The organism is Sphingosinicella terrae (assembly GCF_003347635.1).
Lineage (GTDB): Bacteria > Pseudomonadota > Alphaproteobacteria > Sphingomonadales > Sphingomonadaceae > Allosphingosinicella > Allosphingosinicella terrae.
In genome coordinates, this window is the sequence record NZ_QDFY01000002.1 from 446,822 (window position 1) to 504,492 (window position 57,671).

Consider the following 57,671-nt stretch of genomic DNA (forward strand, 5'->3'; position numbering starts at 1 on the left):
ATTCGGTGACATCGGGGGAGGGGGCGCTGGCCGGCGCGATCAACTTCGTGCCGCGGCGGCCGAGCCTGCACGCCGCCGCCGGCGAGCTGCTCGCCAGCTATGGCAGCTTCGATACCGTCCGGATCGCCGGCGACGTCAACCTTCCGGTGGAGGCGCGCGCCGCTATGCGCGCCAGCGCCTCCTATGCGCGCTCGTCCGGCTGGATCGACGACGGGGACTCCGACAGTCTCGCCGCCACCTTCTCCTTTCTCGTCGAGCCCACCGCCGGCCTGTCGATCACCTTGTCGGCCGACTATTTCGAGGACGATTTCTCGACCGCTTATTACGGCACGCCATTGGTGCCGCGCGACGTCGCCCGCGACCCTTCCCGAGCCGTCTCGGGAAGCGCCGGGCTGGTGCTCGACCGCGCGATGCGGCGCGTCAATTTCGACGTGACCGACGGCCGGGTGGGATCGGACAGCCTGTGGCTGCGCGCGCGAGCGGCATATCGGCTGTCGGAAGGCTGGCGGCTGACCGGCGACACCAGCTGGTACCATTCGAGCCGGCTGTGGCGCGATGCCGACGAATATGTGTTCAACGCCGTCACCGGGCTGGTCGACCGCGGCCTCTCGCTCATCACGCACGAGCACCGTTTCTGGAACCAGCGGGTGAGCCTGTCCTCGGACGGCCGGATCGGTGGCCGGCGCAACCGGTTCGCGATCGGAATAGAGGCCGGCGGCACCGACTTCTTCACCCGGAGGCGGTTCGGCCGGACCGCCGGCGTCGATCCGTTCGAGCCGGTGCGCGGCGTCTTCCCGGCCGACACGCCCGCCGACTTCGCTACCCGGCAGGATGTGGAGGCCGAGGTCGGCGCGGTCTCGGTCTTCGCCGAGAATGCCTTCGATCTGACGGCGGACTGGCTGCTGGTCGGCGGACTCCGCTACGACGACATCCGGCTCGACCGCCGGGTGACGAATGCGACGAGCGGCGCCGCCTCGAGCTACGGCCAGGACTATCATCCGGTCACCTGGCGAGTCGGCACCGTCTACACCTTGCGGCCGCGGACCCAGCTCTATGCGCACTATAGCCGGGCGGTGACGCCGATCGGCGGCTTGCTGTTCCTGAGCGCCGCCAATGCCGCCTTCGACCTCACCACCGGCGAATCCTGGGAGGCCGGGATCAAGGCACCGATCGGTCACGGTCGCGTGCAGATGACCGCCTCGGTCTTCCACATCCGCCAGGACGACATCCTCACCCGCGACCCCGCCGATCCCGCGATCGTCTTCCAGGGCGGGAGCCAGATTTCGACCGGCGCCGAAGCCACTTTGAGCTGGACGATCACCGAAGAGCTTGCCGCGAGGTTCAGCGCCACCTTGCTCGAGGCGGAGCTCGTCGATCTCGTCGAGGCTGGAGGGATCGACCGGTCGGGAAACCGGCCGCCCAACGTGCCCGAGCGGCTGGCGGACCTCGTGGTCACCTATCGGCCGCAGGCGCTGCCGGTCGCCTTCACCGGCATCGTCCGGCACAATGGCGCCTTCTACACCGCCAACGCCAACACGATCAGGGTGAACGCCTCGACGACCTTCGACGCGGCGGTCGCCTGGGAGGCGCCGTTCGGGACGCTGACGCTGCGCGGCCGCAACCTCGCCGACAGCTTTCACGCGGAATGGTCCGGCTATGCCGCCGGCCTCGTTTTCGTCGCCGCGCCGCGCAGCTTCGAGCTGTCGTTCACGAGGAGATTCTGAGCGGGCATGATCGAGGGAGGCCGGAGCAAGGCCCCGCCAAGTCATCGCCGTCCCGCCCGGCGCGGCTTCCTGTTCGGCGCGTGGCGGAAGAACAGGTGCGGCAGTGCCTGATGTCGTCCGCGCGCGCCGGCAATTCATCTTCGGGCCGTTGCCGTCCCGACCCTCGGCTGTCATCATGACGGCCGAAGGGGGAAGGCCATGGCAAACGAAAAGCTGACCGAGCATTTCTGGCTGAACGAGCTGCTCGTCTCTTCGACTGCCGACCGGCTGGGCATCAAGAACACGCCGACCGACGCTCATCTGGCCAATATGAAGAAGCATCTGGCGCCGGGCCTCGAGAAGGTGCGGGAGATTTGCGGCAACCGCCCGGTCACCGTCACCTCGGCCTATCGCAACCCGAAGATCAACAAGCTGGTCGGCGGCACCCCGACCAGCGCCCATCCGCAGGGCCTCGCCGCCGACATCCGCATTTCCGGCCTGTCCGCGTTCAAGACCGCCCGGCTGATCGCTGACGCGATGGCGGACAGGCGGATCAGGATCGACCAGCTCATCCTGGAGGGCGGCCGCAACGTCGTCCATGTGAGCTTCGACCCCAAGGCCCGGATGATGCGCGGCAGCCAGCCCGGCGGCCCGGGGACGTTCATCGACTGGGATTTCTTCGACTGATCCGGCCGAAGTGGCGGTGAGGATGGGGTTGTGTCGAAGTCATCCGCGGCAATCATAACTAGAGAACCGTCGTTGTTCTCGCTTTGCTGCGCGCTAACCTCCGTGCTTGCAAAGGCAATATCGTTCGGTCACTAAACGGCTAATGCCGGCGTTGGGGGTGGCAGCAGGGGGGGCATTCCAGAATATGAGCAAGTTTATAGTGTTGCCTATAATGGGCGCTTTGATCGTGGCCACGGCTGTCCAGGCCAGCGAAACGGTCACCTATACTTATGACGCGCTGGGGCGTCTGGTGAAGGTGGATCATTCCGGGACGGTCAACGACGACCTGGTCTCCAGTTATCAGTATGACGCTGCCGGCAACCGAACGCTGGTCCAGGTGACTTCGCTCAATTGCCCGGTCGGAATTCTCGACGGACAGACGCTAAATGGCACGGTGGAAGACGACGTACTTCAGGGCGGCGCCGGTAACGATTCCCTCTACGGGTCGAGCGGCAATGACCGGCTCTACGGGCACGACGGCGATGACCTGCTCACCGGCGCCTGGGGCTTCGACGAGCTTTACGGCGGAACGGGTTCCGATGCTCTCTACGGTAATGATGGGAACGACCAGCTCGACGGCGGCGCTGGGGCCGATTGTATGTCGGGTGGGGATGGCCATGATGTGTATGTCGTTGACAGCGTGAATGACGTCACCCTGGAAGGGGGGTCGAGTGGCAACGACACTGTCGAAAGCTCGGTCGACTATGGCCTGCGCACTCATATCGAGCGCCTGGTTCTCACCGGCACGGCAGGCATCGACGGGCGTGGGAACACCGGAGACAACGTCCTCACCGGAAACAGCGGCGCCAATCTCCTGAACGGAGGTAGGGGAGACGATCGAATCGACGGCGGCGCCGGGAACGACCGCATCTACGGAAGCGAGGGAGATGATAGTTTGACGGGTGGCTCGGGAAATGACGACTTTCTCTTCAATACAGCGCCCGAAGCCGACAACGTGGACAGGATCTACGACTTCTCGCCGGGGAGCGACCGAATTCGCATCGCTCGCTATGCCTATACTGCGATCGGAGCGCTGGGAACGCTTGATTCGGCGCGCTTCCGGATCGGAACTGCTGCCGCCGATTCCGATGACCGCATCATCTACGACCCGACGTCGGGGCAAGTCTATTACGACCCAGACGGCAGCGGCGCCGCCGCCGCCATTCACTTCGCAACGGTCAATCCGGGCACCGCGCTCGCATACGCAGATTTCAACGTGTACGATTGAGTGTGCTACGACGCCTTGTCGGCCAAAAACGTCTGAAGCAAATCTGTGAAGGCACGGCGCCGTGTCTGCTCGCTGATTCCGCGGGCGATGGAGCATCTTTGCCTGGCCCGCTCGCGGCCACGTCGTGCGAGCGCGGTGCGCCTGCAGCCTTGCGGAGCGGCCATCGGTCGCCACTCAAAACGTAGTTCGAAGACCGTTACTGAGTACCGTCAAGCGTTCCGATCGCATCACAGACGTGAGCCTAAGTCGAGCAACTTGTCCCAATACGCCAGTCCGACACAATCAAAGGCTGAGCTAGAAGTCCCCCAGTTCGCATTACGACACTCAATGATCGTCCGCCTTGCGCCGAAGCCTGGATGCTGATGGGAGCGCCCGGGGACAGCGACGCAGGCGGTCCAGGGGGCGTGCCAGGGCGCCCGAGCAGCGCGGCCAGATCCGGCGTCACGAAGGCGGGCTCGGGCTCCGCCCGACCAGAATACACGGTAAAGTAGCTCTCAAGGCAATCTGGGCGGTCCCCGCTCCGGCTGCGTGCCGCGAGCAGCCGTGCCTCGTCCATCGATCGCAAGGGTGTCCTCTCCTCTCGCCGCGCGCGGAGTGCCTGCACGAAGGCTGTCCGCGGCGCGGCCTCCCAACCCAGTCCTGCTAGCACCCGACCGACCAACTCGAGCTCGGCCGCATTGAGATCGAGTTTTCCGCTTTCGCTGCCGATCCGCACCCGCACAGGGACGTCGCCGATCCGCACCTCCCGCTCTATCGGCACGGACGCAAAAGGGCTGCGGTTGCCGTTGATCACCAGGTCCGCCGCCACCGTCTCCACCGCCGCCTCCAGCGCCAGGTCGCTCCGCAGATCCTCAGCTTCGCCCGCCGCTGAGGTCGCCGTCACCAGGCTTCGAGCGAGCAGCAGCGCCGCCACCGCGCCGCACAGGATCAGCAGCCACATCGCGGTGACCAGGACGAAGCCCTGCTCTCGCTTATTGGGGCGGCGGCAGTCGGCCACTGGCCTGTCTCTCCGTCGCCTGCTCGACCAGCGGTGCGGTCCGGTCGAGGCCATCGATGACCGCGTCGACCACCGCGCCCACGTCCTGCGGCGATCGGATCACCGTGGGCGTCAGCAGGATGATCAGTTCGGTCCGGCCGCCATTGGTGCCATGTGTGCCGAACAGAGCGCCGATGACCGGGATCTGGCTGAGCCCGGGAATTCCGGAGCGGCGCCGCGTGATCCCTTCCCGGATCAGTCCACCCAAGGCGATCATCTGTCCTGACCGTGTCGCCACCGTCGTCGTGATCCGCCGCTGCTGGATGGTCGGCGAGTTGATCCCGGAAGTCGTCGTCTCGGTGACGTCGCTTACCTCCTGAGCGATGTCGAGGATGATGGTGCCGCTGTCATTGACCCTGGGGGTGACGTTGAGGATGACGCCGGTGTCGCGAAGCTCGATCGTGTTCACCAGCGGCGCGCCCGGCGCGGACACACCTTGCGCCTGCTGGATCACGATCGGCACCTGGTCGCCGACCTGGAGCGTCGCCGGCTGGTTGTTCAGCACCATCAGCTTGGGCGCAGAGAGCACGCGGACCTGCGTCCGCGACTGCAGCGTGTTGAGCACCGCCTGCGCGGTCGAGCCGATCACCGACACGCTGAAGCCCGGGAAGATCGGCGCGGGAGTCCCGCTCGACATGCTGCTGTTGCCGAAGGTGAGGTCGCCGCTCGATCCGGCGAAATTGACTCCGTAGCGGAGGTCGTCGGTCAGTGTCACTTCGGCGAGCGTCGCCTCGATCAGCACCTGCGCTACCGGCTGGTCGATCCGTTCCAGCGCCTCACGGATGAACTCATATTCCTCGCCATTGGCATAGATGAGCAGTGAGTTATTCTCGTCGTTTGGCACGATCCGCGGTCCCTGCGCGCCTGGCTCGGACGCGGCGGCGGGCGGGGGCGGGGCTGGTTCGGGCTCCGGAGCTGTTGCATCAATGCCGGGGATCGGCACCCGTTCTTCGCTTTGCGTTGCACGAGGGACGGGTCGCCGCCGCTCCTGAGGTGCCGGCTCGTCGCTGGTGGCGATCGATCCCAGCACCAGCTGCAGCGACCGGGCGATGTCGCGCGCGCGGCCATTCTGCACGGCATAGCTGTGCAGCCGCCGGCGCCCGGAGACGCCGGCATCGAGGCGGCGTATCCACGGCTCGATTCGCTCGATGTCCGATCGGTTGAGCGCGATCACCAGTAGGGCCCGCAGGCGGGGCAGGGGCACCAGCCGCACTCTGGTTCCGAGGATGTCGAAGGGCGGCTGGAAGATCCGCTCCAGCTCGTCTGCGATGGTGCCGGCATCTACATTCTCGAGTCGGACCAGCTCGAAATTCATGCCGGCGAGGCTGTCTACATCGAAGCGCGCAATGAGCGCGCGCGCCGCCTGGCGCTCCTCCGCGGTACCCGCGATCAGGAGCTGGTTGCGCGCGGCATCGGTGCCGACGACGGCATCCTCGCCGAGGAACTGTTCCACCAGCCGCGCCACCTCTTCGGCTCCGGCATTCTGAAGAGGCACGATCTCGGAGGCGAAACCGGCGACCTGCGACTCCGCTCCGTCTGCCGGAGCGACGGGTGCGCGGCCGCGCGCCTGCGCGCGTGGCACGATCCGATAAGCGGGTCCTTCGCGGATCACCACCGCTCCAACGGAGCGCAAGGCGCTCTCGAGCAACGGCAGCAGCGAGTCGCGCGGGACGGGCTGCCGGGTGCGCAAGGTGACGTTGCCGGTGACGGCGGGATCGACGCTGTAATCAGCCTCCAGCATCGAACCGAGCACCGCGTCCACCACCCGGCGCACGTCGGCATCGACGAAGGCGAGCGAGTAGACATCGCGGGAGGAAGGGCGAGCGGCGCTTTCCTGGGCCGGGATGCCCGATGGCGCGATCAGGGGAAGCAGGACGAGCGCGGCGGTGAGCCGCGCGGAAAGACGGACCATCAAGGATTCCTGTCGGAGGGAGGAGGCGCGACCAGGCCGCCGTCGAGGCTGCCGGAGGCGCGCGCCGGTACGGCCGGCGGAGGCGGTCGCGGGATGGGCGGTGCCGTGCCGGCGGGGCGGTTGGCGAAGTCGAGCCGAGCGCTGTGGCGTTCGCCGTCGCGCTCGAACACCGCCTGGTCGCGGCTGATCGCGACCAAGGTCCAGCCCTCGATCGTCCCGCCGCGCGCCAGGGTCAGCGTCTCGCCGGCGGCGCCTCGTGCCAGCGCGACCGCGCGTCCTCGGCCGCCGATGACAAGCCCAACCAGAGTCGGCGGCGGCGCCGGCGGTGGAGCCGCCTCGGCGTCGGCGCCGGTTGGGTCCGCTGCGGCGGCTTCCGGCTCCGGCGCTCGGCCAAGCGAAAAGGGAGGGGCGGTGAGGGCATAAGCGAGGCTGCCGGGTGCGGTGACCGATACCTGGACCGGCGCCGGCAAGGGCGGCAGGATATCCGGCTCCGCCGCGCCCCCGACGAGGCGAAGGGGCAGCATGATCGCGGCGGCGGCGGCAAGACCGACGCCCACCCAATGCGCCTTGAGCAGGCTCATCGAGGCGCCTCCCATGCGGCGACGGCGACGGCGTCCAGTCGCAGGCCGCTCGCCTCGCCTTCGAGGCGGCCGATCCGCCAGGCGCGGAGCCGGATGGCTGGCGGGTCCCTCTCCAGCCGCTCGACGAAGTCAAGGATCCGGCTTTCCGCTCCCTCGACGACCACCGCCACCCGCACCAGTCCGGGGTTGGATGAATCTTGCGGCGCCGGCTCGATCTGGGACGGGACGATCTCGGCGGAGGACGCCGCGGTAGCGATCCGCGCCTGCGCAAGTTCGGCCGCCGCCGCATGACCAGGCGCGCGCAGGGCCATCCCTTCCGGGAGGGGCGTCGGCTCTGGTGGCGAGGGGCGATCGCGTAGCGCCTCCAGTCGGGCCGATCGACTCCGCGCCTGTTCGAGCCGGGCCAGGGCGTCGCCGACGGCTGCGGTCATCGTCTCGATCGCGGTCAAGGCGAGGAGCAGCGCCAGCACGAGGATGCCGAGCGCGATGATTCTTCGGGAAAGGGGCGAGAGCGTGCCGATCATCGCGGCATTCCCGCAAAGCTCAACCGAACCGCTTCGCCATCGATCGGCGCGACGTTCGCTGAATGAACGCTGGCGAGCAGTTCCGATTCCGCCACGGCGCTCTCCAGCGCCGCGCGGTCGGTGGTCTGCGCCTCGAAGGTGAACCGCCCATCATAGTGCCGCTCCGCGCTGACCGCGAAGGCACTGTCCGGCAGGCCCAAGGCGAGGCCCTCGATCAGGCTGGTCGCCGAGGGCAGCTCGAGCACGATCCGCAGCGCGCTCCGGGTCTGCGCCTCGCGCGCTAGCGCCCGCTCGGCCGCGAGCCGAGGCGCCAAGTCCTCGTGGAGCGCGAGCGCATGGCGTTCCTCGACCCAGGCGAGCAAGGTCGCCGCCGTCCAGCTGGTCGCCGGAATCGAGGCGAGCAACAGCGCCGCCAGCACGGCGGCGTGCCTGCGCTGACGGCGCTCCGGAGTATGACTGCCGTCGGCGCCGCTCGCCAACTCGATCGTCTCGACTCCGATGCGCGCGACCATCGGCGGCGGAGCCATCGCCCGGGCCTCGAACAAGGCGGCCACCGCCTCGATCCGTTCGCGTCGCGCCATGGCGACGGCCACCTCGAGTTCGCGGCCGGATTCACCGACGATCCGGCAGGACCAGGCAAGCTGCTCCGGATTCACCGGCGCGATCTGGCCAAGGCGGAGCGAGACGGCGGTCCGCAGCCTTCCGCGTGCCGCGGCGGGCAAGGTGAGACGGGTGACGAAGACGTCCGGCGGCGCCAGTACGATCCGCGCGCGCGTTCCTGCGACAAGTGTGTGAAGCTGGCTCCACCCCTCCGCGTCCAGTTCCTCGAGCGGCCGTTCCTCGACATGCCGTTCGCCGAGCCCGTCCCGCTCGACATCCACTATCGTCCCAGCGCGCGCCGGCTCTATCTCGGCGCGAGGGACCGGCTTCGTCCAGCGTCGGACCGCTTCCGGCGCGGCAGAACGCAGCTCCTCCGTCCACCAGCCCCAGAACTGGCGCGCCGACGCCATCAGCGAACGGGGAAGGGCGACGTTCACGGTCGGCATGTCATGGATATCGGGTCGAACCGGCAGCTCCCGTCGCTGTCGATCCGCGGCGCCGCCGAGATGCGGCTGATCGTCTCCCCGTCATCGAGGCTGAGCGTGACGAGCAGCGGGAGGCGGCGCGCCGAGCCGGCTGGCGCCGGGACATAGTCGAAACGTATCGCCCTGTAGCCCTGGGCGACCGGGGCCTCGCGCGCCGCTGCGCGCCAGGCGACGCCATCGTCGACGGGCGCGAACCGGGCGACGAGGCTGCGATCGCCGCCATCCTGGACGACCGCGAGCGTCATCCGCAAGGGGCCGGCCGGGCCGGCCGCCAGCGGTGGTGGCACGATCAGGCTGAGATGGTCGGCATTGCCCTCGAAGCCCTCGGGCTGCGCCTGCTCGATCAGCGCTTCGAGGCGCGGCGCCGCCAAAGCCAGCTGCTGCCGCCTTGCCTGGCCGGCAGGCTCCGGCAGCAGCCGAATGACGGCCGCGAGGTTCCATCCGATCGCAACCAGCAGCATCGCCCCGATCACCAGGGCGGCGAGCAGCTCGACGATCGTGAATCCCTCTTGCCGGCTCATGATGCCGTCACACGCTTGAGCTTGCGCGCCTCCGCCTCGATCAGCCGATGCCCACTCCCGCTTGCGACGACGACGCCGACGCCGGAGAGGACCCAGAGACCGCGAGGGTCGCTCGCAAGCGGTCGCTCCGTCATGGTCCAGGAAAGTTCGCCTTCGACGCCCTGCGCGCGCCCGGGCGCGTACGGAGCCGCCACTCGTGTTGCGAGCAGGTGGCGCGCCAGCATCACCGCATCGGCCGTGGCGGCGGCCTTCGCCTCGCGGTCGCGGGCAAGGAGGGCGCCGTTCATGACGATGGCGAGCAGAAACCCGGTCGCGACCAGTGCCACCAGCACCTCGACCAGCGTGAAGCCGCCCAGAAGCGTGGCGGTGGAATGGCGGCGGAGACTAAGGCGCATCGGCCGTCGCTCCGCTGAGCCAGTCGACCGATAGCGCCGGCCGCCCGGCCAGCAGCACGGTCCCGCCGTTGGACGAGCCGTCCGGATGGAAGACCAGAGCCATCTCCCGGCCGAACACCGGGTCGGTGAGCGCGGCCGCGGCGTCAACCTCGGCGGGAACGAGCCGCACGGCCGCTCCGCTCCGCATCGCGTCGCGGCGCGCGGCAGCAATGCGGGCCTGGAGCGCAGTCACCGTCCGCTCGCGGTCGATACGGCCTGGGCGGCCGGCGAGCCGCCCCGCAATCAGCGCCGCCGCCAAGCCGAGGATGACCAGCACGACCAGCATCTCCATCAGCGTGAAGCCCGCCTGCTTACTGGCCCATCGAGATGTCGGCATCCTCGCCATTCCCCCCCTCGCGGCCGTCGGCGCCAAGGCTCGTCAGCGTGAACGATCCATTGCCCTCGGCCAGCCGATAGAGGACGGGCCGGCCCCAGGGATCGTTCAGCTGGGTGTCGGCGCGGACATAGGGCCCGTTCCAGGTCGGCAGCTCCGCGGGGGCCTGCCAGAGCGCCGCCAGCCCCTGCTCCGCGGTCGGAAAGGCGCCATTGTCGAGCTGATAGAAAGCGAGGCTGCGATTCAGCGTCTCGAGCTGTATCCGCGCCGCCTTGCCCTTGGCGCTTCCCATCAGCCGCGAGACCTGCGGGATCGCCACCGCCGCGATCAGGCCAATCAGGACGAGCACGACGAGCATCTCCATGAGCGTGAATCCACCCTCGCGGCGTGCGCCCTTTCTGCCTTTGCCGAGCCTCATCCTGCGAAATCCCCCAGTGAGAAAATGCCGAGCATCACGCCGGCGACGAGCAAGGCGACCAGTCCGCCGAGCCCGACGATCGCGATCGGATTGGCGAGCGCCACCGCCCGCTCGATCCGCGCCCGCGCCGCCGCGCCGAGAACCGCGCTCGCCTGGATCGACGTCTCGGCCAGCCGCCCGGTCCGCTCGCCCACCTCCATGAGCCGCACGGCCGTCGCCGGGACCAGCTCGTCCCTGCCAAGCGCCGACGAGAGCCGCTCGCCCTCGCGCACGCGCTGCTCGACCGCGGCCAGATGCCGCCGCCAGCGGTCGCTGCCGATCGTTTCGCGGGCGAGCTGGAGCGCGCGCACCACGGCGACGCCATTGTCGAGCAGGGTTCCGAGCAGACCGCAAAACTGCCCCGCGAGATATTGGTCGCGCAGGCCCAGCCCAGGCACCAACCGGCGGTGGCGCTGGATCCAGGGCTGCAGGCGCCCCGAACGGAGCAGCAGCACCGGTGTTGCCAACAGGAGCACCAAGGCGAGCAGCAGCTCCAGGCCATGATCGATGGTCAGGCGCGACAGCGCCAGCACGGCCCGGGTCAGCGCCGGCAGCCGCGCCTCCGATCCGGCGAAGAGCGGCTCGAACTGCGGCACGACCAAGGTCAGCACCAGTCCCAGCGCGAACAACGTCGCCGCCAGGACAGCGGCCGGATAGGTGAGCGCGGTCGCCAGCTGCCGCCGGGTCGCGGCGGCGAGGGCCATCCGTTCGGCCACCGACTGCAGCGCGTGGCCCAGCCGCCCGGCCTGCTCGGCAGCGCGGATCACGCCGGTGACGAAAGCGGGAAAGGCTCCGCGCGCTTCCAGTGCAGCGGCGAGCCCGTCGCCGGCGCGGACCCGGCTCAGCGCCTCGGCCAGCAGCTCGCGCTGCGCCGGCCGCGCCATCTGGTCGCGCAGCAGGTCGAGCGAGCGGTCGACCGGAAGCCCCGACTGAACGAGCGTCGCGAGTTGGGTCAGGATCAGCGACTGGTCGGGGAGGCTTAGGGTGCGCCTCAGCCGCACCGGCTGGTTCAGCCGCTCGACCAGTGTCGGATCGCCCCGACGGATGTCGATCACTTCATGACCGTCGGCGGCTAGCCGGACGAGCGCACTCTGCTCGCTCGACGCCTCGATCCGGCGCCAGTCGCTTCGGCCCTCGGGGGTGACGACAAGGCAGCGATAGCCGGTCACGCCGCCTGCACCGCCCGGCGCATCTCTTCCATCGTCGTGCGCCCCGCCGCGACCAGGGCCAGGCCGTGACCGAGCAAGGTCTCTGCCGGAGGCCGCTCCGCCTGCGCCGCCTCGACATCGCCATCGCGGATCCGGCCGCGCAGCGCCTCGTCGACCTCGACCACCTCGATCATCGGCAGGCGGCCGCTATAGCCGGTGCCGCCGCATTTCGCGCAGCCCTGCGCTTGCGCCAGGTTTTTCGGCGCTGGCAACCCCGCTTCCTCGAACATCCGCCGCTCGGATGCCGAAGGCGCTCGCTCGCCGCGGCAGGCGGTGCAGACCGCCCGGATCAGCCGCTGCGCCACCGCGGCGATGACGGTCGAGGCGGTGAGATAGGGCTCGACCCCGATGTCCGCGAGGCGGGTGAAGGCGCCAAGGGCGTTGTTGGTGTGGAGGGTCGACAGCACCAGATGGCCGGTGAGCGCCGCGCGAAGCGCGATCTCCGCCGTCTCCTGATCGCGTATCTCGCCGATCATCAGGATGTCCGGGTCCTGGCGCAGGAAGGCGCGCAAGGTCTTGGCATAAGTGAGGTCGATCTCGGGCCGCACCTGGACCTGGTTGACGCCTTCGATCACCACCTCGACCGGATCCTCGACGGTGAGGATCTTGACGTCGGGCCGGCGCAGACGGTTGACCGCGGCATAGAGCGTCGTCGTCTTGCCGCTGCCGGTCGGGCCGGTGACCAGGATGATGCCGTGCGGCCGCTCGATCGCCCGCAGCAAGGCGGCGAGCGCCGGCTCGGGGAGGCCGAGCTTCTCAAGGTCGAGCGGGACGCTGCTTCGCCCGAGCAGGCGCAGCACGACGCTTTCGCCGTGGGCGACCGGCGCCGTCGCGACGCGCACGTCGATATCCTGTCCCCGCACCGTCAGCCGCAGCCGTCCATCCTGCGGCAGCCGGCTCTCGGCGATGTCGAGCCCCGCCATCACCTTGATCCGCGACGCGATCGGCCCAGCCAGCGCGCTCGGCAGCGTCTCGACCTCGTTGAGGCGGCCGTCGATCCGGTAGCGGACCGCCACCTGCCGGACCATCGGCTCGACATGGACATCCGACGCGCGCCGGTCGACCGCGCCGGCGAGCAGCCGCTGGACGAGGCGGATCACCGGGGCTTCCGACTCGCCGTCGAGCAGGCGCTCGAGATCGTCGGACCAGTCGTCCGCGCGCTCCGCCATCTCTTCACTCACCGCGTTGCCGAAATGCGCGGTAATCACCTCCTGGATATCCGAAAGGGATGCGACGCTGATTTCGATCGACTCGGCGCCGGCGGCGAAGGCGAGTCCGGACAGGCCTTCCTCGTCCCCCGGATCGCCAGCGGCGATGCGCAGCACCCCGCCGTCCAGCGCCATCGGCAGCAAAGCGTGCCGCTGAAGGAAGGCTGGGTTCAGCCCATCTATCTCCACCAAGGCCGCCGGCAGGGACTCTCGATCCAGCAACGCGGCGCCGCTGGCCGCAGCCATCGTCTCGGCGACGTCGGCTTCGGAGGCCAGGCCGAGTTGCACGAGCGTCGACGGCAGGCGGCCGCCCGTGCGGCCCCTCATTTCCTCGGCACGAGCGAGTTCCGCCGGCGTTACTATGTTCCTGTCGAGCAGAAGCTCGCGGAATTCCATGTCAGATCCCCCGATTCGCCTTGCCCGCGGCGAATCCCGGCGGTCATACAAGCAGGTCCCACGCCAAAATAGAATATCCCTTTGCGACGAGCGGAGAATCAATTTTCGCTTTGCTTTCAGAAGCAAGCATCTATCCTGCGCCGCCGGGGGCGCCGTGGCATTCGTTCGTACAGAGACTTGGGACAGCCGTTACGCCAGCGTCGCGAAGCCGGCATCCACGGCCGAGCGGCCGTTTCCCCGGATTTCGACGCTTGTCGAAACGAGGATCAATCGATCTTTCGCCGTCTGTTCGACGTTGCTCATCCATCTTTTCCTGCTCTGGCTTCTGTTGACGAAGCTCACTGACGAGCCAGGCGCGCCCGGACCGCAGGCGCCGCCGGTGAGGATGCTGGCGCTTTTCGATGTCTCCGAGGCTTCCCAGGCGCCCCGGGCAACGGGCCGCGAGGCGCCGGTCGCCCCCATTCCCGCGTCCCCGCCGGACGTTGACCTGAGCGCGCCGTCCGAGTTGCCGCCACCCGAATGGGCGATTGTTCGCATGCCGCCCGAGCCCACGCCGCCATCGGTCACTCAGCCGGTGCCGATCCATGCCGAGCCGGCGCCCTCTGAGACCGGCGCGGGGCAGGGGGCGGCCTCCGCCTATGATCCCTATGCGGGCGCCACGCCGATGCGTCGAGAGGAGATGACGCAGCGCGCCGGCGCCGCTGGATCGTTCGATCTCGACGGGGAAGCTTTCGAGCGTCTGGTTCGCCGGCTGACGGAGCGACGCGGCGCGCGCGGAACGGCGGAATTCGTCGTGGAGGTGGATCCCTCGGGGCGCATCGTCGGGGCGACCCTGCTCGGCGGTACTGCCTCCGAAGAGGTGAAGGCGGTGGTTCGCGATGCCATTGTCGGCGGCATTCTCTTCCGTCCGCACCCGGCGGCGAGGCAGCGACAATGGGTCCGGTTGCCTACGATCAGCCTCGGTTAGAACGGCGCGTCCCGATAGGCCAATAAGATCCGAGTGTTTGGAGATCACTACTCAGTGTAGCCTTGACGACACCTCAACACTATGTTCGTGAGTCCCAGAACGCTAAATTTTTTTACCAAGATCGGGGGTTCTGGTGGCAGGATCCCCGCACGAAACGAAGACCCGAGCCTATCCGTCGCGGAATCCGCTGAAATACGTGTTTAGATCTTATCCTGCGCGCCCGTACGGACCGCGTGCTGCGTAAATATGTTTGGGTTTATCTACGTGGGGGGTTGCACCACGCGTTGCTGCGAGACAAGATGCGCGTGAATCGGTTTTATAGGTTTCAAGGATCAGCTTTTTACTCCGGCTTGTCCTGAGCTGGGCGTGATGCGGCATCGGCGTCGCCGCACTGTCGGGTGCAATTCAAGTATCGGGAAATTCGGAGGGCGCGGGGGGCGCGCATGGCGCCGACTGCGCTGGGGGAATGGGGGAAATGAACAGAAAGTCCGTTTACCTGCTGGGTGTCGCCGTGGGTGCTATGGCCATCAGCGGCACCGGCCGCGCCAGCGATACGACGAGCTACAGCTACGATCCGCTCGGCCGGCTCGTGGCTGTTGCCACCACCGGTGGCCCGAACAACGGGGTCGCCGTTTCGACCAGTTACGATCGGGCGGGTAATCGCTCCGCCTACAATGTCGCAGGGAGTGTCGGAAGCCCGCCGCCACCGCCTCCGCCGCCTCCACCGGGAAACCAGGCTCCGGTTGCGGTTGCGGACAGCGGATCCATGAGTCGGTGCGGGGTTGGCTACTTCAATGTACTCGCCAACGATCACGACCCTGACGGAAATACACCGTTGCGCCTGGTAAGCGCCTCAGGTGGAGCGAGGTTCGGTGAGGCCTCTGTGGTCAACGGTCAGGTCGAATTCGTGGGTGCGGGCACGCAGGCGACTGCAACTGTCAGCTATGTCGTGAGCGACTCGCTTGGAGCGACGGCGACCGGGCAGTTGACGATCAATCTAACATTCTCCGGCTGCTAGACATGGCGAAGTTAAGGCTGGATCTGGATCCGGGCCAATCGTTGATGAAACTTGCCGAGCATCATCCGAGCAGCGCGTACGGGATTGAAGGGGGGAAAATGAAGCTTGCCACTAAAGAGGGTCGGGAAAGAACTTCCCCCCGGGAGCGCGCAACGAACATGGTCAAGGCGGGACGCCGTCGAATCGGACATATGGGCGGCATATTGCTCACGTTGATGTTCGCTGCCTTGGTCGTTCCATCAGCGGCCCTGGCGCAGGACATGCCGCGGACACTTTCCCCGCTGCGTGTCGAGCCCGATCCGAATGGCGTGAATACCGTCACGGGCGAAATAAAGATCGAGATGCCGGTCCTGTCGGTTCCGGGGGCACCCAATCTGCGATTCGATCGAATCCAGAATGCGGCGCCGCGCCTCAATGGAAACATTGAGGGTGCGGTCGGCGAGTATCAGACAGGAAGCTTCACGGTCCACACCGGTGGCGACGCGTCTGAGGCCTTTCAGTGTTTCGACAATGATTGCGGCCCCGTCACCGGGACGGGCTCCTCATTGAGCCCGAACGGGAGTCGGTATCATCAGGGCGGTACCGGCATCGTATACGAGTTCAACGTCATTCACCTGAATCAGCAGCAGGCGACCGGCAAGGTGATCGTCCGCTATGCAAATCGCATAACTCACCCCGACGGAGAAGTGATCACCATCACTTACGGATCGACCTATTCCGCCAGCCTCGGCCTTACCTTTTATCGCCCGATAAAGCTCGCGAGCAACCTCGGCTACCATATCGACATCGACTACCAAGGCGACGTCATCGGCACGATTGAATGGAACAAGCCGAGCGAGGTGACCCTGTACAACAGCGCCTCTCCGACCGTGCCGCTGGGTCGACTCACTTATAGCGGATCGACGATCACGGATCTTGCTGGCCGCACTTACGCATGTGGGTGCTCAAATGACTTGTCGGCGGACGTACAGGGAAGCTCAGGCTCGCTTCGCCTCCCCGATGAGACAACGCCGACAATCCAGGCTGTCGCTAATGGGACGAATTTCGTCGTTGCGTCCGTGACACGTGACGGTGTCCCATTCACCTATGCCTACACAAATCTGACGCGGCACGCGCCGACGCAGAGCAACCGATATACGGCTCTCACCGTCACCGGGCCGAACGGCTACTCGATGCGCTACGATATGACGCTCTCCGCATCGCGTAACGTCCTGACTCGGACGACCGACGGCCTCAGCCGCGTGACCGATTACGCCTTCGACGGCGACTATCGGCCCACGACCATCACTTATCCGGAGCGCAATTCCGTCACGGTTCAATATGACGGGATCGGGAACATCCTTTCCAGAACCGCGACTCCCAAACCAAATTCCGGTCTCGCCGCAGCGACCGAGAGCGCCTTCTATCCCACCGCGGACGTCACCCTTTGCGGCGGCGTCCATCGGGACGTGCGCTGCTATCGTCCTACGTGGACACGCGACGCCCTTCAGCGCCAGACCGACTATACCTACAACGCCAACGGTCAGCTGACCGAGATGTTGGAACCGGCCGATGCTCAGGGCGTGCGGAGGCGGACCATCATCGCATATGTGGCATCCGCAAACGGCGTCAGCCGCCGATCCGTCGTGCGAGTCTGCGGCGGCGCCACTTGCGGTACAAGTGCCGAAATCCGTACGGAATATGAATATTGGGGCAACACGCGCCTGCCCTCTCTCGAGCGGCGGATTGCCAACGGTCAGACGCGGGTGACGAGCTATACCTATGATGCGGCGGGGCGGCTGCTCAGCCAGGATGGGCCCTTGGCGGGAAGCGACGATTCGACCCACTACCGGTACGACACGCTCGGTCGCCGGACCTGGGAGATCGGACCGCTACTTCACAATGGCTATCGGACAGCGACGCGGTACACCTACCGGAATTCCGACGACAAGCCGACGAGGATCGAGGGGGGAGCGGTCAATTCGGTGACTAGCACGGCCCTTGTGCCACTGAGCCAGACTGACATCGCCTATGACAGCCGGCGCAACCCTGTTCGGGAAACCCTGTCTTCCTCGACGGGGACGCACTCCGTAGTCCAGCGCAACTTCACGAATCGCAATCAGCTCGAATGCGAGGCCAGACGGATGAACCCGGCGGTGTTCGCGTCTTTGCCTCCGAGCGCCTGCGCCCTTGGAACCCAGGGAAGCCAGGGACCCGATCGGATCACCCGCTATGTCTATGACGCGGCAGGGCAGCTGACGCACGAGCAGCGTGGCTATCTGACGTCATCGCAGCAGAATTATGCGACCTACACCTACAGCCTCAACGGCCAACGCTTGAGCCTAACGGATGCCAACGGCAACCGGGCCGAAATGACCTATGACGGTTTCGACCGGCAGCGGCGCTGGATCTTTCCGCACCCGCAAACGATCGGCTCCGTCAATTCGGCCGACTATGAGGAATATGGATACGACGTGGTCGGTAATCGCCTGTCGCTGCGCAAGCGCGACGGCCGCACGCTCACCTTCCAGTACGACAATCTCAACCGAATTACCTTGAAGACGGTGCCGGCCTCGGCGAGCGGCGCCGCCGGGTACAGCGTCGCTTATGCCTACAATGTCCTGGACTTGCAGACCGAGGCGCGGTTCGGGTCTCTGACCGGTACGGGCATCAGCAATGCCTATAACGGGTTCGGTGAGCTGCTCTCCTCGACCACGAACATGGGCGGGACGAGCAGGGCCATCTCCTATCTCTATGATGCCGCGAGTCGCCGCACCCGCGTCACCCATCCCGACGGGACCTATTTCACTTACGAATATGACGGCGCCAGCCAGCTGCGCTATGTTCGCGAGAACGGCACCACCGAGCTCGCCCGTTTCGCTTATGATGGCTGGGCTCGGCCGACCACGCGGGTTCAGTCGGCGACGGGAATCACATACACTTTCGACCCCCTTTCGCGACTAACTGGGCTGAACAACGATCTCGCCGGTACGGCCGCCGATCTAAACCTGACCTTCGGCTACAATCCGGCCTCGCAGATCACGACCCGCACCAGCTCGAACGACGCTTTTGCGATGACGTCGGCTTACAATGTGAGCCGCAGCTACAGCGTCAACGGCCTCAATCAATATACCGTCGCCGGCCCGGCGAGCTTCCTCTACGATGCTAACGGAAACCTGCGGTCGGATGGTTCGACCAACTTCGTCTACGACGCCGAAAACAGGCTCGTTTCAGCCACCGGCGGACGTACGGCTTCGCTGGTCTACGATCCGCTCGGGCGGCTGTTCCAGGTGTCGGGCGGCAGCGCCGGCGTGACCCAATTCGTCTATGACGGCGACGCCTTGGTGCTCGAGTATAGCGGCGCGAATGTGCTGCATCGCTACGTTCATGGCGGCAGTGCCGGGGCTGACGATCCTTTGATCTGGTACGATTATGCCGCGGCCCAAAGTCGCCAGACCCTCGTCGGTGACCATCAGGGCTCGATCATCGCCGTCGCCAACGCCGCTGGGAACAGCCGCGCCATCAACGGCTATGACGCTTGGGGCATCCCGAACACCACCAATCTCGGACGCTTCCAATATACGGGACAGGCCTGGATCCCCGAGCTCGGCATGTATCACTACAAGGCCCGAATCTACTCGCCGACCGTGGGACGATTCCTGCAGACGGATCCGGTGGGGTATGACGACGACGCAAATCTTTACGCTTACGTCGCAAACGACCCGGTGAACTTCGCCGATCCTGAGGGAGAGCAGCGTCAGCGGCAAGGATTTAGACCCTATGTTCCGAATGGGCCACGTACGACGTCGCAATTCTTCTATGCACGAGTCATTAGGGCGCGAGCAAACGAGGCAAGATCTGTTTGGAGTGGAGGTACGTCATACTTTCCTCATTACGTTGGCGCTCCATCCAGAGCAGATGCCGCACACGCGACAGCTGCCGTAAGGGCACTCCAGATTATTGGGCCGCAGAACTTTAACCCGCGTTCTGGCCTTCCGGCGGACCCGGCAGGGAGCGCCTTCCAGAACGTCTTGAGGGGATCATCGTTTCAGCCTACTTCAAGCGGCACTGCCCAGTTTCATTCCCCTGTGACTGGTGCTGGGGCGCGAGATGCGGCCTTTCAAGTGCTCACAGGGTCGGCACCGCAGTTCTCTGCTTCGGGGGTAGCGAGAGGGATGGTCGATTTAGGCGGAGGGATGAGGGCTAATGTCACGGCATATCAAGATTCCTCTCGTAGTGGCCCTGCGATAAATATTGGGATCACACAGTCCATCGTTCCATTGGGAAGTAATGTGCCTAGAAATATCCGGTTATTCGAAGCTAAGGTACGATATTGATGGAAATGCTTATTGATAACTGCACAGTGACACGACTTGATTCATGTCAAGGGCACTATAGCCGTGCTGCGGCATTTATGCCTAGACCCAATTTCCCTAGTCGCGCAGAGCTGTATAGATCGTCTCTCATCTATACTCCCTTCTTGGGCCGAATGATCCTTGAGCGGTCTGCTGAAATATTCAGCATAATCTCTAAAGATGGTATTGTGGAACTTGTTGCATTGGAAGACTGCTATACGGGTGAGGGGTCCACTCATGATTGCAGATTCCAGGATTGCTCAAGGGTAATATTCCAAGATGTGGATGATTTCAGAAATGGGGGATTTGACGGCCGAATAATCCTGTTCTCAACTAATGTTAATATGTTTCTCTATTTCGACTTCCTAGAATTATCTGGGATAGGATGCTCTAGAAGTAATGCGGAGGCGATACTGGACTCAAGTCTCGAAGAGCATTTCGAGGACCTTAGGTGGAAATCCTCTCAAGCTCGTGATATCGAAGAGCGAGAATATTTCGCTTCTGTTGTACAGCATGCGAAAGCTATTGTTGGTGATTAGGCATGATAGGGACTCCTTAGACGCAAGGATTTCGAACAATGAGTCCCGCGCGGGTTCCGGTGACGCCGGGTAGTTGAGGTCGGCCTATCCTCCCTATGGACTGGAGTTCCAGGGACATGGCGTAATTGAGGTAGGCCCATCCTCCTGCTGATACGAAGTCGGCGCGAAGCCGCTTCAAGGAGGAGGATGGACCCATGGCTATGTACCTCGGATTGGACGTTTCGGACAAGTCGACGCACCTTTGTGCGGTCGACGAGGCGGGCCGGATCCGTTGGCGCGGCATCTGCGCCACGGATCCCGAGACGATCGCCCGGACTATCGACCGTCATTGCGGCGACGTGTCTCGGGTGGTCCTCGAGACAGGCGCGCTTTCCTCGTTTCTTTATCATGGTCTCGTCGAACGCGGCCTTCCGGTGGTGTGCATCTGCGCTCGCCATGCCAAGGGGGTGCTGTCGGCGCGGGTCAACAAGAGCGACCCGCATGATGCCGAGGGGCTGGCACAGCTGGCTCGGACCGGTTGGTTCCGGGCGGTGCACATGAAGGATGGTGCCACGCATCTCGATCGCGCCTGTCTCAAGGTTCGCGAGCAGCTGGTGCGGGCTCACTCGGCGATGAAGAACCAGCTGCGAGGCCTGCTGAAGCTGTTCGGCCTGAGACTGGGCTCGGCCACGACGCCGGGCAAGCGCGCCGAGCGCCTCGAGGTGCTTCTCGCGCAAAGGCCCGAGCTGGAGGCGCCGCTGGCGCCGCTCGTCGCCTCCCTGGCAGGCCTGGAAGTGCAGATCGCCGCGGCTACCCGTGAGCTCAAGCGGCGCACCGCTGCCGATCCGGTGTGCACGCTTGATGACGGTGCCTGGTGTCGGTCCGGTCAACGCGATGACGTTCAAGGCCAGTGTCGAGGATCCGAGCCGCTTCGCCCGAGGGACGGATGTCGGCGCCTTCGCCGGGCTCGTCCCCAGGCGCTACCAGTCCGGCGAACGCGACACCAAGGGACGCATCTCCAAGGCCGGCGATCCCTGCAGTGCGCATACGACCGATGCGCATGCCCACCGGCAAACGGGAATGCCCAGAAGGACTCTTATATCAGGGGGAAACGATTAGGGTGTATCCGTTGAGCGGGACCACTACATAACGCGGACCTGGGGCGGGCCTGCTTGTTCCGGTTACCGTCACGTTGGTTCTGTTCCCGACTTGGTCATAAGCGTAGGTCATCTCCACACCGCTGGCCGGTCCGCTCGATTTGGCCACTTTCACTAAGCGGCCAAGTGCATCGTAGGTGTATGTCACCGTCTCTTCCGCATGCGCGGCTGACATCGGCAACATGGCGGCAAGGGCGATTGCACACGCCCGGAAGCTCCTGATCGACATAGTTCCCTCTTAGTTATTCTTGGGAGCATGCTGGCGTTTGCCCGCTCAGCATTCGCCAATTGTCTTCATTTGTCTACTTCTGAATATCTGACGGCTGACGCCGGTAGGTTCATTCGGACGGGCCGAAGCCGTTGTTGGGAATTCGGGCGCACTTGTCTTCTAACGCATTCTGCTTCATCAACGATTCGGGGCAAAGAGAGGGGCTTTGTGAGGGGAAGGTGACGTGCTCCCCTGAAATGTGACCGTTTGGCCAAAGTCCGGCTTGGGAGTACAGGAGACATGGCGTAATTGAGGTAGGCCCATCCTCCTGCTGATACGAAGTCGGAGCGAAGCCGCTTCAAGGAGGAGGATGGACCCGTGACGCATATCTACGCCGGCTGGGATGTTCCGACAAGAGCACGCACATCGGCCTGGTCGATGAAGGTGGACCGCCCCTCTGGCGCGGCGTGTGCCCGAGCGATCCGCAGGCGCTGGCCCAGATTCCCAAGACGCGCTGTCCTGCCGTTGTCAGGGGTGGTTTCGAAACGGCGCGCTTCCCTCCTTTCGCTACCGGCTTCCACCGGGAACGGCTCCCGGCTTATTGACAACGCGTCGCAATAGCGATTAGGCCCCCCGCACAAATCAGGGGGGTATCCATGTCCTGTTCCAAGCCGGTGGCGATCCTGCTCGCGGGCGTCGCTTCGATCCTGCCTTCGCCCGCTTCGGCCCAGCCGAGCGAGCCTGCGGCGTCCGAAGCCGATGCCGCGGAGGATTCGGAGGCCATCGTCGTCGTCGGCGCGCTTACCGACGTCGCCATCGGCCGCGAGGAGATCGAGCTCATCCAGGCCAATGACCTGGCCGACCTGTTCCGGCAGGTGCCGTCGGTCACCGTCGGCGGCGGCGTCGGCCTGGCCCAGAAGATCTATGTCCGCGGGATCGAGGATTCGCTGCTCAACGTCACCATCGATGGCGCGCCGCAGCACGGGACCCTGTTCCATCATATCGGCCGCGTCCAGATCGAGCCGGAGCTGCTCGAGAGCGTCGAGGTGCAGGCCGGCGCCGGCGAGGCCACGTCGGGCTTCGGCGCGATCGGCGGCGCCATCCGCTTCCGCACCCGCGATCCCGTCTCGATGCTGCGCGAGGGCCGCGACATCGGCGCGATCGCCCGCGCCGGCTGGTTCAGCAATGACGGCTACAAGCTTTCCGGCACCGTCTACGGCCGGCTGTGGGGCGATGTCGGCCTGCTCGGCTCCTTCGTCCACGTCGACCGCGAGGATTATGAGGATGGCGACGGCAATCTGCAGCGCGGCACCGCCGCGCGCCAGCAGCTCGGCTTCCTCCGCTTCGGCGGGGATCTCGGCGGTGGCCATCGGCTCGCCTTGAGCTACGAGCATCGCGACGAGGAGGGCGCCTTCGGCCAGCGTCCGAACTGGCCGGTCCTGGCCGGCGACGAGCTTTTCCCGGTCGACGGCAAGCGCCAGTCGGTCACGGCCAACTGGCGCTACGCGGCCTCGTCCTCGATCGGCGTGGAGGCGACGGGCTATTGGACGCGGTCCGAGTTCATCCAGGACCGGTTCGACCGCTGGGGCCTCTACGGCGCCGACATCGAGACCTACGGCTTCGACCTGCGCGCGCGCGTCCGCCGTGCCGGCCACGACGTCACCTTCGGCGTCGAGCATCGCCGCGACCGGGTGGCGAGCGAGTATCTGGACGATCCCGCGCGCTGGGCCGACTGGGCCTGGGACCCGGCTGTCGGCCGCTTCGCGGAACGGGGCTCGCTCCTCGGCCTCTACGTCCAGGACCGCTGGCAGGCCCTCGACAATCTCCTGATCAGCTTCGGCGCCCGCTACGATTCCTACGATCTCGACCAGATCACCTATGACGACGGCACCGACAGCGACGGGGTCAGCGTCAATGCCGGCGCGAGCTTCGAGGTCCTGCCGGGCCTGTCGCTCAACGCCGGCTATGCCGAGGCCTTCCGCGGCAAGGAGATTGGCGACGCCTTCACGCTGGAGCATCGCCCCGGCCGGCTGTCGCTGTCGCCGACCTTGCGGCCCGAACGGGTCGGCAACATCGAGGGCGGCGCCGAATATCGGCGCGGCGGCTTTCGTGCCTCGGCGGTCTATTACCGGATGGAGATCGAGGACGTCATCCTCGACCAGCTCTACAGCGGCCCGCCGCCGCAATCCTCCACCTATTACGAGAATGTCGGCGATTTCGTCGCCGAGGGGATCGAGCTGCGGGCCGGCTATCGCAGCCGGGCCTTGTCGATCGAGGGCTATTTCAACCATTACGATTCGCGGCTGAACGGCCGTCGCATCGAAGGCTACGAGCATATCGCCCTCGGCAATTCGATGGGCGACAACTGGGCAATCATCGCCGGCTACGATCCGACGCCCGCGCTCGGCTTCCGCGCGACCCTCACCCGCTACGAGGCGCTGAACGATCTCGAGGTGCTCTATCGGGACGTCGAGCTGGGCTACGTCCCCGAGACCGAGTTCATCGACAAGCCCGGCTACACGGTGGTCGACCTGTTCGCGCGCTGGCAGCCCTTCGCCACCGACCTGTTCGAGCTGCAGGCGGCGGTCTACAATCTGTTCGACGAGCGCTACGTCGCCCATGCCAGCGTCGGCGACTATAGCGCCATTCCCGATTACGAGCTCGTCCGCGGGCTGCCGGAGCCGGGCCGCAACGTCCGGCTGACCGCCAGCTTCCGCTTCTGATGCTGCCGCCGCCGCGGACGGACAGGCGCTGGCGTCCGTTCGCCAAGCTGTGGCACCGCTGGTTCGGCCTGCTCGGCGGCCTGTGGCTGCTGCTGCTCGCCGTCACCGGCTCGGCCATCACCTTCTACGAGGAGCTCGACAGCTGGCTCAATCCCGACTGGCGGACGCTGCCGGCGGCCGCCGCCGGGCCGCCGGCACCGCTGGACCAGGTCCTCGCGCGGGCGACGGAGGCGGTGCCGGGCTTCGCCCCCGGCATGATCCAGATGCCGTCCAGCGCCGACGGCACCATCTGGATGCTCGGCCGGGCGCGGCCGGGCGGCGCGCCCGCGCGGATCCAGCTCTTCTCCGATCCGCGGGACGGCGCGGTGCTCGGCTGGCGCGAGCTCGGCCGACTCTCGCTCGACCGGCGGCATCTGATGGACCTCGTCTACGGCCTCCATGTCGACCTGCTCGCCGGCCCCTGGATGACATGGTTCTTCGGCCTCGTCTCCCTGGCCTGGCTGATCGACCATCTCGTCGGCCTCTGGCTGGCCTTGCCGCGCGGCGCGCAATGGCGCCGCGCCCTCGCGCTCGGCGGGCGCCGCCGCAGCCTCCGGCGCCTGTTCGACTGGCACCGGGCGCCGGGAATGTGGAGCTGGCCGGTGACCTTCGTGCTCGCGCTGACCGGGGTCACGCTCGCCTGGCCGGTGACGAGCCGCGAGGCGGTCTCGGTCGTCGCGCCGGTCGGCGGCCGCCTGCACGAGAGCTGGCCGGACGTGGCGCCGCCGGTCGACGCGATCGGCCTCGACGCCGCGGTGGCCGCGGTCGCGCCCGGACGCGCCGGCCTGCACAGCCTCCGCCTGCTCCCCGATCACGCGGCCTATGCCGTGCGCACCTACGATCCGCGCGACACCGACTATCAGGGGCGGCTGTGGACCTATGTCTCGATGACCGACGGCCGCATCCTTGCCAGCCGCCACGACAATGGCGAGAGCCCGGGCGACCTCTTCTTCGCCTGGCAATATCCGCTCCACTCGGGCCAGGCCCTCGGCGAGCCCGGCCGCTGGATCGTCTTCGCCTCGGGAATCCCGACGGCGGGGCTCGTGATCACCGGCTGGCTGCTGTGGTGGCGCCGGCGGGCGTCCCGCCGATTCCCGCGGACCGGCGCCAGGGGCACGGCGATGCCACCCGGATCGGCGTGACGGTCGGCCGCCCGCCCGGGCCGGAGCCATTCGCCCGCCAAGCGCGGCGTCGTCGCGCCCGTCTCCGATGAGGCGTCGACGCGAAGGCCGTCGAGAGCAGGCTGCGTTCCGCTGGCTTCGGAACGGCCGCTCCAAGGCCATTGGATCGCCGCGACTTTCGAAGCGGGTCGTCAGCCGATTCCTCCGATTGCGCTTGGTCTAGAAGCGCATCTCCACCTCCGCCCCGACGATGCGCGGCGCCTCGAGGGCGCCGTAGACGGTCCCGTCCGTCCCGAAGGCCAGATTGTCGAAGCCGAGGCCGCTGAAGCGGCGAACGTTGGTGAGATTGTCGACGAACAACCGGGCCGTGAACCGCTCATTCTCATAGCCGAGCTGGAGGTCGATCATGGTCGTGGCCGGCTGGACCGCATAGCTGCGTTCGTCGAGCGCCATCGCGCCGACGAAGTTCATCGCGGCGCGCGCGAAGACACCGCTGCGATGCTGGTAGCGGGCGCTGAGATTCGCATCATATTCCGGGACGAGCTTGACGCGATTGCCGGCGAGATCCTCGATGCCGTTGAACAGATAGAGATAGGTGGCGTCGGCATAGCCGAAGCTGGCGGACAGATCGAAGCCCGGCACGGCGCGCCAGCTCGCTTCGACCTCGAAACCCCGGCTTCGGATCGAGGCCGACGATCCGATGAAGTCCGACGAGACCGGCCGGCCGGTCTCGTCGGTAAGGACGCGTATCTCCTGCCAGTTGTTCGAGTCGATCTGGAAGACCGCGCCGCTGGCCCGGAACCGTCCGTCGGCGGAGCGGACGCGAAAGCCGATCTCATAGCTCCACATCGTCTCGGAGCGATAACGCAGCACGTCCGGGTCGGTGATATTCTCCTGGGTGGCCGCGAGGTTGAAGCCGCCGGGGATATATCCCCGTGCGATCGTGCCGAAGAATGTGGCGTCGTCGGTCGGTTCCCAGGTGATCGAGAATCGCGGCAGCCAGGCGTCATCCGTCGAGGCCAGGCGCGCGTCCGTATAATAGAGGATCGATCCTCCGCCGAGATCGAGTTGCCCCTCGCGCTGAACGGCACGCTGCCGCGTGTGGTCGTAACGCAGTCCGGCGCTGAGCGTGACGTCGCGAACGAAAGCCGGCCGCCAGCGGAGCGAGCCGAAGCCGCTGAGGCTCTCGATGCTGCGCGTCTGGACGGGAGCGGCGACATAGGAGTCCAGGTCGCCCGGGCCGACGAAGGTCGACTTCTGATTGTCCTTGTCGTCACGGAAATAGGCGACGCCGGCCAGGAAGCTCAACGGCTGCTGCTGCGCGCTCGCGTAGCGAAGCTCGGCGTTGGTGACGCGCTGGTCGTTGTCGTCGCGGCCTGCCGCCGTCGGCAGGGACGTGAAGTCGAAATCGAGGCCGAGCGAGTCGGACCTGTCGCGGCGGTACGAGACGGCGGCGTCGACCGTTCCGCTGCCGACTTCATGGGCCACGCTGAGCCCAAGGACATATTCGGTCTCGTCGGTCCGCTTCGGCGCGTCGTGGAAATAGCCGTAACGCCCCGAGGGGCGGCCGCCGTTGAGCGCCCCGTAAAGCTGGTCGTAGAGCGTCCGGTCCTGGGGGAAGAAATCGTTGTCGAACAGGCCGGGCGCGTTGATGTCGAGCAGGTAGGCGGTGGCATTCAACGTCGTCCTGTCGCTCGGCGTCCAACGCAGGCGTCCATGGACGAAGCGCTCCTCGATCTCGCCCGGTTCCGTCACCCCGGCCGCGCGATTGCGCATCCAGGTCGCCTCGCGGCCATATTTGACGGCGAGCGAAGCGGCCAACGTGTCGGAGACAAGGGGCGTGCTGTAATAGGCCTCTATTCCGGCGCCGCCGGTGCCGCTGAAGAGGCTGCCGGTGACGCGGACTTCTCCTTCGGCGTCTCGCGACGGCGCGCGGGTGCGGATCACGATCAGGCCCGATTCGCTGTTGGCCCCATAGAGCGTGCCCTGGGGGCCGCGCAGGACCTCGATCGACTCGACCTGGCTCAGGACCGCGTTGGTGAGCTCGCGAAACGGGATGCCGTCGATATAGACGGCGGCGCGGTTGACGATGAACGGGTTGGACTCGACGCCGCGGATCGTGATGAACACGTTGCTGAGCTGGCCGGCCTCGTTGAACTGCACGTTCGGCACGAGATCGTCGAGCTGGCGGAAATCGCGCAGGCGCGCCTGATCGATGGCCTCCGCGTCCAGGACGGTGATCGAGGCATCGGCGTCCTGGAGCGTGCCGTCGCGCTTCTGGCCGGTGACGACGATTTCATCCGGACCCTCCGCCGGTGGCCCGGGCTGGGCGAAAGCCGGACCGGCGAACAGTCCGAACGTGAGCATTGTGAGACGCATGCGCATTGCCCCCTCGTTTGCGGCGTGAATTCCTACGTTGCGAAAGCACGGCACGCGGACCGCGCGGAGCGGCCGTCGCAGCGTCACGGCGGGGACAAGCTCAGAAGTCCACCGACAGCAGGGCGCTGACCCGCCTCTTGTCCATGAGTCCGTAGCTGTTGCTGCCGACGACGCTCCACGCGAAGCTGTTGGTCAGGTTCTGGACCTGGAGCCGCAACGTGGCCGGCGAGCGGCCAAGCCTGAAGCGGTAGCGAGCCCCGATATCGATCAGGGCATAGGGGTCGAGCGTCACGACGTTATCACGAGAGGCGGGCCGCTCGCCGAACCAGGAAAGGGCAAGATCGACCGAGACCCCTGGCAGGAAAGGCAGCCGCCAGTCGGCATTGCCGCGCAGGATCGTGGCGGCCTGTCCGAGCGGTCGCCTGCCGACGCGGCCGAGCTCGACGGCCTGGCCGGTGACCCGCGGCTGCATGAGCACGGCGCCGAAGACGATAGCGAGATCGTCGGTCAGGCTGCCGGACAGGCTGAGCTCGGCTCCACGGTGCCGGACCTCCCCCAGGATGGTGTAGACATTGGCCTCGTCGGTGCTGAAATACGGCTTGCGCACGTCGAACAGGCCGGCGACCAGCCGCAGGCGAGGCGCGATCGACCAGCGCAGCCCCGCATCGGCCTGGCGGGTCCTGATCGCCGGCAGCGCCTCGTTGCGGTTGGCGGCATTGTTGGGCGCAAGGCCGCTTTCCTCGAGGCCTCGCGTATAGCCTGCGTAGAGCGCCACCGCCTCGCTCAGGAAGGCCGCACCGGAGGCATAGAACAGCCACGGGTCATCCTCGGCGCGGGCAGTGAGGCCGTCCGGGAGTTCGACCGATTTTCTGTAGTCGGTTCGCTGAATGCCGAGGCTGAGCTGGCCGACCTGTCGCCAACGCCCTTCATAAGCGAGGCCGACGGTGGCCTGGCGGACGCGATCGCGGGTGAGCTCTCCGAATTCGAAGCGCGTCGGCTCGGGCGCCGCGACGGGCTCGCCGAGCTGGCGTTCCCCAAGATCGAGGGCGGGAGCCGCTCCGCCGTAGCGGCTGTCGAGCCGGCGGGCGCGAACGAGCGCATGGAGAGTGTGAAGCCGGGTCCCGTCCGTGAAGCTCCGGCTGGCGCGAAGCTCCCCGCTGGTGGAGGCATAACGCTGGCCGGGATCGGCGATCACGCGTTCGCGGGTGCGGCCGTCCGCGGTCGTGTCGACGAAGAGCTCGGCGAAATTCTGCTCGTTCTCGAAGATCGAGCGGAACAGGCCTCCGGCGATCGACCAGTGCTCGCCGATGCGGGCCTTGGCGATGACCCCCGCATTGACGCTGGCGCTGTCCTTGGCCGCCCATCGCTGTCCGAAATAGGTGCGTCGGCGCACCTCGGGCGGGGCGAAGGGACCCGCGGTGACGATCGTCGGCGCGACTTCCTCGTCCCGGCCGACGGTCGCGGACCAGAAGGGGACGATCTCGACAGCGTCGCTCGGCCGCCAACGCGGGACGATCGCCGCGCGCAGATACTGGGCGTCGGCGCCGTCATAATAAAGCTCGTGGGCCCAGGACGCACCAAATGCCGCCCCGAGGCGCGACCCGATGATCGGGACCTGCGCGTCGATCTCGACGCTGGGACCGCCATAAGCGAGGCTTCCCGCGACGACGCTGACGATCGTCTCGTCGCCGACGTTGCGCAGGCGATAGTCGACGATCCCGGTCGGGGCGGGGAATGGATAGCCCTGCGCACTGAGGCCGACGCGGATGGTCGAGCCGCTGACGAGACGATTGGCGAGGTAGCCCTGGCGATCGAGATAGATGCCCTCGATGCGGACGTTTCCGGCGCTGACGGGCGAGAAGCCGCGCACCTGGCTGCTGCTGTACAGGCCGATGCTCTCGTTGCCGATCGACGTCCCGAACGCGTCCTCGGCCGCGGTGACGGCATTGTCGCTGGTCCGCTGTGCGGAGGCGGGAGACGGGATGACGGCCAGGGCGCTGCCGGCCAAGAGAAGTCCGAAAGGCCTCATCACGACACCCGCCATTCGCGCATCCGCGACAGACCAAGCGTTCCGGCCAGGCCGGCAAGCAAGCCGAGCCAGGCCGCGAAGGGAAGGACGCGGGCAAGGCGATCGCTCTGTGCCGGCTCTTGGAAGACGAAGGCGGGGAGCGTCAGCGGCTCGGGCAGGTTCAAGCGCCCCCGCATCGTGCGCGGCAAAGCCGGCGCGGGGCGGGTGATCTCCCTCTGGACCAGCGGGTGGACGCGCCGGCGCAGGTCGAGCTGGAAGTCCCTGGCCTGGCTCTCGAACGCCCGCTGCCGAGCGGGGTCGGTCCCGGCGAGGGTAGCAAAGGCCGCCTCCAGGCCCAGTGTGGGCAACAGATAGGCAGCCGCGCCGGCAATCTCCTCCTGGCGTTCGCGATGCGCTTCGATGGGAGCCTTGAAAGGCGTCAGCCGGCGCTCCGTCTCCGGGATGAGGAAGCTGAGCCGGGTCGCATAGTCGAGCGTCCCGACCCGGTCGCTGTGCCGCCTGAGGTCCGGCCGCGCGGCGAAGGCTCTGGCGAGGATCAGGTCGCGCTCGGCCTGGACCTCGTCGCTCACTCGCCGCTGAACGTCGACATAAGCGACCGCCGAGGGCGCGGGATCGAGAAGGCCCGCCACCGCCGAGCCGGCGAGCGGCAGGCCGATCGTCAGCGCCGCCCAGATGGCCGCGAAGGATCCGAGCGCCGCGCCGGCGCCCGGTTGGCGGGCGAGCACGACCAGCGCGATCCCGGTCCAGAAGAGCATGTATAGGAGCGTCGCGGTCAGCGCGGTGAGAAGCGGCGCCGTCGCCTGGGCCAGCGGCACGCCGGCGAGGACCAGGGCCCCGGTCATGGCCGCCAGGACGACGGGGATCGCCCAGGCGAGGATGGCCAGAACCCGCGCGCCGGTCCAGCTGCGCGGCCCGACCGCTTGGGCTGCGACGAGCCGCAGCATGCCGCGATCGCGCTCGAAGGTCACCAGCAGGGCGAAGAGCAGGAGGAGGCCGATGGGAAGCAGGAACACGATCGCGAAGGCGAGGTCGAAACGTCCGAGCGCCAGTCCGCGCGGATTCTCGAAATCGTAGGTGTCGCCGAAGCCGAACAGGGTATTGAGCTTGATCTCGAGGCGGGTCGGCGCGAGGTCGCTCACTCCCGACGCCAGCGGAGACAGTGCCAAATGGGGCTTCAAGGCCCATCGGCGAACGAAATACTCGCTGTAGCCGGCTACATCGGTGGGATCCTGCCAATAGGCCACCTCACCGGCACCGGCGGAGATCGGCGCATGATAGGCGCGGGCGCGCTCGCGGGTGCTCGCCTCCCAGTCGCGCTCCGCTTGCCGCGCCCGCTCGATCGCGGCTTCCTGTGCGGAGTGAAGCGCGGCCGTGTTGACGGCGCCCCAGACGAAGCTCGAGGCGATGATCAGGAACACGGACCAGAGCAAGGGAGACCGTCCGGTGCGGCGCCATTCCCAGGCGAAAAGATCGACAAACCGAGGGGCGGTCATGGCCTCAGCCTCCGCGACACGATGGCGAGCAGAATGGCGGCGGCAACCAGCCAGGCGAGGAGCGCCGCATAGGCCGGCAGCGCGGAGGACGAGCCGTTGCCGAGAGCCGGAGGCGGATAGGCGAAGGTCGGCACTTGCGACCACAGGCTCTGGTCGTTGGTGTGCCGCTCCGCCCCGTGCGCGCGGTGCGCCATGCCGTCCGAATTCATGCGGTTGACGAGGTCGCGTCGATAGCGCTCGGCGACGTCGATGAAGTCCCGGTGATGGCTGAAATCGGTTCCTGCGGCGGAGGCGGAAGCGGCCTGCGCCGCGATCGTCGGCGACAGGAAGCCCAGCGTGGCGAACAGGCGATCCTGGGAAGCGACCTTGGCATAGAAGCCGCCGAGCACCCGGTCGAACACGGCATGGCTGTGACGCTCCATCAGGTCGAGCTCGGCCATTCGGGGATTGGGAATGTCCTCGATCCGGCTGACGCCGTGGCGCCGAAGCAGGAGCGCCCGGTTGCGCGCGGCCTGCTCGTCCGACCAGAAGGTCGGCGCTTCTTCCGCCAGCTGCTGGCGCACCGCCTGGCTGGAAGGGAGCGGGCGCGCCGCCTCGACCGTCCCGCTGGCGACGCGGGGCAGCGCCAGCGCGAACAGGATCCACAGCCCGAACAGGCCGGTAAGCGCGAGCCGTGCGTTGCCGAGCCATAAGGACAAGGCGATGCCGACGGCCGAGAGCAAGGCGAGATAGCTCGCCATGATCCCGGTCCAGACGAGCGCACGCCAGAAGAGGTCGGCGCCGAGCGCCCCGCCGAGGACGGCCCAGGCCAGCGCCGCCAACGTCACCGGGACGACGAGGAGGCCGGCCGCGGCCGACCAGACGGCGACGGCCTTGCTCATGACGATGGCGCGCGGATGGACCGCGGCGCCCAAGGCGAGGCGCATCGTTCCGCGCTCCCGGTCCTGCGCCACCAAAGTGAAGGCGAGCAGGAAGATGATGAGTGGCCCGAAGCCGGTGATGAGCGCGGACGGGCTGGCAAAGCCGATGCGCTGAAGCAGCGACGCATTCTGCTGCGGCCGGTAAAGCATGTCGTTCTGGTGATGCGCTTCCAGCCAGACGGACTGTCCCACGAACGGCTCCACCCCCGGGTCCAGCGGTGCCAAGGCCGGCGACGGCTTGAAGGCGAAGATGCTGTAATGGGCGGCACTGTGCGGGTCCTTCTCGCCCTGGCCGACCCAGCGTGCCCGTTCCGCGGCCGACACGGCCTGCTTCTCCGCGTTGGCGCGGTGGGCCTGGCTGGCAATGGCGCCGAAGGAGAGAAGGACGAGGGCGGCCAGGGCGAGGAGCGACCACCAGGCGCGGCGGTCGCGCCTGAGGATCGCCAGCTCGAGGCGGACCAGCGACAGGATCATGCCGCCAGCCTTTCCAGATAGAGCTGCTCGAGCTCGATCGGCCCGATCGTCGCGGCGTCGCGTTCGTCGACGAGGCACCCCGATCGCAGGATGCCGAGACGATGGGCGACATCCTTCACCCGGAACAGGTCGTGCGTCGCCATCAGGATCGCGAGGCCGCGCTGCGAGGCGGCACGGATGACCTCCGAAAGATCGTTGGCGGCGCTGGCGTCGAGCCCGGACGTCGGCTCGTCGAGCAGGAGCAGGCGCGCCTCCTTCGCCAGCGCGATCGCCACGCCGACCTTCTGGCGCATGCCCTTGGAGAAGCCGGATGCGCGACGCTGGTGCGCGTCCTCCTGCAGGCCCGCATCGCCAAGCAGCCGGCGGGCGGTGGCCGGATCGATCCTGCGCCCGGCCAGCAGCGCGAAATAGGTGAGGTTCTCGACCGCGGTGAGCGCCGGGTGCAGCATCACCGTCTCGGGCAGATAGGCGGTGCGCGCGCGGGCCGCCAGCGGATCGGCCACGGCGTCGATCCCGTCGACATGGATGCGGCCGCTGTCGGGCTTGAGGAAGCCCAGGATCATGTTGAGCGTCGTGGTCTTGCCGGCGCCGTTCGGCCCGAGCAGCGCATAGACCTCGCCCGGTTCGAGGGCGAGGGAGAGTCGGTCGACCGCCCTGCCGCCGTTGAAGCTGATCGAGACCTCTTCCAGTCGGAGCGCAGACATTTCTCGTCCTCCCTCAGAAGCGGGTTTGCAGGCTGATTTCGACGCTGCGGGGGGCACCGACCTGGAACTGGGTGGTCGAGACGTCCGAATAGTCGACATAGAAGGCATCGGTGAGGTTCCGGCCGCGCAAGGTCAGCTCGCCGAAGGCAAAGCGGTAGCCGATCGCCGCGTCGATGGTCGTGTGGCCCTTCGCACGGATGCTGTTGGCATTGTCGGTGTAGAAGCCGCCGGCATGGCGCAGCCCTGCGCTCAGCGTCAGCGGAATGGAGTCGAAGCTGTAGAAGGCGAACAGGTTGGCCACCGTCTGAGGAATCCGGGGCGGCGTGTTGCCCGCGCGGCTGATCCCGCCGGCCTCGACGAGCTCGTCGAACTCGGCATCCAGCCAGGTCCAGTTCGCGTCGACCCGGAGCCGCGAGGTGACGGCCGCCGACAGCGAAAGCTCGACGCCGCGCGAGGACTGACGGCCGCCCTGGACGCTGAGCGTCGGGTCGTTCGGGTCGCGCGTGACGATATTGTCCTGAGCGATATGGTAGGCGGCGAGCGTGAGGTCGATGCGATCGTTCCAGAAGCTGCTCTTGAGTCCCGCCTCCACCGACTCCCCGGTCGTGAGATCGAAGCGCGCGTTGGCGAGCGAGAGCAGCAGGAAATTGCCGACCGGGACGATGGCACGGCTGTACTGGGCGAACAGCTGGACCTTGGGCAGGACGTCGTAGACGGTGCCGACGCGCCAGGAGAGGGCGCCATAGTCGCGGTCGATCTGCGTCGCCGGCGCGATCCGGCGGGAGAAGTCGATCCAGTCGTAGCGGGCGCCGCCGGCGAGGAGCCATTCGGGCGTGAGGTTGAGGGCATTTTCGGCAAAGACCGAGCTCACCTTCACCTGTGCGGTTGAGTTGATCGGCGGCAGGGGGGCGCCGCTGCCGCCGGGGAAGGTGCCCCGCACCGGGGCGAACGGATCGACCGAGGTCGTGGTCGAGAAGTAGCGCCGCGTGGCGAATTCGAGATTGCTGAACTCCGCACCGATCGCGAATCGATTGCGCAGGCCTCCGATCTCGACGTCGCCGCTGATCGACGGGCGCTCGACCAGATAGTCGATGTCGTGGGTGATGATCCCGGTTGTGCGGTCGATCAGGCCGGTCCCGCTGTTGTAGCTGAAGATCTCGGCGTTGATGAATCGGCGGTCCGAATGAAATCTGCTGAGATGATTGCTGAGCGTCAGCTGATCGCTGAGCTCGTAGGTGAGCCGTGACCTCAGCCACAGGGTTTGCGAGTCGAGGACGCCGTCGGCGACGTTGAAATTGGTGTCGCGAAGCGCCCGGTCGATGACCAGGCCGCCCGGCCCGGTCGCCGCGTTGGAGGGATTGCGGGCGACGGCGGCGGGGATCAGGGGCGTGCCATAGTCCGCCGTGTCATAGTCGTCCTCGTTATAGTCGGCCGCGACATGGATGGTCAGCCGATCTGCCGGTGTCAGCAGAAGGCCGACGCTTGCGGCCAGGAGTTCGGAATCGGTGTCGTCCACGAACCCGCTCGTCCGGCCGAAGCTGCCGACGCCGCGCACCGCCGCCCGGTCGCCAAGGGGAAGGTTGACGTCTCCCGCGAGCCGGACGGTGTCGAAGCTGCCATAGCTGGCCAGCGCCGCCAGGCTCGTCCTCCCGAGCCGTGGACTTTTCGGGATGAGATTGATCGCCCCTGCGAGCGCGCCTTCGCCGTAGAGGACGGAGGCCGGGCCCTTGAGGATCTCGATCCGCTCGTAGAGCCAGCTGTCGCTGGCGCGCGAGAAGATGCCGGGCGTGGCGACGCGGACACCGTCATAGAGAAGGCCGACCGAGCCGCCGGTGAAGCCGCGCATGGTCGGGACGCCGGGGCTGGTGGCCGGAAGCGAGGAGGTCACGCCCGGCGCTCGGTTCAGCGCCTCGACATTGGTACGAGCGCCGAACTCTCGGATCTGCCTTTCCGAAAGGATGTCGACGATCGCCGGGGTCTCGCGGGCGGTGAGGCCGAGGCGGCTGCCGGTGTCGGTCGGCGCATCGAGCAGCAGCTGCCGATCGGCCACGCCGGTGACGATGATCGCCGGATCCTCATTCTCCTCCGCGAAGGCGACCGCCGGCAGGAGCACAGAGATGGCCGCACTCCATGCGAGCGCGCGGCTGCCGCGGCTCAATGGACCGGCCGCGCGCGGCCGGCGTCTGATACTCTTCCCCCCGATCAATGTGGGCTCCCATGCCATTCGTTGCGTAACGAGGGCGTCGGGTAACGATATCACATAACACGAGTCAACTCGCCGTTGCGTTTTTTCGCGGGTGCCGGGGCGCCATGGCGCGCGGCCGGTCGCCGGATCGCCGGAAAGTTCCGTATCGAATCAGGGCGATGAGCCTCGAGACAGAGGTCCGGCGGGGGTGCGCCTCGCCAGCCCGCTCGCCAAGCCAAGCGGCGTCACGGAAAGCCTCCGGCACGTCGGCGGCAGGCGAGCGACGAGGCATTCCGGATCGCCTTGCCCGATCCGGCCGTGGATGTTATCTCATCACGGTGCGCCATTTGCTCGCCCTGATCATCATGTTCGCGCTCGCCGTCACCAATGGGCCGGCGGTTGCGGCGGCGATCTGCCAGCATGGCAGTGCGAGCGCTCATGCCGAGGCGATGCACAGCGCCGACCTCGGCGTCGCCGCCGGCGCGCAGGCCGAAGAGGAACACCGCAAGGCCGCCAAGCAGGGTTCCCTTGCAGACGGTGGCGCCGCACTGGTGGCGGGCTACATGCTCCCGCCCGATCAGGCCGTCCTTCCGGTTGCGCTCTCCGCATCCCTTTCCGGTCCGGCCGGCGATCCGATGCCATTGGGCGGACGCATGCTCCGGCCCCTGCTGCGCCCACCGCTGGCCTGATCCCTCGGTAGCGGCGGATAGCCGCTGCCTCGTGCTTGTCGGCGCTGCGCGGCTTCGGCCGACAGACGCGCTTGTGCGACTGACCTCCCCCTTCTTCAGCGCGGGCGCGCCGGTGCGGCGCGACCGGCCAAGGCGCCCGAAGGCGCCCAACCGAACGGAAACCATCAATGCCTCGCTTGCCTCTCCTCACCGGCACTGCCGTCATTGCCCTCTTCTCGCAGAGCGCCGCAGCCCAGGGTTCCGGCGACCGCGCGGCTTCCGCAGCCCCGGATTCAGTAGCCGCGTCTCCTCACGAGGAGTCGCAGTCGATCATCGTCACCGGCAATTATGTTCGCGACCTCAGCCTGCTCTCGGGCTCCTCGGTCCTTGCCGGCGAGGACCTCGTCCGGGACATGCGGCCGCAGCTGGGCGACACGCTCGCGCGGCTGCCGGGCGTCTCGGCGACTTCGTTCGCGCCCGGGGCGTCGAGGCCGGTCCTGCGCGGCTTTCAGGGAGAGCGCGTGCGCGTGCTTACCGACGGGATAGGGTCGATCGACGCTTCGAACACCTCGGCCGACCATGCCGTCACGATCGACCCGCTCATTGCCGAACGGATCGAGGTGCTGCACGGCCCGGCGGCTCTGCTGTTCGGCAGCCAGGCGATCGGCGGCGCCGTCAACGTGCTCGACCGGCGCATTCCCCGCGCCGTGCCCGACGGCGGCATCCACGTCGACGTGATCGGCGCCTATGGATCGGCCGCCGACGAGCGCAGCATCGGCGCCGCCGCCGATGCAAGGCTGGCCGAGGGTCTCGTTCTTCACGTGGACGGCAGCTATCGCAACACCGACGACCTTCGCGTCGGCGGCTTCGTGCTGTCGCCCGAGCTTCGCGCCGAGCAGCTCGAGCTTGCCGAAGAGGAACTCGAGGAAGGCCATGTCGAGGAAGCCGAGGAGGCGCTCGAGAATGCCGCTCGCCGCGGCCGGATTCCGAACAGCGCGACCGAGCAGAAGACCCTCGGCGCCGGGCTCGCGCTGATTCGCGATGGCGGAAGCCTCGGCTTTTCCGTCAGCTGGTTCGACAGCGATTACGGCGTTCCGGGGCGGCCGGGCGCCGGCCACCATCACGGCGAGGAAGGCGAGGAAGGCGAGGAAGGCGAGGAAGAGCCCGAGGAAGGCGAGCACGAGCATGGGCACGAGGCGGTGACGATCGGCCTCGAGCAGCTGCGCCTCGACCTTCGCGGCCATGTCGAGGTTGGCGGGACCTTCCTCGACCAGCTGCGCATCCGGCTCGGGGCGGCCGATTATGAGCATACCGAGTTCGAAGGGGACGAGGTCGGCACCATCTTCCGGACGGAAGGCATGGAGGGACGGCTCGAGCTCGTCCAGGCCGCCCGCGGCGGCTGGCGCGGCGTCACCGGAGCGCAGCTGCTGGTACGCGACTTCGAGGCGATCGGCGAAGAAGCCTTCGTCCCGCCGAACCAGACCAGCCAGATCGGCCTGTTCACCCTGCAGGAGGTCTCCCTCGGCAGCGTCGAGATCGAGTCGGCGGCGCGGTACGAGCATAGCGACATCCGCTCCAACGCGGTCGCTTTCGACCGCAGCTTCAACGCCTTCTCGGCGGCCGTCGGGGCCGCCTACGTTCCGTCGGAGCGGCTTCGCATCGGCATCAACGCGTCGCGTGCCGAGCGCGCGCCGTCTGCCGAGGAGCTGCTGTCGGACGGGCCCCACATCGCGACGCAGGCCTTCGAGCTCGGCGACCCGACGCTCGACAAGGAGAAGAGCTGGGGCCTGGAAGCCTATGTCCGTGCGCAGGCGGGCCCGGTCCGGCTGCGCGCCAGCGCCTATGCCAACTGGTTCGACGACTATATCTACCAGTCGGCCACGGGCGAGGAGGAGGACGAGCTGCCGGTCTTCCAATATTTCCAGCGCGACGCCCGCTATTACGGTTTCGAGGCCGAGGCCTCCGCCGACCTGTTCCGCATCGGCGACTTCACGATCAGCGGCGATCTGGTTGCCGACTATGTCCGCGCGACGATCGACGAAGGCGGCCCGGCTCCGCGCATTCCTCCGCTTCGACTGCTCGCCGGCCTCGAGGCCGGGTCGGACGCGCTGACGGGCCGCGTCGACGTGGAATGGGTCGACGATCAGGACCGGGTGGCTCAGCTCGAGACGCCCACCGACGGCCATACGCTGGTGAACGCCTCGCTGGCGTGGCGGCCTTGGGGCCGGCAGCGCGAGGCTGTCCTGATACTGTCGGCCAACAACATCTTCGACGTCGATGCGCGCCGGCACGCCTCTTTCACCAAGGACTTCGTTCCCCTGGCCGGCCGGGACTTGCGGATCAGCGCCCGTTTCAGCTTCTAGCCGCGGGATCCGCGACCATGGCCGAAGCGGGCAGCCCGGGCGGCCGCCTGCCGCTCGAGGCATATCTTGCGGAAGGGGAGCGCCAGGGGATGATCTGGACCCGGATGCGCCGCGCCGTTCTCGAAGGCGCCTGGCGCGCCGGCGCGCCGGTCGGCGCCTATGATCTGCTCGACCGGCTGCGACGGGAAAGCGGCCGGGCTCATCTCGCCAGTGTCTATCGCTGCCTGCAGGCTCTGCAGGCGGCGGGACTGGTCGTCCCGGTCCTGAGCTGGAAGCGCTTCCTCCTGTCGCCCGATCCGCGCGTTCGGCTCTGGGGGCTGCTCCTGTGCGATCGGTGCCAGACCTGCCTGACGATCGATCTGACATCCATGATCGCGCAGCTGGACCGGCGCGCCCGGGAACAGAATTTCTCTCCCGGCAGCCATGCGATCGAGTGTCGCGGCCGCTGCCGGACCTGTCGCGGCAAGGGAGGGACTTCATGAAGCCGACGCTCGGCCCCTCGGCGGGCTTGCTGATGCTATGCGTGGCCTCGGCGGCCATGGGACAGGTGCCCGACCATGTCTTTCTCCAGCGCGACACGGCGGCCGGGAGGGTGCTTCCCCTCCCGGAAATCCTTCAGCGTCTGCGTGCGCAGACGGCGGGCTTGCGGCACATCGGCTCCGAATATGATCCGCGGACGCGGAGATATCGCCTCAAATATCTGCGCGAGGGACAGGTCGTGTGGATCGACGTCGATGCCGCGTCGGGACGCGTTCTCGGCCGCGCATCGCCATGATGTCGCTGCCTTCCGTCCGACGATCCTTCCTCGCCAACATTCGCCAGAGAGGCAATGATGATCATCCGTACCTCAATCGCCCGAGGCTGGGCGGATCTTCTCGCGGTCGGTGCGTCGGCCGCGTGCCTGATCCACTGCCTGTTCCTGCCGGTCGTCGTCGCCTTCGCGCCGGCCCTGACGACGCTTCTCAGCCTCCCCGAGGCGTTCCATTTGATCGCATTTCTCTTCGCCGTGCCGGTCAGCGGCTGGGCGATGGCCAGAGGGTACAGGCTTCACGGCGCCGCCCAGCCCGCGCTCGTGGGCGCGATCGGGCTTGGGGCACTGGGGCTGGGATCGCTTGCCGGCTCGTCCTGGCTGGTCGAGACGGGCTGTACGATCGCCGGCAGCATCCTCCTCGCCTTTGCCCATCTCCGCAACTGGAGGCTCAACAACGAGCGGCTGAGCCGCGCTCTCTCCCGCGAGGCTGACTTGAACGCCGCGCCCCGGGCCTAGCCTGTCGAGTTCCGGAAACGCCGGAAGGATGAGCGTGCCACCCGCTCGGGTGGAACGCGCAGAGGTCCTGAGGCCGCCTCCGGCGAGTCACTGCCCATCTGGTTCACGGCTGCCCTTGGCTGCCGCACCAATGGTCCCAGCCGAGCATGGCAGCTCGCGCGACCGCCTCGAGCGTGGAGCGATCGGCGCCGTCGCGCGCGAGCACCGACATGCCCGTCTGGACACTGAGGTAGAAGGCCGCCGCTTCCCGCACCGGGAAATTCTCCGCAAGCTCGCCTTCGGCCACGGCGCGGGCGAGGCGATCGGCGAGCTGGCGCAGATTGTCGCGGCGTCGTCCTCGCAGCTCGCGATGCGCGGCATTCGTGCCCTCGGTGCCGTGTTGCGCACCGAGCACGATCAGGCATCCGCGCGGCTCCCCGGGCATCGAATAAGCCTGTGCCGTTGCAAGCAGGAAGCGCTCGATCGCGGTGCGCGGATCGGGCGTTTCTTCGAGCGCGCGCCAAATCTCGATGCCGTGATGTTCGGCATAATGTTCCACCGCCTCTCGAAACAGCTGCTCCTTGCTGCCGAAGGCGGCGTACAGGCTCGGCGCATTGATCCCCATCGCGTCGGTAAGGTCGGTCAACGACGCGCCTTCGTACGTCTTGCTCCAGAAAAGCCGCATGGCCCGTTCGAGCGCTTCGCGGCGATCGAACCCGCGTGGTCGCCCTCGTTCCGCCATTTCCGCTCCTTTCTGTAACGATCGATATATATTCATCTTGACCTGATCCGCCAAGCGACACATATCTGTATCGATCACTACAGATATGGAGATGGGCATGGCACGATTGTTGGGCAAGCGAGCATTGGTGACGGGCGGCAGCCGGGGCATCGGCGCCGCGGTGGCGCGTCGGCTCGGGGCCGAAGGCGCCGATGTGGCGATCACCTACGCTGCATCGGCCGAGGCGGCTGCGCAGGTGGCGGCCGAGGTCGAGCGACAGGGGCGGAGGGCCTTGGCGATCGCTGCCGACAATCGCGAGGCGAGGGCCATCGAGGCCGCCGTCGAGCAGACGGCACGTGCGTTCGGCGGGATCGACATCCTCGTCAACAATGCGGGTATCTTCGTCGCGGCGCCCGTCCAATCGCTCACCCTCGAGGATTTCGACGCAACCATGGCCGTGAACTTGCGCGCGGCATTCGTCGCGGTCCGTGCCGTGCTGCCGCACATGAGCGAGGGTGGCAGGATCATCGGGATCGGCAGCAATCTCGCCAGCCAGGCGCCGCACGAGGGGCTCGCCGCCTATTCGGCCAGCAAGGCCGGGCTCGCCATGATGAACCAAGCTCTGGCGCGCGACCTGGCGCCGCGCGGGATCACCGTGAACACGGTCCACCCCGGATCCACCGATACCGACATGAATCCCGCTGCCGGTGAATCCTCGGGGGCCCAGGTCGCGCGGACCGCGTCCAAGCGTTTCGGCACGCCGGACGATGTTGCCGCCGCGGTCGCCTATCTCGCCTCGCCGGAAGCGGCAGCGGTGACGGGCACATCCATTCTCGTGGACAACGGCGCGAACGCGTGAGGGCTGGCGCCATTGCGCTGCTGGCCTGTGGTGCGGCAGTGGTCGTGGCAGCCGAGTTCGTGGTCGTCGGCCTGGTCCCTGCCATGACGGCCGAGCTTGCACTCTCGCCGGGCCGTATAGGCCTTCTGGTGACATTGTTCGCGCTCGGCTCGGCGTTTCTCGGCCCGGTGCTGGTAGCCGCCACGGCTCGGTTCAGCACGTCGACGATGCTGGCGGCCGCGCTGGTGCCTTTCGCGGCAAGCCTGCTGTTGATCCCGTTCCCGACCTTCGCCGCGGCGGCGGTGCTGCGCGTCATGCAAGGCGCGGCCCTGACATTGTTCATGAGCCTCGCAGGCGCTCAGATGGCGAGGGCGAGGGGCACCGGCACCGGCGTTGCGCTCCTGTATGTCGGGGTGACGGTCGGGGCGACGCTCGCACCGCCGATCGGCACCTTTTCCGCCGATCGGCTTGGTTGGGAGGCGCCGATGGCTGCGATCGGCGCGGTGGCGCTGCTCGTCGCTGCCGCTTGCCTCGCGCTGGGGGACAGCGAGCCCACGGATAGGCGCGGCTCGTCCTGGCGACTCCTTGCCTGTCCATCCATGCGGGCGCACTTGCTGCTTTCCGCCTTGCTGTTCGCGGCGATGTTCACCGGCTTCAGCTATGTCGCGCTGCTCTTGGGCCGCGCGGGCCTCGAAGCGGACGCCGTCACGCTCGCGCTGCTCGGCTTCGGGGCTGCGGGCCTCATCGGCAACTGGCTCGCCGGCGTGCTCGCCCGATGGGCGTTGCCGGCCACGCACGGCGTGGCGCTCGCGGTCGTCGCGTCTACCGCCTGGTTGGCCGTGGCGGCAATGCCGGGCGCATGGACGATCGGCGTCGCAATGCTGATCTGGGGAATCGCGCACGCGGCCGGCTTCGTCTCTTGTCAGGTGCGGGTGATGGCGGCCGCGCCCGCGGCCCCGAGCTTCGCGGGAGCGCTCAACATCTCCGCCGCCAATATCGGCATAGCGGTCGGCAGCTTCGCGGGCGGCCGGGCGATCGAGCTTGGCGGCTATCCTGCGCTGGCGGGCGCGACCCTGGCGCTGGGGTTGCTGTCATTGGCCCTGGCGCATCGGATCGTCCGCACGGATCCTCAGTGGTCTCCTCGTCAGGCTCCCGAGGAAGCGGTAGGGCGACCTTGATCGCGCGCTATCCTGCTCTGCGGACGGTTCGCTGCATCACCGCCTTTCGGCCCAGGCCGATTGCTTATGACGATAGGCCGAGTTATGGCTCTGCAGGGCCAGCAGCAAGCCCAGGCGTCACCGCCCCTTCGGGGGAGCTAGACCTGCTACACGATCATGGTCGATGTGCACTCTTCTCGTGCCGCGTCGCAAGCCGGTGACCACCGACACCCGATGAGGGACACGGCACGCAAGGAGAGCAGATGTGCCCCGTGACCTGATCCCGTTCGCTACGCCCGACATGTCCTCCCTCGCCAAATCGCTGCGGGCGCAGCTGGCCGGCCGCAAGGTCGTGCCAAGCCATGTCGAGATGCTCAACATGCTCGCCCGCGCCAGCGGCCACCGCAATTTTCAGCATTTGCGCGCGCGGCGCACCGATGAACGCGCGGCCGCGAGTGCCGGGTCTGTCGATGGGGGCTCGGTAGCCCGGGCCGGCGGCTTCTTCGACGCCGAAGGCCGTCTGACGAGTTGGCCGGCCAAGACGAGCGTCCAGGCGCTCTGCCTGTGGGCGCTGTGGTCGCGCCTTCCGTCCGAGCGCGTCATGACCGAAGGCGAGGCGAATGCTGAGATCAACGCGCTGCATCTCTTCGGCGACCACGCCATCATTCGCCGCACTCTCTGCCAGATGGGGCTTCTCAGCCGCACGATCGACGGACGCGAATACCGGCGTGTCGAGCGCCCGCCCACGCCCGAGGCAGCGGCCCTGATCCGTCGTCTCCCTCGGCCCGCGCCCGGGAGGAGAGCCGGCGCGAGTCATGCGTCGGGGCGGCTCGGCTGAAGCGACCCTCGCGTCACCATCACCGGCGACGTGTTCCCGACTCGGTCACGGAGCGGGGAGGGGCCGAGGACGGCATCCAGGGAGCCAAGCGCGAGAGCCGCCGTTATCGGACAAGGTCGAAACGGAGGCGAGCTCATGATCCACCATGTTTCGGTTGGGACGAACGATGTCGCGCGTTCGAAGCGCTTCTACGACGCCGTCCTGCCCATCGTCGGAATCCTGCCGATGGCCGAGGACGAGGGCGGGCTGGGTTACGGAAGCGGCACCTTTCACTTCAGCGTGCAGGTTCCGATCGACGGAAGGCCCGCCACGGTCGGCAACGGCACGCACATCGCCTTCGCCGTCGAGGACCGTTCGATGGTCGATCGCTTCCACGCGGCGGCACTGGAACATGGCGGCAGCGACGACGGCGCGCCGGGGCTGCGGCCGGACTATGACGCCCATTATTACGGAGCCTTCGTTCGCGATCCGGACGGTCACAAGATCGAGGCCGTGACCTACTCCGCCAGATAGCCATACGCGCGCGCGGACCATTTGACTCGCATCTGGGCGTGGTGCAGCATCCCTGCCCGCGCCGGGAAGGTCGCCGACGCCTGTATCGCTTTCCTTTTGGGGGAGGGGCAGATGACGGTGCGCGGACACGACCATGATCAGGGATCGACGGACCACGACGGGAGCCTGCTGTCGCGGCGCCTGTTCGCTCAGGGCGCGATCGCCTCTGCCGGGCTGCTGGTGGCGGGCCCCGCGCTCGCGGGGCAGGAAAGGCTGCCGCGTCTCGGCTCGACCGCGGAATCGCCGTTGGGACCGTTCTATCCGCTGAATCCGCTCGCCGAGAACGACGCCGACCTGACCCGGCTCGCCGGCCATGCCGATCGCGCGCGGGGCGAGGTGATCGAGCTGACCGGCCGAGTGCTCGACTTGCGGGGCAACCCGATCGCGGGGGCGCGGCTGGAATTGTGGCAGGCCAATGCGGCCGGGCGCTACAGGCATGAGAGCGACCCAGCCACCGAGCCGCTCGATCCCGATTTCCAGGGCTTTGCGGCGCTCAGCACCGGTGCCGACGGCGCCTATCGGATCGTCACGATCAAGCCCGGCGGCTACGACAGCCCGATCGGCCACCGCCCGCCGCATCTCCATTTCGACCTGCGCGGGCGCACGCACCGGTCGGTCGCCCAGATGTATTTTCCGGAAGATGCCGAAGAACATGCCAGGGACACGCTCTATCGCGCGCTGGGCGCCGAGGCCGGCACTTCGGTCGCGGCGCGCGATCCGGCCGATCCGAGCAAATATCGCTGGGACGTCGTGCTGATGGGCTGAGCACGAAGGCGCGCATCGTTCCCCGGCGCTGCGCATCGGTCGTCTCCGCGACCGGCGGCTGCCGGACCTCTTCCGTGAGGAGTATCGGCGTGCTTCGATCCGACGCCGATGGAAACCGCCGACAGGGATCTCGTGATGTCGCGCCAACGTCATAGCGACGTCGCGGGTATGTCGGGCGGCGAGCCGTCGAAGCATTCTGCCTTTGCCCGGTGAAAGGGGAGCGGGACATGACCAAGCCAGTGATCGCGCTCAGGCTGACGATCGAAGATCCTGTTCCCGGCGTCAGCTACAGCCTCCAGGACGGCAAGAGCACGCCCGTCGGCCCGGTCGTCGCAGGTGAAGGGCCGCTCTCGTTCGAGGTGCCGGTGCGGGTGAGGCCGGGGCTGAAGCTGACCGGCGGGTTCGTTCGCCGCGAAGGCGCCGAGCGACGTTTCGTCTATATCGCCGTCGGCACACAGGCCGGCGACCGAAGCTCCCACTGGAGCCGTCGCGCGAAGATCGACATCCATGACATCCCAGCCGGATTGCTGGACGATGCGCTCGCGGGAATCGTGCTGGAGTGCCGCCTGCCCGGCCGCGCCAAGGACAAAGGCCCGTCCTGCGGCACGATCATGCCGCTCGATGGATGGCGGGCTGTCCGCTAGCGCGGGATTGTCGCTCGAGGTAGTTCCGTAGTTCCGGCGTAGTTCCGGGGACATGATGCTGAATTGGGACGGCTCCTCCTTCGGCTATTGACCGGCCATCGACCCAAGCCGGAGCGGAAGCAGTTGAGGCGAATTGAGTATTGTGTCCCTAGGACTGGTGTCCCCCGGACTGCCGGACTTGCCGGAACTTGGGTCTTCCTCGGACGGCGACCGCCGCCACAGCCCCCACATGCGCCTTATTTCCGCGACTCAGCGAACATCCGCAGAAGTTTGCCTGCTGGCTGCGCCGAGTGCCGCCTCGATACGATCCCAAGCCACACCGACGCCACCTTGGACGTTTGACAGGACGATCACGATGTGGCCGTCCGGCAGGATACGGTAGCGCGCCTCGGCGCCCGTGATCTCCCCCGAGTGGCCGATGTGCCCGCCCCGCGTGGTGAAACCTAGACCGTAATTTGGATTGTCTGCATTCTGCGCGCGTCGCATCTCGGCGAGCGTTTCGGCGCGAACCAGGACACCTGACTGAATCGCGCGGGCAAAGCGATGGAGATCGCCAACGGTCGAATAGTAGCCACCCGCCGAGGTGCCCGGGCGAGCGCACCGATGGGTGTTGTTGCGCCATCGGACCCCAGTGCGCGCGAGATGGGCCTCTGCCTCCTCTCGCGAAAGCTCGCCTCTGAGCGGAACCAACGGCTCGCGCACATAGCCCTGCGCCAGTCGCGTATACCCATAGTCGAGGTCGACCGATTGAGTCCGAGCCATGTCGAGCGGCACCAGCAAGGTGCGGCGCAAATGGGTGTCGAACGCCTCGCCCGTCACTTCCTCGATAAGTGCGCCCAGAACAAGATATCCCAGGTTGCTATAGTCGGACACCGTGCCTGGTTCGGCATTCAATCGCGCGCGTGCGATGAAGGGCCGATAATCGGCAAGCACTCGCAGAGGCGTGGAGCAAGGCGTCGAGGCGGCATCTTCGAGATAGTCGCCGAGACCGGAGGTGTGTGACAGGAGCTGGCGGATCGTGACCCGCCGCGCGATGTCGCGAGACAGCCACCGGTCACCAAGCCAGGTATCAACGCTGCGGTCGAGTTGGAGGCGACCGGCCTCGACGAGGCGCATCACCGCGATCGCGGTCATCGACTTGTTCACGGATGCGAGGTTGAACTGCGTCTCCGCGCTATTGCGCTGCGCATACTCGCGGCTGGCCTGTCCGAAGGCCCCCTCATAAATGACCTGCCCTCGATCGGATACGAGGACCACGCCTGAAAACCGCCCTGTAGCCTCCGCTTCGCGAAGGTTGGCGTCGATCCGGTCCGCCGGGGAAGAGGAACTGGCGAGCCCGGGGGCCGAAATGGCCATCGCGACTAACGCCGACAATGCAACACAGTATCTCTTCATTCCCCACCCCGCATGCGCCCTTCGCATAACCGGGCGGGCGGCTGCGATCCAGCGCCCCGGTCGAATGGGTGATACCTTTCGCCGAAGCGGACCGGGCGGATGAGGTGGACAGCGAACAGAGTCCCAGCTCGCCAAGTTGCTCTGCTGAACGAGCGCCTTCTTCATGCGACTGCTTTCGCGATCGTTAGGCAGGGCGATAACGGCCGCAATGGTCAGACAGCCGCCGTCTTTCGCGATTTGCCCCCAAGGCAGAGATGAGTGCGTCCCTGCGTAAATAGCGGCGCGCGTGTGAGAATCCCGCGTCGGTCAACCGGCGAAAGCTGCCTATGATGGCTGCCCGCGTCCGCCGCAGCAGCGCTGAATATCGGGGACGTATCGGGGATGAGCCGCGAGGGCGACCAATATCTCGCTCAGCCTTTGCAAAGGCTGGTGACCCCTACGGGACTCGAACCCGTGTTTTCGCCGTGAGAGGGCGACGTCCTAGACCGCTAGACGAAGGGGCCAATTGGCTTGCGGAGCCGCGCATATGGGGGCGGCAGGGCGCCTGTCAAGCGCGGCGACACGGCGATGGCGGTCCCAATGCCGGTGCCAGTGCCGGTTCGAATGCCGGCCCGTGAGCCGGCACGAAAAGAGGGGCCGGTCGCGCGGACCGGCCCCTCTGTGTCCCCTCGACGGCTTATTGCGGCTTGTCGCCGGCCGGCGCTGCCTCGCCCTCGGCGGAGGCTTCGGTCGCCGTGTCGGCGGCGGGCTTGTCGACGGCAGGGGCGCCCGCCTCGTCGCCGGCCGGGGCGGCTTCGTTGCCTGCCGGCTTGCCGGAGGCGGCGTCGCCCGCATTGCCGGTCGGGTCGGTTTCGTTGGCCATGGTCGCGGCCGCCTCGTTGGCGCCGGCATCGGCATTGGCGGCATTGTTCTCGGCGCCGCCGCCGCCATTGCAGGCGGCGAGGGCGAGACAGGCGGAGGCGGCGAGGGCGGAGGTGAGGAGCTTCATTGCAAATCCCGCTGGTTGAGAAATGGGTGCGTTCGTTTAGCCCGGCTGCGGGCGCGAAGGAAGTGCCGCTTTATCGCCGTGCCAAGCTGTGCTTAGATGGCGGGGCTGATCAGCCGGGGGACCGCAATGCCGAGAACGAGCTTCCGCTTCGAGCGCCGAGGGTGCGCGCGTCGCCGCTTGCCGGCCGATCTTGCGTGCGGCCGCGATTCCTGCGGTGAATAAGGCGGCGCCCGTGGAGCTCGTCCCGTTCCGGATCGAAAGCTTCGGCAAGACCCACCAGGGCTGCGTGCGCAGCCAGAACCAGGACAGCCTGTGCACCCGCGAGGAGAGTGGGCTGTGGGCCGTGGCGGACGGCATGGGCGGCCATGAGGGCGGCGAATGGGCGTCGGCGCGGCTGGTCGAAAAACTCGACGCGGTCGACCTGCCGGCGGATTTCGAGGCCGCCTGCGCGGCGCTCGCCGAGGCGATCCGCGCCGCCAATGCCGTCATCCTGACCGAGGCCCGCCGCCGCGAGCGGCAGATGGGCAGCACGATCGTGCTGCTACTCGTCCAGGGCCAGCGCTACGCCATCGTCTGGGTCGGCGACAGCCGCGCCTACCGCCTTCGCAATGGGACGCTCGAGCAACTGAGCCGCGACCATAGCCAGGTCCAGGAGATGGTCGACCGCGGGCTGCTCAGCGCCGAGGATGCGATCAATCACCCGATGGGCCATATCCTGTCCCGCGCCGTCGGCGTCCGCGACGAGGTCCAGATCGACACGGTCACCGGCGAGGTGCAGCCGGGCGACGTCTTCCTGCTCTGCAGCGACGGCCTCCACGGCTATGTCGAGGAGAAGGATATCGCCCGGCTGCTCGCCCGCGCAACGCCCGAGCGGGCGTCCGAGGCGCTGGTCGATCTCACCTTGGCCAATGGCGCGCCGGACAATGTCACGGTCGTGGCGGTATGGGCGAGCGAGCCGACAATGTTGTCATTATCCGATCGGTAACAGAGCATGAGCGACGACAAGGACAAGAAGGCCCCGGAGGAAGGCGAGGAGCGGACGGTGTTCATGCCGTCGCTGCCCGATGCCGCCCCGCCGGCGACGCCGTCCGCGGGCGAGGAACCGGCGCCCCCGGCCGAGCCTGCGCCCGAGCCCACGCCGACGCCCGAGGAGAGCTCGCCCTTCGCCGAGCCCGCTCCACCCGCCGCCGGGGAGACGCCGCCGGCGGGCGAGGAGGCCTCGCCCTTCGCCGAGCCTGATCCGCCCGCGGCCGGCGAGCCGGCCCCGGCGGCCGAGGGGACATCTCCGTTCGCGGAGCCTGCGCCGCCTCCGGCCGAACCGGCACCGCCTCCGGCCGAGCCGGCCGCCGCGCCTCCGCCCCCGGCGGACGCGACCGTGGTCGCCCCGGCGGCGGCGGCCGATCCCTCCGCCACCGCTTCCGGAGGCACCGCCGCCGGCGCCGCCTTCGTCCCGCGTGAGGGGGCGCGGCCGATCAAGGAAGGCGACGTCCTCAACCACATTTTCGAGGTGAAGCGCTTCCTCGCCCGCGGCGGCATGGGCGAGGTGTTCGAAGGCTGCAACGTCAATACCGACGAGCGGGTCGCGATCAAGGTGATGCTGCCGGCGATGGCCGCGAACGAGAAGGTCGTCGCCATGTTCCGCAAGGAGGCGCGCACCCTCACCAAGCTGCAGCACGAGGCGCTGGTCAGCTATCGCGTGCTCGCCCAGGAGCCGCAGCTCGGCGTCCTCTACATCGTCACCGAGTTCATCGAAGGCACCGAGCTTGGCGAGGTGCTCGGCAAGGTGGAGCGCACGCCGGAGGAGCTGGCCGGGCTGCTCAAGCGGCTCGCCGGCGGCCTCGCCGCCGCCCACCGCCTCGGCGCCATCCACCGCGACATGTCGCCGGACAATGTCCTGCTTCCCGCAGGTGACGTCCACCAGGCTAAGATCATCGATTTCGGCATCGCCAAGGATCTCGACGCCAGCTCGGCGACGATCGTCGGCGATGGATTCGCGGGCAAGCTCAATTATGTCGCCCCCGAGCAGCTCGGCGATTTCGGACGCGAGGTCGGCCCGTGGACCGACGTCTACAGCCTCGCCCTCGTCATCCTCGCCGTCGCCCAGGGCAAGAATGTCAATATGAGCGGCTCGCTCGTCGATGCGATCGACAAGCGCCGCAAGGGCCCCGATCTGTCGGCGGTGCCGGGCAGCCTGCGCGGCCTGATCGAGGACATGCTGAGGCCCGATCCCAAGGAGCGGATCCGCTCGATGGACGAGGTGCTGGCGCGTCTCGGCGGCGCCGCTGCCCCGCCGCCCCCGCCGCCGCCGCCTCCGCTGCCGGGGGATGCGGTCGCGGCGCCGGCGAGGCCCGCGGGCGGCGGCATGCCCAAGGGCCTGCTGTTCGGCGGCCTCGTCCTCCTCGTGCTGCTCGTCGCGGCCGGCATCTGGTACATGTTCCGCGACGCCGTCTCGGTCGGCCCGGCCGACGGCAACGAGGCCGCCAATGACAGCGGCGAGGTCGCGGACAGCGGCGATCCGGTGGCGCGCGCGCGCGCCGCGATCAACTCGGCGCTGCCGTCGGTCGGCTGCACCTGGCTCGACGTCGCCGACGTCCAGCGCTCCGGCGACGGCGTGCGCGTCGCGATGCGCGGCGTCGCCGGCGATTCCGCCGCCGCGCAGCGCGAGCTCGGCCAGGCGCTCGAAGGCGCGAACCTCACCGGCGCTTCGATCGACTTCGGCGACGTCGCCCCGATCACGCCGGCGGGTTGCGCCGCGCTCGATACCTACCGCCAGACCCGCGCCAGCGAGGCGACCCATTTGTCGGTGCCGGCGCCGCGCTTCGAGATGCGGATGCAGCCCCCTGGAATGCCTTATGCCGGCGAGCAGGCGGCCAATGCGGTGATCAGCTTCAACTTCGCCGACAGCGCCGCCGATTTCGCCATTCTCGGTATCGAGCCGTCGGGGGTGATCACCACCCTGTTCCCGGATCGCGGCGCCTTCCAGCAGATGCTCGAGCAGTCGCGCGCGCGCGGCGGCCTGCCGATCACCGACGACGGCAATGGCCGCTACCGGCTCAACATCGATCTCGATCACCAGGGCTGGTCGGGGATCATCCTGATCTCCGGCTCCGGCCCATTCGAAGCGGACGTCGTCGCGCCGCCGATCGGCTCGCGCGGGCCGTCCTGGCAGCAGAGCTTCCTCTCCGCCGCGGCCGAGCGCAACTGGCGGGTGGAGATGGTCTGGTTCGAGTCCGTCGACCGCGTCTCGGGCGACCGCGCGCCGCCGCCGGCGCCGACCACCGCACCGCCGGCCCAGGCATCAGGCGGCGCCGCGGGCGGCGACAAGCCGGTGGAGTAGGAGAGGCGAAAAGCGCCGGGCATCCTGCATCGACGACCGAGGCGCGCCGCTCGACGACGCTCGGGACGAAGGGGCGTGGTCGATTGGCACCGAAGCCCATGGCCCTATGCGACCCCCCATTCCTCGTTTCGCCGAGCCCATCCACGCCGTCTGCGCGTCGCTGAGGACAAGCGAGATCGACGATCGCCGGCACCACCCGGTGCTGGCCTAAGGCCTCGGCTTCCTAGAATCGCCGCCCGATCCTCACGCCGATGGTCCGCGGCCGGCCGACGATGGTGTAGACCTTGCCGCCACTCGCGGTGACGTTGTCGGGGTCGCCGCATGTCGTCTCGAGGCATTGGATGAACCGCCCCACCTCCGGGCGCGCATCGAACAGGTTGCGGGCGAAGATCTGCGCGGTCCACGCGCCGCTCTCGATGCCGGCGCTGAGGTCCATGGTGAAATAGTCGTCGAGATCGCCGTAAATCTCGCGCTGCAGCGTCCTCAGGTCGCGGGTGCGCCGACCCTCGTAGGCGGCGCTCAGCTGGAAATGCCCCTCCATCGTCGGGCCCATTGGGAATTCGTAGCGGGCGCGGGCATTGCCCTTGAACCGAGCGGTCAGCGGCAGCCGGGTGCCGGAGGGCGCGAGCAGGGCATTGTCGTTCTCGCCGTCGCCGTCGATGTCGATGTACAGGTCGCAGTCGAAGGCATCGTTGGCGACGCGGCAGAAATCCTCGGTGAGCTCGGCATCGTTATAGGAGCCGCCGAGCGAGAAGGTGAGGCCGCGCGCCGCCCGCGCCGACAGGTCGAATTCGGCGCCGCGGATGCGGGCATTGCCGGCATTTCGGATCTCGGTGAGGCCGTTCTGGCCGAGGAAGGACAATTGGATATTGTCCCAGTCGAGCTGGTAGATGGCGGCGTTGAAGGTCAGCCGGTCGTCGAGCCAGCTCGTCTTCAGCCCGAACTCGTAATTGTTGATGAAGTCGGCGTCGTAGGGCGGCAGCGTGCCGCGGCGATTGAGGCCGCCGGGCCGGTAGCCGCGCGACCAGGTGCCGTAGACGAGGGCGTCCTCGCTGAGCCGGTAGGTGAGGTTGAGCCGGTGGATGAAGCCGGTATTGGCGGTGCTCTTGTCGAGATTGGTGCAGGGCGATCCCTCCACCTCGGCCGGGCCGAAGCAGCCGGCGACGCCCGTCTTGCTGCTGAAGCCGTCGCTATAGCCGAAGAAGCCGAGCAGCGAATTGTCGTAGCGGTAGAGGCGCCCGCCCGCGGTCAGGGTCAGCGCCGGGACGATGTCCCAGGCGAGCTCGCCGAACAGGGCATAGTCGCGGTCGACGCGCAGCTGCTTGGTCAGCCAGATGTCGCTCTCGGTTCCGGGCACGGTGATCGCGTCGGCGATGTCGTCGATGATGTAGTTCTGCTCGATATTGTGGGTCTGGCGCTGGTAAAAAGCGCCCGCCACCAGCCGCACCGGCCGGTCGGCCGGCGAGGTGACCCGAAGCTCGTGGGTCATCCGGGTGAAGCTGTCGTCGGCGACGATATACTGGTTGGGATTCACCTGGTTGCCGTCATTGTCGTAGAAATATTGCGCGTAACCGGCGAGGACGTCGTAGAAATAGGCGTAGTCGACATAGTCGGAGCGCGTATCGATCTGCCGCTGCATGTAGGCGCCGGCATAGGTCAGGTCGAAATTGCCGATCCGGCCCTGGACGGTCAGCGCCGCCTGATACCAGCGGTCGTTGCTGCGCTCGTCATTATACTGCTGGACCTGGAACTCGCGCAGCCCGCTCTCGTCGCCGAAATAGCCGTTGCTGCGCTGGCGCTGGGCCATGATCTGCGGCGTCACCGTCCAGCTGTCGTCGAGCTCGATCCGCAGCGCTGCGCGCGCTCCATAGGTATCGACGTCGTTATAATCCTCCTCGACGAACTCGTCGTTCGAGAAGCTGATGTCGTCGCCGGGCAGGTCGACGAGATTGCCGTCATCGTCGAACTGGTTGATCGGGAAGACGATGGTCCCCGGGATGTTGTCGATGAAGCCGGCATCGTGGCGATACCAGGCGACGACTCGCAGCGCGACGTTGGCGGCAAGCGGCGCGTTGACGAACCCCTCCATCGTATAGCCCCAGTCGCCATGGGCGACGTTGTTGAGCTCGCCGTTGACCTCGCCATAGAAATTCGACGTATCGGGCTGATTGGTGATGATGCGGATCGTGCCGGCCTGGCTCGATGCTCCGTAGAGCGTGCCCTGCGGACCGGCCAGCGCCTCCACCCGGGCGATGTCGTAGATGTGGACGTCGAGCGCGCCGGTCGTCGTCGTGATCGGCTGCTCGTCGAGATAGGTGCCGACGCTGGGCAGCGAAGCCGAGTGATTGGCGTTCTCGCCGCTGGCGACGCCGCGGAAATAGACCTGGTTGAAGCCGGGCGCGAGCTGGTTCGAGGACAGGCTGGGAACCAGCCTCGCATAATCGCCGAAATTGTCGACCTGGAGCTGCTCGAGCGTCTGGTTGCCGAAGGCGGTGATCGCCGCCGGCACGTCCTGGAGATTCTCCGCGCGGCGGGTGGCGGTGACGATGATGTTGACGTCGTCGTCGCGGGCCCGGCTCGCCGGCTCGGCCGTCGGCGTGGGCTGGTCCTGCGCGAGCGCCGCGCCGGCCGGGCACAGCATCGTCGTGGCGAGGAGGGGGAGGGCAAGGCGCCGCAGGGCAGGGCGGCATTCCGATCGTGACGTCAGGCGCATAGGGCAGCTCCCGGGAGGCCTACTGACACGAATGAAGGTGTGCCGCTTCCGGAAGCCGGTCAATTGATTTCGGTGCCGTGACGATTGCACGGCCGCAACGTGGCAAATCTGTCACGGTGCCGGGTCAGGCCGTCATCCTCGTTGGGAGGAGCACTTGATCGGTGACGCGCCATCAAACTCTCTCCCCACAAGGGGGAGGGAGGACCGGCGCAGCGACCGACAGCCTCTATTTCTCCGGCACCTCCGGATAGGCCTCGACGATGTCGCCGAGCACCGCCTTGAGCGGTCCCAGCCAGGCCCCATAGTCCCGCCACTGTTCCAGTCCGTCTCGGCTGAGCGGCCGGCGGACCTGCTCCGAGCTGGCGGTGCGCACCGCCCGTTCGGTCTCGTGGAAGCGGAGGCAGGCAGGGTCGAAGGGCAGGCCGAGGAAATCGAGCAGAGCGGCGATCTCGCCTTCCGGATGCTCGACCAGCCGCTCGTGGATGACGCGGTGCACCATGCCGGGCGCGGCACGGTCGAAATGCCGCATCAACCCGACATAGTCGCGGTAATAGGCGCCGATCTCCTCGAGCGAGTAGGCGAAGGCCTGGCCCCGGGCGAAATGCTGCTTGAAGTTGGAGAAGCCGCAGGCGAGCGGATGGCGGCGCGCATCGACGATCTTCGCGGTGGGAAGGATCAGCCGGATCAGGCCGACATGCGCCCAGTTGTTGGGCATCTTGTCGATGAAATAGGGCCGGTCGGTCCGGCGCTGGATCCGGGTGCGCTCGAGATATTCGGCGCCGAGCGCGCGCAGCGCCTCGCCGTCCATTCCGGCCAGGCAATCGGGATAGAGGCTCCGCCCGCCGCGAGCCTCGGGGCCGGCAAGCCGGCGCACCATCGCCGGCAGATCGGGCAGCTCCATCGTCCCCTCGACGAGCGGATGGCTGGCGAGGATCTGCTCGACCAGCGTCGACCCGGAACGCGGCAGGCCGACGATGAAGATCGGATCCGGCGCGGCGTTGCCGGGCTCGGGCCGGGGCGCGGTTGCGCCGGCGCCGGCCGCGAGGAAGTCCGCGGTGAACAGGGCCTCCGAGCGGCGGCAATGCTCTACTATCTCGGTCGGATCGTAGCGGATCTGCGTGCGGCGGAGCCGGTTGCCTTCCGCATAATGGCGGAAGGCGGCGCGTGCCTCGCCTTCGTCCTCATGGGCCTTGCCGAGCGCGAAATGGAGATGGAGGCGGTCCTCGTCGGACAGGCCGGGCGTCTCCAGCGCCGCCTGCATCTCGGCGATGTCGGCGCCGCACAGTCGCACGGTCTTCAGATTGGCAAGGCTCCACCAGGCTTCGCCCAGGGCCGGCGCCAGCGCGATCGCGCGGCGATAGGCGGCGATGCCCTCGTCCCGGCGGCCGACCGTCTTCAGCATGTGGCCGTAGCTCATCCAGATCTTCGGCTGCATCGGCTGGCGGTCCAGCACCTGCCGATAGAGGGTGATCGCCTCCTCGTAGCTGCCGAGCCGCCCCAGGGCCGCGGCCTTCAGATTCTGCTGCGAGATCTCCGGGCCGGCCTCCGCCTCCAGCCGGTCGAGCTCGGCCAATGCCTCGACCGGCTTGTTCTGGCGGTAGAGCACGGTCGCGAGATTGGCACGCGCGGCGGCGAAGGCCGGCGCCAGTTCGAGGGCGCGGCGAAGCAGATTCTCGGCATCGCCGAGCCGGCCGACCCGCGCCGCCAGCTCCGCCATCATCCGGATCGCGGCGACGTCGGTCGGCTTCGCCTTGAGGTGTGGTCGCAAGATCGCTTCGGCGGTCGGCAGATCGTTGTCGACCAAAGCGGTCGCCGCCTGCATCAGCCCGGGATCGCGTACCGAAGCGGCGATCGCCCGCAGCTCCGCGTCCGACGCTTCCTCATCGTCGCCCAGCCGGCGAAGCGCGGCGCCGAGCAGCCGCCAGCCGTCGGCGCTGTCGGGAGCGGCGCGGACGATCTCCCGCGCCTGCTCCGCCGCCAGGCCGGCATCGTCTCGCAGCAGCCGCGCGCCGTGCCGAAGCGCCTGGCCGACTGTCGTTTCCGCCCCGTTCGCCAAGCTGGCGCCGCTCCCCGCCAAGGAGCGCCCAGATTAGGGACAGCGTGCCCGGCGCACAAGGCGTCGCCGGATCAGCGCCTGGTCAGGGGACCCGCAGGCCGGCCGGGATCTGTGCGGCCGGGCAGAGGCGCATCGGCGGCGCGGTTTCCTCATAGGTCCAGCGCATCCGGGTCGGCGAAAGCATTTCGACGAGGAGGCCGTCCTCCATCTCCCAGCCGGCGCCGGTCCGGACGGGCCGCCCCACCGGTGCCAGTGCCTCCAGGCCGTTCTCGGGATAGATCAGTCCCCAGCGGCGCCCGTCATAATAGAAGACGCCGCCTTCCGGCCGGCCGCACGGGCTGCCCTCCTGGACATAGTGGCCGGGGACGAGCCCCAAGGGCGGCGCCGGCGCGACGCCGGACGCGGCTGCCGTCGTCGCCGCGGCTCTGCCCGCTTCCGACGGGCAGTCGGACAGCGCCTGGCCGATCGCCGCGCTCGACCCCGCGAGCGACAAGCTGGCGAGCGCACGACCCGCGATCCTCAATTCGGCCGACGGGTCCGTGCCGGCGAGCAGGCCGATCACCTCCGCACCCGCGGCGGCCGACCAATGTCCGGTCTGGCGGTTCCGGCTGACGGTCAGGCCCGCGCGACGGCCACTGGCCGAGCCGACGAACTCGACCGCCTGCGGTGCGGTCGCGGACAGGCCGGCGAGGTTGAGATGGAGGACCGCCGTGCCTCCCTCGCAGCGCAAGACGGTCACCGGCACGGCCTGCGGACCGGCGACATAGGCTCCCAGCCCGCCTTCGGCGACGCGGGCGGTCTGCCAGCGCTGTGCATCGCCCGGCGGATTCGGCGACCGCTCTCCGGTCTCCGCGACGGCATAAGGCGACAGCGCGGCCCGCATCCGCGGCGAAAAGGACTCGAGCGAGCAGAGCCGAAGCGTCTCCCGCCAGACTTCGCCCTCGACCAGCGAATAGGCGCGGACGATCATCTGCCGGTCGCGACCGGCCGCCACTTCGATCGGTCCGTCGTTCACGACCGTGAATCCGTCGCGCCCGTCGGAGACATGGCCGACCTCCTCGACCTCCAGCGACGGGCCCATGCTTCGATCGGGTCCGTAGAAATAGACATGGCCGAAGCGGTTGCCGCGATGGACATAGGCCTGGGTCGCGCTTTCGCAGGCGGTGCCGGTGTCGACCCACAGGCCTTCGGCGACCGGCAGGCGCGAGCCGGGCTGGCCGAGGGCCGGACCGCCAGCGAGCAGGGCAGTGACGGCTAGGGCGGCGACCGATAGGCGGCTGCGGCCCATGCGGGCGGGGGTGCGCTTCATTTCCCGGCCAGCGGGTTGCGCAGGCGGCCGAAGCCCGCCGCGACGAGCGCCCCCCCGGCGGCGAGCAGCAGCCACGTGCCCAGGCCGATCCGGACGAGAGCGCCGATCGTGTCCGCCGCCATGCCTCCGACCGCGGCCAGGATCGCCCATTTGAAGAGGAAGACGAGCGCGGCCGCGAGCATCGCCGATCCGCCCGTGACGATCATCGGCAAGCGCAGCGGCCTTTCGGTCCACGCGCACCAGATCAACCACAGCGCGGCGAGCGGGGCGGCGAAGCGGAGCACGAGCGCCGATTGGAGCGAAGACAGCCCGGCCGCGGAAGGGGCATCCGAAAGGACGGCAATGCCGCTCAGCATCGGAAGATCGCCGAGGCCGAGTAGCGAGACGCTCATCATCGGCGAACTGAGCGCCGGCATCAGGCAGGCGATCAGCACGACGAGGCCGAGCGGGGTCGCGAGC

Annotated in this window: 45 protein-coding genes, 1 tRNA gene and 2 pseudogenes (2 of these 48 running past the window's edge); 23 read left to right on the forward strand and 25 right to left on the reverse strand. The window is 67.5% G+C overall.

Translation table 11 applies throughout. From position 1 onward, the window contains the following. The 3 genes from DDE10_RS07575 to DDE10_RS07585 form a co-directional block, all read left to right on the forward strand. Positions 1–1,724, forward strand: the 3' portion of a protein-coding gene (locus tag DDE10_RS07575) for a TonB-dependent receptor (RefSeq protein WP_114952119.1). It extends 412 nt beyond the left edge of the window; only the last 1,724 of its 2,136 coding nucleotides appear in the window; the start codon falls outside the window, past its left edge; the stop codon is at positions 1,722–1,724. Positions 1,725–1,922: 198 nt separating this feature from the next. Then, a complete protein-coding gene (locus DDE10_RS07580; RefSeq protein ID WP_114952120.1) occupies positions 1,923–2,390 on the forward strand; it encodes a D-Ala-D-Ala carboxypeptidase family metallohydrolase in 468 nt (155 codons plus the stop codon). Positions 2,391–2,601: 211 nt separating this feature from the next. Beyond that, on the forward strand, positions 2,602–3,657 hold the full coding sequence (locus DDE10_RS07585; RefSeq protein WP_162806431.1) for a calcium-binding protein: 1,056 nt from the start codon (positions 2,602–2,604) through the stop codon (positions 3,655–3,657). A 241-nt stretch (positions 3,658–3,898) separates the two neighbouring features. Here DDE10_RS07585 and DDE10_RS07590 read toward each other — a convergent pair whose 3' ends face one another. From DDE10_RS07590 to DDE10_RS07630, 11 genes are read right to left on the reverse strand one after another with little or no spacing between them, the layout of a single operon-like run. After that, positions 3,899–4,654: a hypothetical protein gene (locus DDE10_RS07590; protein WP_114952122.1), complete on the reverse strand. Its 756-nt coding sequence runs from the start codon at positions 4,652–4,654 to the stop codon at positions 3,899–3,901. Further along, positions 4,629–6,605 carry a type II secretion system secretin GspD gene (gene gspD / locus DDE10_RS07595; RefSeq protein ID WP_162806433.1) on the reverse strand — a complete coding sequence of 659 codons (1,977 nt, stop codon included), beginning with the start codon at positions 6,603–6,605 and terminating at the stop codon, positions 4,629–4,631. The genes DDE10_RS07590 and gspD overlap by 26 nt, the downstream gene beginning before the upstream one ends. Beyond that, the gene (locus DDE10_RS23375) at positions 6,605–7,186 is read right to left on the reverse strand and encodes a hypothetical protein (protein WP_162806435.1); all 582 of its coding nucleotides are present in this window, start codon (positions 7,184–7,186) and stop codon (positions 6,605–6,607) included. The genes gspD and DDE10_RS23375 overlap by 1 nt, the downstream gene beginning before the upstream one ends. Next, positions 7,183–7,710, reverse strand: coding sequence for a hypothetical protein (locus DDE10_RS23380; protein WP_162806438.1), 528 nt, complete (start codon positions 7,708–7,710; stop codon positions 7,183–7,185). Before DDE10_RS23380 ends, DDE10_RS23375 begins: the two co-directional genes overlap by 4 nt. Next, positions 7,707–8,756, reverse strand: coding sequence for a hypothetical protein (locus DDE10_RS07600; RefSeq protein ID WP_114952124.1), 1,050 nt, complete (start codon positions 8,754–8,756; stop codon positions 7,707–7,709). Before DDE10_RS07600 ends, DDE10_RS23380 begins: the two co-directional genes overlap by 4 nt. Further along, the gene (locus tag DDE10_RS07605; protein WP_114952125.1) at positions 8,744–9,316 is read right to left on the reverse strand and encodes a PulJ/GspJ family protein; all 573 of its coding nucleotides are present in this window, start codon (positions 9,314–9,316) and stop codon (positions 8,744–8,746) included. Before DDE10_RS07605 ends, DDE10_RS07600 begins: the two co-directional genes overlap by 13 nt. After that, a complete protein-coding gene (locus tag DDE10_RS07610; RefSeq protein ID WP_114952126.1) occupies positions 9,313–9,711 on the reverse strand; it encodes a type II secretion system protein in 399 nt (132 codons plus the stop codon). Before DDE10_RS07610 ends, DDE10_RS07605 begins: the two co-directional genes overlap by 4 nt. After that, a complete protein-coding gene (locus tag DDE10_RS07615) occupies positions 9,701–10,087 on the reverse strand; it encodes a prepilin-type N-terminal cleavage/methylation domain-containing protein (RefSeq protein WP_162806440.1) in 387 nt (128 codons plus the stop codon). Before DDE10_RS07615 ends, DDE10_RS07610 begins: the two co-directional genes overlap by 11 nt. After that, positions 10,062–10,502 carry a type II secretion system major pseudopilin GspG gene (gene gspG / locus DDE10_RS07620; protein ID WP_114952128.1) on the reverse strand — a complete coding sequence of 147 codons (441 nt, stop codon included), beginning with the start codon at positions 10,500–10,502 and terminating at the stop codon, positions 10,062–10,064. Before gspG ends, DDE10_RS07615 begins: the two co-directional genes overlap by 26 nt. Continuing rightward, complete coding sequence (locus tag DDE10_RS07625; RefSeq protein ID WP_114952129.1) at positions 10,499–11,710, reverse strand: type II secretion system F family protein; 1,212 nt, start codon at positions 11,708–11,710, stop codon at positions 10,499–10,501. Before DDE10_RS07625 ends, gspG begins: the two co-directional genes overlap by 4 nt. Further along, positions 11,707–13,353 (reverse strand): GspE/PulE family protein, encoded by a 1,647-nt coding sequence (locus DDE10_RS07630; RefSeq protein ID WP_114952130.1) that lies wholly within the window; start codon positions 13,351–13,353, stop codon positions 11,707–11,709. The genes DDE10_RS07625 and DDE10_RS07630 overlap by 4 nt, the downstream gene beginning before the upstream one ends. Between DDE10_RS07630 and DDE10_RS07635 the strand changes: the two genes are divergently transcribed. The 7 genes and pseudogenes from DDE10_RS07635 to DDE10_RS07660 all read left to right on the forward strand — a co-directional run bounded on the left by DDE10_RS07635 (position 13,352) and on the right by DDE10_RS07660 (position 25,459). Then, entirely contained in the window at positions 13,352–14,320 is a 969-nt protein-coding gene (locus tag DDE10_RS07635) for a hypothetical protein (protein ID WP_162806442.1), read from the forward strand. The two genes, DDE10_RS07630 and DDE10_RS07635, sit on opposite strands and share 2 nt — an antisense overlap. Positions 14,321–14,795: 475 nt before the next feature. Further along, positions 14,796–15,338: an Ig-like domain-containing protein gene (locus DDE10_RS23385; RefSeq protein ID WP_162806444.1), complete on the forward strand. Its 543-nt coding sequence runs from the start codon at positions 14,796–14,798 to the stop codon at positions 15,336–15,338. 2 nt (positions 15,339–15,340) lie between these two features. Next, on the forward strand, positions 15,341–19,654 hold the full coding sequence (locus DDE10_RS07640) for an RHS repeat domain-containing protein (protein WP_114952132.1): 4,314 nt from the start codon (positions 15,341–15,343) through the stop codon (positions 19,652–19,654). A 757-nt stretch (positions 19,655–20,411) separates the two neighbouring features. Next, positions 20,412–20,843: pseudogene (locus DDE10_RS24040) on the forward strand (IS110 family transposase); the annotation flags it as partial. 196 nt (positions 20,844–21,039) lie between these two features. Continuing rightward, positions 21,040–21,222: pseudogene (locus tag DDE10_RS24045) on the forward strand (transposase); the annotation flags it as partial. A 989-nt stretch (positions 21,223–22,211) separates the two neighbouring features. Then, the gene (locus DDE10_RS07655; RefSeq protein ID WP_114952135.1) at positions 22,212–24,278 is read left to right on the forward strand and encodes a TonB-dependent receptor domain-containing protein; all 2,067 of its coding nucleotides are present in this window, start codon (positions 22,212–22,214) and stop codon (positions 24,276–24,278) included. Next, complete coding sequence (locus tag DDE10_RS07660) at positions 24,278–25,459, forward strand: PepSY-associated TM helix domain-containing protein (RefSeq protein ID WP_114952136.1); 1,182 nt, start codon at positions 24,278–24,280, stop codon at positions 25,457–25,459. The genes DDE10_RS07655 and DDE10_RS07660 overlap by 1 nt, the downstream gene beginning before the upstream one ends. Before the next feature lie 198 nt (positions 25,460–25,657). On the opposite strand, the gene DDE10_RS07665 is transcribed toward DDE10_RS07660, so the two are convergent. From DDE10_RS07665 to DDE10_RS07690, 6 genes are all read right to left on the reverse strand, one after another. After that, positions 25,658–27,817, reverse strand: a complete 2,160-nt coding sequence (locus DDE10_RS07665) for a TonB-dependent receptor (protein WP_284734502.1) — start codon at positions 27,815–27,817, stop codon at positions 25,658–25,660. Positions 27,818–27,917: 100 nt separating this feature from the next. Beyond that, on the reverse strand, positions 27,918–29,846 hold the full coding sequence (locus tag DDE10_RS07670) for a TonB-dependent siderophore receptor (RefSeq protein ID WP_284734521.1): 1,929 nt from the start codon (positions 29,844–29,846) through the stop codon (positions 27,918–27,920). After that, complete coding sequence (locus tag DDE10_RS07675) at positions 29,846–31,339, reverse strand: DUF3526 domain-containing protein (RefSeq protein ID WP_114952138.1); 1,494 nt, start codon at positions 31,337–31,339, stop codon at positions 29,846–29,848. The genes DDE10_RS07670 and DDE10_RS07675 overlap by 1 nt, the downstream gene beginning before the upstream one ends. Continuing rightward, positions 31,336–32,733 (reverse strand): ABC transporter permease subunit, encoded by a 1,398-nt coding sequence (locus tag DDE10_RS07680; RefSeq protein ID WP_114952139.1) that lies wholly within the window; start codon positions 32,731–32,733, stop codon positions 31,336–31,338. Before DDE10_RS07680 ends, DDE10_RS07675 begins: the two co-directional genes overlap by 4 nt. After that, positions 32,730–33,437 carry an ABC transporter ATP-binding protein gene (locus DDE10_RS07685; protein ID WP_114952140.1) on the reverse strand — a complete coding sequence of 236 codons (708 nt, stop codon included), beginning with the start codon at positions 33,435–33,437 and terminating at the stop codon, positions 32,730–32,732. The genes DDE10_RS07680 and DDE10_RS07685 overlap by 4 nt, the downstream gene beginning before the upstream one ends. A gap of 13 nt (positions 33,438–33,450) precedes the next feature. Continuing rightward, positions 33,451–35,550 (reverse strand): TonB-dependent receptor, encoded by a 2,100-nt coding sequence (locus DDE10_RS07690; RefSeq protein WP_162806449.1) that lies wholly within the window; start codon positions 35,548–35,550, stop codon positions 33,451–33,453. Positions 35,551–35,960: 410 nt separating this feature from the next. Here DDE10_RS07690 and DDE10_RS07695 point away from each other — a divergent pair, with 410 nt between their 5' ends. The 5 genes from DDE10_RS07695 (at position 35,961) to DDE10_RS07715 (ending at position 39,920) form a co-directional block, all read left to right on the forward strand. Then, positions 35,961–36,311 (forward strand): hypothetical protein, encoded by a 351-nt coding sequence (locus DDE10_RS07695; protein WP_162806450.1) that lies wholly within the window; start codon positions 35,961–35,963, stop codon positions 36,309–36,311. 167 nt (positions 36,312–36,478) lie between these two features. Next, positions 36,479–38,653, forward strand: a complete 2,175-nt coding sequence (locus DDE10_RS07700; protein ID WP_114952143.1) for a TonB-dependent receptor — start codon at positions 36,479–36,481, stop codon at positions 38,651–38,653. A 17-nt stretch (positions 38,654–38,670) separates the two neighbouring features. Continuing rightward, positions 38,671–39,135, forward strand: a complete 465-nt coding sequence (locus DDE10_RS07705) for a Fur family transcriptional regulator (RefSeq protein ID WP_114952144.1) — start codon at positions 38,671–38,673, stop codon at positions 39,133–39,135. Next, positions 39,132–39,428: a PepSY domain-containing protein gene (locus DDE10_RS07710; protein ID WP_114952145.1), complete on the forward strand. Its 297-nt coding sequence runs from the start codon at positions 39,132–39,134 to the stop codon at positions 39,426–39,428. Before DDE10_RS07705 ends, DDE10_RS07710 begins: the two co-directional genes overlap by 4 nt. 57 nt (positions 39,429–39,485) lie before the next feature. Continuing rightward, positions 39,486–39,920: a MerC domain-containing protein gene (locus DDE10_RS07715; RefSeq protein WP_162806452.1), complete on the forward strand. Its 435-nt coding sequence runs from the start codon at positions 39,486–39,488 to the stop codon at positions 39,918–39,920. A gap of 103 nt (positions 39,921–40,023) precedes the next feature. Here the strand turns inward: DDE10_RS07715 and DDE10_RS07720 are convergent, their stop codons facing one another. Further along, on the reverse strand, positions 40,024–40,740 hold the full coding sequence (locus DDE10_RS07720) for a TetR/AcrR family transcriptional regulator (protein ID WP_284734503.1): 717 nt from the start codon (positions 40,738–40,740) through the stop codon (positions 40,024–40,026). Here DDE10_RS07720 and DDE10_RS07725 point away from each other — a divergent pair. The 6 genes from DDE10_RS07725 to DDE10_RS07750 all read left to right on the forward strand — a co-directional run bounded on the left by DDE10_RS07725 (position 40,739) and on the right by DDE10_RS07750 (position 45,414). Further along, a complete protein-coding gene (locus DDE10_RS07725) occupies positions 40,739–41,479 on the forward strand; it encodes an SDR family NAD(P)-dependent oxidoreductase (RefSeq protein WP_114952311.1) in 741 nt (246 codons plus the stop codon). The two genes, DDE10_RS07720 and DDE10_RS07725, sit on opposite strands and share 2 nt — an antisense overlap. Then, positions 41,476–42,636, forward strand: a complete 1,161-nt coding sequence (locus DDE10_RS07730; RefSeq protein ID WP_162806454.1) for an MFS transporter — start codon at positions 41,476–41,478, stop codon at positions 42,634–42,636. The genes DDE10_RS07725 and DDE10_RS07730 overlap by 4 nt, the downstream gene beginning before the upstream one ends. Positions 42,637–42,880: 244 nt before the next feature. After that, on the forward strand, positions 42,881–43,453 hold the full coding sequence (locus tag DDE10_RS07735; protein ID WP_114952149.1) for a DUF2087 domain-containing protein: 573 nt from the start codon (positions 42,881–42,883) through the stop codon (positions 43,451–43,453). 135 nt (positions 43,454–43,588) lie between these two features. Next, positions 43,589–43,966, forward strand: a complete 378-nt coding sequence (locus DDE10_RS07740; protein ID WP_114952150.1) for a VOC family protein — start codon at positions 43,589–43,591, stop codon at positions 43,964–43,966. Positions 43,967–44,077: 111 nt separating this feature from the next. Beyond that, positions 44,078–44,770 carry a dioxygenase family protein gene (locus tag DDE10_RS07745; RefSeq protein ID WP_114952151.1) on the forward strand — a complete coding sequence of 231 codons (693 nt, stop codon included), beginning with the start codon at positions 44,078–44,080 and terminating at the stop codon, positions 44,768–44,770. 227 nt (positions 44,771–44,997) lie between these two features. Further along, positions 44,998–45,414: a DUF5990 family protein gene (locus DDE10_RS07750; protein ID WP_114952152.1), complete on the forward strand. Its 417-nt coding sequence runs from the start codon at positions 44,998–45,000 to the stop codon at positions 45,412–45,414. Between the two features lie 249 nt (positions 45,415–45,663). Here the strand turns inward: DDE10_RS07750 and DDE10_RS07755 are convergent, their stop codons facing one another. From DDE10_RS07755 to DDE10_RS07765, 3 genes are all read right to left on the reverse strand, one after another. Continuing rightward, positions 45,664–46,770 (reverse strand): serine hydrolase domain-containing protein, encoded by a 1,107-nt coding sequence (locus DDE10_RS07755; protein ID WP_162806456.1) that lies wholly within the window; start codon positions 46,768–46,770, stop codon positions 45,664–45,666. Between the two features lie 466 nt (positions 46,771–47,236). Next, positions 47,237–47,312 (reverse strand) — tRNA-Glu (locus DDE10_RS07760). A 173-nt stretch (positions 47,313–47,485) separates the two neighbouring features. Beyond that, positions 47,486–47,797, reverse strand: a complete 312-nt coding sequence (locus tag DDE10_RS07765; RefSeq protein ID WP_114952154.1) for a hypothetical protein — start codon at positions 47,795–47,797, stop codon at positions 47,486–47,488. A gap of 232 nt (positions 47,798–48,029) precedes the next feature. On the opposite strand from DDE10_RS07765, the gene DDE10_RS07770 reads away from it, so the two are divergent. Continuing rightward, positions 48,030–48,782: a PP2C family protein-serine/threonine phosphatase gene (locus tag DDE10_RS07770; protein WP_114952155.1), complete on the forward strand. Its 753-nt coding sequence runs from the start codon at positions 48,030–48,032 to the stop codon at positions 48,780–48,782. A gap of 6 nt (positions 48,783–48,788) precedes the next feature. Continuing rightward, positions 48,789–51,134 carry a serine/threonine-protein kinase gene (locus tag DDE10_RS07775; protein ID WP_114952156.1) on the forward strand — a complete coding sequence of 782 codons (2,346 nt, stop codon included), beginning with the start codon at positions 48,789–48,791 and terminating at the stop codon, positions 51,132–51,134. 223 nt (positions 51,135–51,357) lie between these two features. Here DDE10_RS07775 and DDE10_RS07780 read toward each other — a convergent pair whose 3' ends face one another. From DDE10_RS07780 to DDE10_RS07795, 4 genes are all read right to left on the reverse strand, one after another. Next, positions 51,358–53,847, reverse strand: coding sequence for a TonB-dependent receptor (locus tag DDE10_RS07780; protein ID WP_284734504.1), 2,490 nt, complete (start codon positions 53,845–53,847; stop codon positions 51,358–51,360). A 226-nt stretch (positions 53,848–54,073) separates the two neighbouring features. Continuing rightward, entirely contained in the window at positions 54,074–55,903 is a 1,830-nt protein-coding gene (locus DDE10_RS07785; RefSeq protein ID WP_114952157.1) for a sulfotransferase, read from the reverse strand. A gap of 82 nt (positions 55,904–55,985) precedes the next feature. Next, entirely contained in the window at positions 55,986–57,212 is a 1,227-nt protein-coding gene (locus tag DDE10_RS07790) for a hypothetical protein (protein WP_162806458.1), read from the reverse strand. Further along, positions 57,209–57,671: the 3' portion of a hypothetical protein gene (locus tag DDE10_RS07795; RefSeq protein ID WP_114952159.1), read on the reverse strand. Its footprint extends 272 nt past the window's final position; only the last 463 of its 735 coding nucleotides appear in the window; the start codon falls outside the window, past its right edge; its stop codon occupies positions 57,209–57,211. Before DDE10_RS07795 ends, DDE10_RS07790 begins: the two co-directional genes overlap by 4 nt.

Excerpts from the sequence above, each read along its gene's own strand:
- DDE10_RS07775 (WP_114952156.1), top strand. The coding sequence starts at position 48,789 with ATGAGCGACGACAAGGACAAGAAGGCCCCGGAGGAAGGCGAGGAGCGG.
- DDE10_RS23385 (WP_162806444.1), top strand. The coding sequence starts at position 14,796 with ATGAACAGAAAGTCCGTTTACCTGCTGGGTGTCGCCGTGGGTGCTATG.
- DDE10_RS07705 (WP_114952144.1), top strand. The coding sequence starts at position 38,671 with ATGGCCGAAGCGGGCAGCCCGGGCGGCCGCCTGCCGCTCGAGGCATAT.
- DDE10_RS07630 (WP_114952130.1), bottom strand. The coding sequence starts at position 13,353 with ATGGAATTCCGCGAGCTTCTGCTCGACAGGAACATAGTAACGCCGGCG.
- DDE10_RS07700 (WP_114952143.1), top strand. The coding sequence starts at position 36,479 with ATGCCTCGCTTGCCTCTCCTCACCGGCACTGCCGTCATTGCCCTCTTC.
- DDE10_RS07750 (WP_114952152.1), top strand. The coding sequence starts at position 44,998 with ATGACCAAGCCAGTGATCGCGCTCAGGCTGACGATCGAAGATCCTGTT.
- DDE10_RS07640 (WP_114952132.1), top strand. The coding sequence starts at position 15,341 with ATGGCGAAGTTAAGGCTGGATCTGGATCCGGGCCAATCGTTGATGAAA.
- DDE10_RS07680 (WP_114952139.1), bottom strand. The coding sequence starts at position 32,733 with ATGATCCTGTCGCTGGTCCGCCTCGAGCTGGCGATCCTCAGGCGCGAC.
- DDE10_RS07580 (WP_114952120.1), top strand. The coding sequence starts at position 1,923 with ATGGCAAACGAAAAGCTGACCGAGCATTTCTGGCTGAACGAGCTGCTC.
- DDE10_RS07765 (WP_114952154.1), bottom strand. The coding sequence starts at position 47,797 with ATGAAGCTCCTCACCTCCGCCCTCGCCGCCTCCGCCTGTCTCGCCCTC.
- DDE10_RS07790 (WP_162806458.1), bottom strand. The coding sequence starts at position 57,212 with ATGAAGCGCACCCCCGCCCGCATGGGCCGCAGCCGCCTATCGGTCGCC.
- DDE10_RS07685 (WP_114952140.1), bottom strand. The coding sequence starts at position 33,437 with ATGTCTGCGCTCCGACTGGAAGAGGTCTCGATCAGCTTCAACGGCGGC.
- DDE10_RS07710 (WP_114952145.1), top strand. The coding sequence starts at position 39,132 with ATGAAGCCGACGCTCGGCCCCTCGGCGGGCTTGCTGATGCTATGCGTG.
- DDE10_RS07675 (WP_114952138.1), bottom strand. The coding sequence starts at position 31,339 with ATGACCGCCCCTCGGTTTGTCGATCTTTTCGCCTGGGAATGGCGCCGC.
- DDE10_RS07715 (WP_162806452.1), top strand. The coding sequence starts at position 39,486 with ATGATCATCCGTACCTCAATCGCCCGAGGCTGGGCGGATCTTCTCGCG.
- DDE10_RS07635 (WP_162806442.1), top strand. The coding sequence starts at position 13,352 with ATGTCAGATCCCCCGATTCGCCTTGCCCGCGGCGAATCCCGGCGGTCA.
- DDE10_RS07740 (WP_114952150.1), top strand. The coding sequence starts at position 43,589 with ATGATCCACCATGTTTCGGTTGGGACGAACGATGTCGCGCGTTCGAAG.
- DDE10_RS23375 (WP_162806435.1), bottom strand. The coding sequence starts at position 7,186 with ATGAGCCTGCTCAAGGCGCATTGGGTGGGCGTCGGTCTTGCCGCCGCC.
- DDE10_RS07660 (WP_114952136.1), top strand. The coding sequence starts at position 24,278 with ATGCTGCCGCCGCCGCGGACGGACAGGCGCTGGCGTCCGTTCGCCAAG.
- DDE10_RS07655 (WP_114952135.1), top strand. The coding sequence starts at position 22,212 with ATGTCCTGTTCCAAGCCGGTGGCGATCCTGCTCGCGGGCGTCGCTTCG.
- DDE10_RS07610 (WP_114952126.1), bottom strand. The coding sequence starts at position 9,711 with ATGCGCCTTAGTCTCCGCCGCCATTCCACCGCCACGCTTCTGGGCGGC.
- DDE10_RS07780 (WP_284734504.1), bottom strand. The coding sequence starts at position 53,847 with ATGCGCCTGACGTCACGATCGGAATGCCGCCCTGCCCTGCGGCGCCTT.
- DDE10_RS07600 (WP_114952124.1), bottom strand. The coding sequence starts at position 8,756 with ATGCCGACCGTGAACGTCGCCCTTCCCCGTTCGCTGATGGCGTCGGCG.
- DDE10_RS07605 (WP_114952125.1), bottom strand. The coding sequence starts at position 9,316 with ATGAGCCGGCAAGAGGGATTCACGATCGTCGAGCTGCTCGCCGCCCTG.
- DDE10_RS07670 (WP_284734521.1), bottom strand. The coding sequence starts at position 29,846 with ATGAGGCCTTTCGGACTTCTCTTGGCCGGCAGCGCCCTGGCCGTCATC.
- gspD (WP_162806433.1), bottom strand. The coding sequence starts at position 6,605 with ATGGTCCGTCTTTCCGCGCGGCTCACCGCCGCGCTCGTCCTGCTTCCC.
- DDE10_RS07725 (WP_114952311.1), top strand. The coding sequence starts at position 40,739 with ATGGCACGATTGTTGGGCAAGCGAGCATTGGTGACGGGCGGCAGCCGG.
- DDE10_RS07755 (WP_162806456.1), bottom strand. The coding sequence starts at position 46,770 with ATGGCCATTTCGGCCCCCGGGCTCGCCAGTTCCTCTTCCCCGGCGGAC.
- DDE10_RS07745 (WP_114952151.1), top strand. The coding sequence starts at position 44,078 with ATGACGGTGCGCGGACACGACCATGATCAGGGATCGACGGACCACGAC.
- DDE10_RS23380 (WP_162806438.1), bottom strand. The coding sequence starts at position 7,710 with ATGATCGGCACGCTCTCGCCCCTTTCCCGAAGAATCATCGCGCTCGGC.
- DDE10_RS07720 (WP_284734503.1), bottom strand. The coding sequence starts at position 40,740 with ATGCCCATCTCCATATCTGTAGTGATCGATACAGATATGTGTCGCTTG.
- gspG (WP_114952128.1), bottom strand. The coding sequence starts at position 10,502 with ATGAGGCTCGGCAAAGGCAGAAAGGGCGCACGCCGCGAGGGTGGATTC.
- DDE10_RS07615 (WP_162806440.1), bottom strand. The coding sequence starts at position 10,087 with ATGCCGACATCTCGATGGGCCAGTAAGCAGGCGGGCTTCACGCTGATG.
- DDE10_RS07585 (WP_162806431.1), top strand. The coding sequence starts at position 2,602 with ATGGGCGCTTTGATCGTGGCCACGGCTGTCCAGGCCAGCGAAACGGTC.
- DDE10_RS07665 (WP_284734502.1), bottom strand. The coding sequence starts at position 27,817 with ATGCGTCTCACAATGCTCACGTTCGGACTGTTCGCCGGTCCGGCTTTC.